General features: G+C 53.4%; 46 protein-coding genes and 1 pseudogene (1 of these 47 cut by a window edge). 27 read left to right on the top strand and 20 right to left on the bottom strand.

Features of this window, described 5'->3' with window-relative positions; genetic code table 11:
• The 7 genes from livF to ugpQ form a co-directional block, all read left to right on the top strand.
• Positions 1-107, top strand: the end of a protein-coding gene (livF, locus tag OGY10_RS21925) for a high-affinity branched-chain amino acid ABC transporter ATP-binding protein LivF (protein WP_003827581.1). It extends 607 nt beyond the left edge of the window; the window shows 107 of its 714 coding nt (coding positions 608-714); its start codon lies beyond the left edge, outside the window; the stop codon is at positions 105-107.
• Positions 108-208: 101 nt separating this feature from the next.
• Positions 209-490, top strand: a complete 282-nt coding sequence (locus tag OGY10_RS21920; RefSeq protein ID WP_100271811.1) for a hypothetical protein — start codon at positions 209-211, stop codon at positions 488-490.
• A 247-nt stretch (positions 491-737) separates the two neighbouring features.
• On the top strand, positions 738-2,054 hold the full coding sequence (gene ugpB / locus OGY10_RS21915; RefSeq protein WP_003827583.1) for a sn-glycerol-3-phosphate ABC transporter substrate-binding protein UgpB: 1,317 nt from the start codon (positions 738-740) through the stop codon (positions 2,052-2,054).
• Between the two features lie 110 nt (positions 2,055-2,164).
• Positions 2,165-3,052 (top strand): sn-glycerol-3-phosphate ABC transporter permease UgpA, encoded by an 888-nt coding sequence (gene ugpA / locus OGY10_RS21910; RefSeq protein WP_003837841.1) that lies wholly within the window; start codon positions 2,165-2,167, stop codon positions 3,050-3,052.
• Complete coding sequence (gene ugpE / locus OGY10_RS21905; RefSeq protein WP_003023450.1) at positions 3,049-3,894, top strand: sn-glycerol-3-phosphate ABC transporter permease UgpE; 846 nt, start codon at positions 3,049-3,051, stop codon at positions 3,892-3,894. The genes ugpA and ugpE overlap by 4 nt, the downstream gene beginning before the upstream one ends.
• Positions 3,895-3,896: 2 nt before the next feature.
• A complete protein-coding gene (locus tag OGY10_RS21900; RefSeq protein WP_071446691.1) occupies positions 3,897-4,967 on the top strand; it encodes a sn-glycerol-3-phosphate import ATP-binding protein UgpC in 1,071 nt (356 codons plus the stop codon).
• The gene (ugpQ, locus tag OGY10_RS21895) at positions 4,964-5,707 is read left to right on the top strand and encodes a glycerophosphodiester phosphodiesterase (protein ID WP_003827589.1); all 744 of its coding nucleotides are present in this window, start codon (positions 4,964-4,966) and stop codon (positions 5,705-5,707) included. The genes OGY10_RS21900 and ugpQ overlap by 4 nt, the downstream gene beginning before the upstream one ends.
• Here ugpQ and OGY10_RS21890 read toward each other — a convergent pair.
• Positions 5,704-6,144, bottom strand: coding sequence for a DUF2756 family protein (locus OGY10_RS21890; protein ID WP_048215386.1), 441 nt, complete (start codon positions 6,142-6,144; stop codon positions 5,704-5,706). The genes ugpQ and OGY10_RS21890 overlap by 4 nt on opposite strands.
• Before the next feature lie 118 nt (positions 6,145-6,262).
• Between OGY10_RS21890 and ggt the strand changes: the two genes are divergently transcribed.
• Positions 6,263-8,008 carry a gamma-glutamyltransferase gene (gene ggt, locus OGY10_RS21885; protein ID WP_191226700.1) on the top strand — a complete coding sequence of 582 codons (1,746 nt, stop codon included), beginning with the start codon at positions 6,263-6,265 and terminating at the stop codon, positions 8,006-8,008.
• A 44-nt stretch (positions 8,009-8,052) separates the two neighbouring features.
• On the opposite strand, the gene OGY10_RS21880 is transcribed toward ggt, so the two are convergent.
• The 6 genes from OGY10_RS21880 to yhhY form a co-directional block, all read right to left on the bottom strand.
• Positions 8,053-9,087 (bottom strand): phosphotriesterase family protein, encoded by a 1,035-nt coding sequence (locus tag OGY10_RS21880; protein ID WP_003827595.1) that lies wholly within the window; start codon positions 9,085-9,087, stop codon positions 8,053-8,055.
• Positions 9,084-10,055 (bottom strand): DMT family transporter, encoded by a 972-nt coding sequence (locus tag OGY10_RS21875; RefSeq protein WP_111464607.1) that lies wholly within the window; start codon positions 10,053-10,055, stop codon positions 9,084-9,086. Before OGY10_RS21875 ends, OGY10_RS21880 begins: the two co-directional genes overlap by 4 nt.
• A gap of 53 nt (positions 10,056-10,108) precedes the next feature.
• Positions 10,109-10,870: a glutamine amidotransferase gene (locus OGY10_RS21870; RefSeq protein ID WP_191226701.1), complete on the bottom strand. Its 762-nt coding sequence runs from the start codon at positions 10,868-10,870 to the stop codon at positions 10,109-10,111.
• Positions 10,871-10,885: 15 nt separating this feature from the next.
• A complete protein-coding gene (locus OGY10_RS21865; RefSeq protein WP_079934300.1) occupies positions 10,886-12,100 on the bottom strand; it encodes a PfkB family carbohydrate kinase in 1,215 nt (404 codons plus the stop codon).
• A gap of 325 nt (positions 12,101-12,425) precedes the next feature.
• Positions 12,426-13,310, bottom strand: coding sequence for a hypothetical protein (locus OGY10_RS21860; protein ID WP_048236954.1), 885 nt, complete (start codon positions 13,308-13,310; stop codon positions 12,426-12,428).
• 46 nt (positions 13,311-13,356) lie between these two features.
• The gene (yhhY, locus tag OGY10_RS21855) at positions 13,357-13,845 is read right to left on the bottom strand and encodes an N-acetyltransferase (RefSeq protein WP_008786353.1); all 489 of its coding nucleotides are present in this window, start codon (positions 13,843-13,845) and stop codon (positions 13,357-13,359) included.
• Positions 13,846-14,315: 470 nt separating this feature from the next.
• On the opposite strand from yhhY, the gene OGY10_RS21850 reads away from it, so the two are divergent.
• The 5 genes from OGY10_RS21850 to gntU all read left to right on the top strand — a co-directional run bounded on the left by OGY10_RS21850 (position 14,316) and on the right by gntU (position 19,402).
• Positions 14,316-15,353, top strand: a complete 1,038-nt coding sequence (locus tag OGY10_RS21850) for an oxidoreductase (RefSeq protein WP_191226702.1) — start codon at positions 14,316-14,318, stop codon at positions 15,351-15,353.
• Between the two features lie 123 nt (positions 15,354-15,476).
• The gene (gene yhhW, locus OGY10_RS21845) at positions 15,477-16,172 is read left to right on the top strand and encodes a quercetin 2,3-dioxygenase (RefSeq protein WP_003023472.1); all 696 of its coding nucleotides are present in this window, start codon (positions 15,477-15,479) and stop codon (positions 16,170-16,172) included.
• 222 nt (positions 16,173-16,394) lie between these two features.
• Complete coding sequence (gntR, locus tag OGY10_RS21840; RefSeq protein WP_008786351.1) at positions 16,395-17,390, top strand: gluconate operon transcriptional repressor GntR; 996 nt, start codon at positions 16,395-16,397, stop codon at positions 17,388-17,390.
• Positions 17,391-17,531: 141 nt separating this feature from the next.
• Positions 17,532-18,062, top strand: a complete 531-nt coding sequence (gene gntK, locus OGY10_RS21835) for a gluconokinase (RefSeq protein ID WP_003023475.1) — start codon at positions 17,532-17,534, stop codon at positions 18,060-18,062.
• Positions 18,062-19,402, top strand: coding sequence for a gluconate transporter (gene gntU, locus OGY10_RS21830; RefSeq protein WP_060682883.1), 1,341 nt, complete (start codon positions 18,062-18,064; stop codon positions 19,400-19,402). The genes gntK and gntU overlap by 1 nt, the downstream gene beginning before the upstream one ends.
• Positions 19,403-19,497: 95 nt before the next feature.
• On the opposite strand, the gene OGY10_RS21825 is transcribed toward gntU, so the two are convergent.
• Together OGY10_RS21825 and yhgN are read right to left on the bottom strand one after the other, a co-directional pair.
• Complete coding sequence (locus OGY10_RS21825) at positions 19,498-19,944, bottom strand: hypothetical protein (RefSeq protein WP_191226703.1); 447 nt, start codon at positions 19,942-19,944, stop codon at positions 19,498-19,500.
• A gap of 1,080 nt (positions 19,945-21,024) precedes the next feature.
• Positions 21,025-21,618 carry an NAAT family transporter YhgN gene (gene yhgN / locus OGY10_RS21820; protein ID WP_003023480.1) on the bottom strand — a complete coding sequence of 198 codons (594 nt, stop codon included), beginning with the start codon at positions 21,616-21,618 and terminating at the stop codon, positions 21,025-21,027.
• Positions 21,619-21,808: 190 nt separating this feature from the next.
• Between yhgN and asd the strand changes: the two genes are divergently transcribed.
• From asd to glgP, 6 genes are all read left to right on the top strand, one after another.
• Positions 21,809-22,915: an aspartate-semialdehyde dehydrogenase gene (asd, locus tag OGY10_RS21815; RefSeq protein ID WP_003827614.1), complete on the top strand. Its 1,107-nt coding sequence runs from the start codon at positions 21,809-21,811 to the stop codon at positions 22,913-22,915.
• 272 nt (positions 22,916-23,187) lie between these two features.
• Positions 23,188-25,371: a 1,4-alpha-glucan branching enzyme gene (gene glgB, locus OGY10_RS21810; RefSeq protein ID WP_186412905.1), complete on the top strand. Its 2,184-nt coding sequence runs from the start codon at positions 23,188-23,190 to the stop codon at positions 25,369-25,371.
• Positions 25,371-27,347, top strand: coding sequence for a glycogen debranching protein GlgX (gene glgX / locus OGY10_RS21805; RefSeq protein ID WP_048236950.1), 1,977 nt, complete (start codon positions 25,371-25,373; stop codon positions 27,345-27,347). The genes glgB and glgX overlap by 1 nt, the downstream gene beginning before the upstream one ends.
• Before the next feature lie 14 nt (positions 27,348-27,361).
• Complete coding sequence (glgC, locus tag OGY10_RS21800; protein WP_006687433.1) at positions 27,362-28,657, top strand: glucose-1-phosphate adenylyltransferase; 1,296 nt, start codon at positions 27,362-27,364, stop codon at positions 28,655-28,657.
• On the top strand, positions 28,657-30,090 hold the full coding sequence (gene glgA / locus OGY10_RS21795) for a glycogen synthase GlgA (RefSeq protein ID WP_003827622.1): 1,434 nt from the start codon (positions 28,657-28,659) through the stop codon (positions 30,088-30,090). The genes glgC and glgA overlap by 1 nt, the downstream gene beginning before the upstream one ends.
• 19 nt (positions 30,091-30,109) lie before the next feature.
• Positions 30,110-32,557, top strand: coding sequence for a glycogen phosphorylase (gene glgP / locus OGY10_RS21790; RefSeq protein ID WP_003827624.1), 2,448 nt, complete (start codon positions 30,110-30,112; stop codon positions 32,555-32,557).
• Positions 32,558-32,647: 90 nt separating this feature from the next.
• On the opposite strand, the gene glpD is transcribed toward glgP, so the two are convergent.
• Entirely contained in the window at positions 32,648-34,156 is a 1,509-nt protein-coding gene (gene glpD, locus OGY10_RS21785; protein ID WP_008786343.1) for a glycerol-3-phosphate dehydrogenase, read from the bottom strand.
• A 198-nt stretch (positions 34,157-34,354) separates the two neighbouring features.
• Here glpD and glpE point away from each other — a divergent pair, with 198 nt between their 5' ends.
• The 3 genes from glpE (at position 34,355) to OGY10_RS21770 (ending at position 36,394) form a co-directional block, all read left to right on the top strand.
• Positions 34,355-34,681 (top strand): thiosulfate sulfurtransferase GlpE, encoded by a 327-nt coding sequence (glpE, locus tag OGY10_RS21780; RefSeq protein WP_003827629.1) that lies wholly within the window; start codon positions 34,355-34,357, stop codon positions 34,679-34,681.
• A 75-nt stretch (positions 34,682-34,756) separates the two neighbouring features.
• Positions 34,757-35,590, top strand: coding sequence for a rhomboid family intramembrane serine protease GlpG (glpG, locus tag OGY10_RS21775; RefSeq protein ID WP_032945236.1), 834 nt, complete (start codon positions 34,757-34,759; stop codon positions 35,588-35,590).
• 45 nt (positions 35,591-35,635) lie between these two features.
• Complete coding sequence (locus OGY10_RS21770; protein ID WP_003023499.1) at positions 35,636-36,394, top strand: DeoR/GlpR family transcriptional regulator; 759 nt, start codon at positions 35,636-35,638, stop codon at positions 36,392-36,394.
• Positions 36,395-36,435: 41 nt separating this feature from the next.
• Here OGY10_RS21770 and malT read toward each other — a convergent pair whose 3' ends face one another.
• Entirely contained in the window at positions 36,436-39,141 is a 2,706-nt protein-coding gene (gene malT / locus OGY10_RS21765) for an HTH-type transcriptional regulator MalT (RefSeq protein WP_003827634.1), read from the bottom strand.
• 618 nt (positions 39,142-39,759) lie between these two features.
• On the opposite strand from malT, the gene malP reads away from it, so the two are divergent.
• Positions 39,760-42,153 (top strand): maltodextrin phosphorylase, encoded by a 2,394-nt coding sequence (gene malP, locus OGY10_RS21760; protein WP_191226704.1) that lies wholly within the window; start codon positions 39,760-39,762, stop codon positions 42,151-42,153.
• 9 nt (positions 42,154-42,162) lie between these two features.
• A complete protein-coding gene (malQ, locus tag OGY10_RS21755; protein ID WP_191226705.1) occupies positions 42,163-44,250 on the top strand; it encodes a 4-alpha-glucanotransferase in 2,088 nt (695 codons plus the stop codon).
• A gap of 87 nt (positions 44,251-44,337) precedes the next feature.
• Here malQ and gntT read toward each other — a convergent pair whose 3' ends face one another.
• The 3 genes from gntT to gntX all read right to left on the bottom strand — a co-directional run bounded on the left by gntT (position 44,338) and on the right by gntX (position 47,351).
• Positions 44,338-45,654: a gluconate transporter gene (gene gntT, locus OGY10_RS21750; protein ID WP_003023507.1), complete on the bottom strand. Its 1,317-nt coding sequence runs from the start codon at positions 45,652-45,654 to the stop codon at positions 44,338-44,340.
• A gap of 379 nt (positions 45,655-46,033) precedes the next feature.
• A complete protein-coding gene (nfuA, locus tag OGY10_RS21745; RefSeq protein WP_003023509.1) occupies positions 46,034-46,609 on the bottom strand; it encodes a Fe-S biogenesis protein NfuA in 576 nt (191 codons plus the stop codon).
• Positions 46,610-46,667: 58 nt separating this feature from the next.
• Positions 46,668-47,351 carry a DNA utilization protein GntX gene (gene gntX, locus OGY10_RS21740; protein WP_008786337.1) on the bottom strand — a complete coding sequence of 228 codons (684 nt, stop codon included), beginning with the start codon at positions 47,349-47,351 and terminating at the stop codon, positions 46,668-46,670.
• Positions 47,352-47,388: 37 nt separating this feature from the next.
• On the opposite strand from gntX, the gene bioH reads away from it, so the two are divergent.
• On the top strand, positions 47,389-48,159 hold the full coding sequence (gene bioH, locus OGY10_RS21735) for a pimeloyl-ACP methyl ester esterase BioH (RefSeq protein ID WP_191226706.1): 771 nt from the start codon (positions 47,389-47,391) through the stop codon (positions 48,157-48,159).
• A gap of 44 nt (positions 48,160-48,203) precedes the next feature.
• Here the strand turns inward: bioH and OGY10_RS21730 are convergent.
• The 6 genes and pseudogenes from OGY10_RS21730 to greB form a co-directional block, all read right to left on the bottom strand.
• Positions 48,204-48,719, bottom strand: a pseudogene (locus OGY10_RS21730) (Rpn family recombination-promoting nuclease/putative transposase); the annotation flags it as partial.
• A gap of 233 nt (positions 48,720-48,952) precedes the next feature.
• A complete protein-coding gene (gene feoC, locus OGY10_RS21725; protein WP_003023516.1) occupies positions 48,953-49,189 on the bottom strand; it encodes a [Fe-S]-dependent transcriptional repressor FeoC in 237 nt (78 codons plus the stop codon).
• 11 nt (positions 49,190-49,200) lie between these two features.
• Positions 49,201-51,519, bottom strand: coding sequence for a Fe(2+) transporter permease subunit FeoB (gene feoB, locus OGY10_RS21720; RefSeq protein ID WP_003827652.1), 2,319 nt, complete (start codon positions 51,517-51,519; stop codon positions 49,201-49,203).
• Positions 51,520-51,537: 18 nt separating this feature from the next.
• Complete coding sequence (gene feoA / locus OGY10_RS21715; protein WP_003023519.1) at positions 51,538-51,765, bottom strand: ferrous iron transporter A; 228 nt, start codon at positions 51,763-51,765, stop codon at positions 51,538-51,540.
• 432 nt (positions 51,766-52,197) lie between these two features.
• Complete coding sequence (locus tag OGY10_RS21710) at positions 52,198-54,531, bottom strand: Tex family protein (RefSeq protein WP_191226707.1); 2,334 nt, start codon at positions 54,529-54,531, stop codon at positions 52,198-52,200.
• Between the two features lie 98 nt (positions 54,532-54,629).
• Positions 54,630-55,103 (bottom strand): transcription elongation factor GreB, encoded by a 474-nt coding sequence (greB, locus tag OGY10_RS21705; protein ID WP_003023524.1) that lies wholly within the window; start codon positions 55,101-55,103, stop codon positions 54,630-54,632.
• Between the two features lie 225 nt (positions 55,104-55,328).
• On the opposite strand from greB, the gene ompR reads away from it, so the two are divergent.
• Together ompR and envZ are read left to right on the top strand one after the other, a co-directional pair.
• A complete protein-coding gene (gene ompR, locus OGY10_RS21700; protein ID WP_001157751.1) occupies positions 55,329-56,048 on the top strand; it encodes an osmolarity response regulator transcription factor OmpR in 720 nt (239 codons plus the stop codon).
• Positions 56,045-57,397 (top strand): two-component system sensor histidine kinase EnvZ, encoded by a 1,353-nt coding sequence (envZ, locus tag OGY10_RS21695; RefSeq protein ID WP_003827658.1) that lies wholly within the window; start codon positions 56,045-56,047, stop codon positions 57,395-57,397. The genes ompR and envZ overlap by 4 nt, the downstream gene beginning before the upstream one ends.
• Positions 57,398-57,671 lie beyond the last annotated feature (274 nt).

The following is a 57,671-nucleotide window of genomic DNA, read 5'->3' as shown; positions in this document are numbered from 1 at the left end:
TCGCCGATCGCGGCTACGTGCTGGAAAACGGTCATGTGGTGCTGGAAGACACCGGTGATGCGTTACTGGCTAACGAAGCGGTGCGTAGTGCGTATCTGGGCGGTTAATCATTATCTGAATAGACAAGGGGCCCGCTGTGGCCCCTTTTTATTGCTCTATGTTATTATTGAGAATAGTTATCAATAATAAAAATGAACATGGAGAAAGGATGATTCGTTCAGGTACCTGCATGATGATTGGCAGTTTGTTTTTGACGCTTTCACTAACCACCCAGGCCTCAACACCGCCAGCGTTTGACCCGCGCGATCCCGCTATCTGGGAAGAGAAACCGGACAACCCGTTAGCGCAATCCGACTCGCCCTGCGAAGTGTTTACCAGCTCGGTATGCCCAGGCTGGGATGATGATAAATCGGATATCCAACGTGAACGTGAGCGGCGAGAGCAGCAGCGTTTACAGAATGAATATGAGAGACGCTGGCGTCGGAATTAATCTTCCTTGCTGGAGCAGCAGATAACGCCATCCAGGCCGGAGAAGGTATAGCGATATCCGGCTTTGTTGTGCACCACCCCGCATTTTCCTGTCACTACGCTTTCACCGCCTTGCCATCTGTTTGTCGCCTTACTATCTTTTTTTTGTAATAAAAAAGTTATTTTTCTGTCATTCGAGCATGTCATGTTACCCCCGCGAGCATAAAACGCGTGATATCGCGCATCCGGCACAACAAGAGAGATAACCGATGATATCGTTACGACATACAGCTTTAGGACTGGCACTTAGCCTGGCATTTGCAGGTCAGGCACTGGCGGTCACCACTATCCCGTTCTGGCACTCAATGGAAGGCGAACTGGGAAAAGAAGTTGACTCACTGGCGCAACGTTTTAATGCCGCCAATCCCGACTACAAAATTGTTCCGCAGTACAAAGGCAACTACGAGCAGAGCCTGAGTGCAGGAATTGCTGCTTTCCGTACCGGAAACGCGCCTGCGCTGCTGCAGGTTTATGAAGTGGGTACGGCAACCATGATGGCCTCAAAAGCCATTAAACCGGTCTATGAAGTATTCAAAGAGGCTGGCATTAACTTCGATGAGTCTCAGTTCGTACCGACCGTTTCCGGTTACTACACCGACTCTAAAAGCGGACACTTGCTCTCCCAGCCGTTTAACAGCTCCACTCCGGTGCTGTACTACAACAAAGATGCCTTCAAAAAAGCCGGTTTAGACCCTGAGCAGCCGCCTAAAACCTGGCAGGATCTGGCGGAATATACCGCGAAGCTGAAAGCTGCAGGCATGAAGTGCGGTTACGCCAGCGGCTGGCAGGGATGGATTCAGATTGAAAACTTCAGCGCCTGGAACGGTCTGCCGGTAGCAACCAAAAACAACGGTTTTGACGGTACTGACGCGGTGCTGGAATTCAATAAACCGGAGCAGGTGAAACACATCGCTCTGCTGGAAGAGTTGAACAAAAAAGGGGATTTCAGCTACTTTGGGCGTAAAGATGAGTCCACCGAGAAGTTCTACAACGGGGATTGTGCCATTACCACCGCCTCTTCTGGTTCTCTGGCTGACATCCGTCACTACGCTAAATTCAACTATGGCGTCGGAATGATGCCGTACGATGCCGACGTGAAGGGCGCGCCGCAGAATGCGATTATTGGTGGGGCCAGCCTGTGGGTGATGCAGGGTAAAGACAAAGCAACCTACGAAGGCGTGGCGCAGTTCCTCAACTTCCTGGCGAAGCCTGAAATTGCTGCCGAATGGCACCAGAAGACCGGCTATCTGCCGATCACCACCGCTGCCTACGACCTGACCCGTGAGCAGGGCTTCTATGAGAAGAACCCTGGGGCTGATATCGCCACCCGCCAGATGCTGAACAAGCCGCCGTTGCCGTTCACCAAAGGGCTGCGTTTGGGCAATATGCCGCAGATCCGCACTATTGTGGATGAAGAGCTGGAAAGCGTCTGGACCGGGAAGAAAACCCCGCAGCAGGCACTGGATGCCGCCGTTGAGCGTGGCAATCAGTTACTGCGCCGCTTTGAGCAATCGACCAAGTCTTAAGTGTATAAGTGTCTGATGGCGCTGTGCTTATCAGGCCTACAAGTTTGTAGTTTGTAGGCCGGATAAGGTGCTTGCACCGCCATCCGGCACCTTCCAGGAAAAGAACCTACATGTCTTCATCCCGTCCGGTATTCCGCTCGCGTTGGCTTCCCTATTTATTGGTGGCTCCGCAGCTGGTTATCACCGTTATTTTCTTTATCTGGCCCGCCGGTGAAGCGTTGTGGTACTCGCTACAATCCGTTGATCCGTTTGGTCTTTCCAGCCAGTTTGTCGGACTGGAAAACTTTGTCGCGCTGTTTCATGACCCGTACTACCTCGACTCATTTTGGACCACCATTAAGTTCAGTACGTTAGTCACGGTAAGTGGTCTGCTGGTTTCGTTATTTTTTGCGGCGCTGGTGAATTACGTGGTGCGCGGCAGCCGTTTTTACCAGACGCTGATGCTGTTGCCATACGCCGTCGCGCCCGCCGTCGCCGCCGTATTGTGGATCTTCCTGTTTAACCCAGGACGTGGGCTGATTACCCATTTTCTCGGTGAGTTTGGCTATGACTGGAACCATGCGCAAAACAGCGGTCAGGCGATGTTCCTGGTGGTGTTTGCATCGGTCTGGAAGCAGATTAGTTACAACTTCCTGTTCTTCTTTGCCGCACTGCAGTCTATCCCGCGATCGCTGATCGAAGCTGCTGCGATTGATGGCGCAGGGCCGGTTCGCCGCTTCTTTAAGCTGGCGCTGCCGTTGATAGCCCCGGTCAGCTTCTTTCTGCTGGTGGTGAATCTGGTTTATGCCTTCTTTGATACCTTCCCGGTTATTGATGCCGCCACGGCGGGTGGGCCGGTGCAGGCGACGACCACGCTGATTTATAAGATCTACCGTGAAGGGTTTGTCGGGTTGGATCTGGCTTCTTCCGCCGCACAATCGGTGGTGCTGATGTTCCTGGTCATTATTTTGACGGTGGTGCAGTTCCGCTATGTGGAAAGTAAGGTGCGTTACCAATGATTGAGAACCGTCGTGGGCTGACAATATTCAGCCATGCCATGTTGATTATGGGGATCATGGTGATCCTGTTTCCGCTGTACGTCGCGTTTGTCGCGGCGACGCTGGACAACAAAGCGGTGTTTGAAACGCCGATGACGCTGGTTCCCGGCACGCAGTTGCTGGAGAACATGAAATACATCTGGGTCAACGGTGTGGGCGTCAACAGCGCGCCGTTCTGGTTGATGATGCTTAACAGCTTCATCATGGCGTTCAGTATTACGGTAGGGAAAATCACCGTCTCCATGCTCTCCGCATTCGCCATCGTCTGGTTCCGTTTTCCGCTGCGCAACCTGTTCTTCTGGATGATTTTTATCACCCTGATGCTGCCGGTTGAGGTGCGAATCTTCCCCACCGTGGAGGTTATCGCCAACCTGAAAATGCTCGACAGCTATGCGGGTCTGACGCTGCCGTTGATGGCATCGGCTACTGCGACCTTCCTGTTCCGACAGTTCTTTATGACCCTGCCGGATGAGCTGGTTGAGGCCGCGCGAATTGACGGTGCGTCACCGATGCGTTTTTTCCGCGATATCGTACTACCACTGTCAAAAACCAATCTGGCGGCGCTGTTCGTTATCACCTTTATCTACGGCTGGAACCAGTATTTATGGCCGTTGTTAATTATTACCGACGTCAATTTGGGCACTGCGGTGGCGGGTATCAAAGGCATGATCGCCACCGGTGAAGGCACCACGCAGTGGAACCAGGTAATGGCTGCCATGCTGCTGACGCTCATCCCTCCGGTAATCATCGTGTTAGCCATGCAGCGTGCCTTCGTACGCGGTCTGGTCGATAGTGAGAAATAAAAATGGCTGGTTTAAAACTACAGGCAGTAACCAAAAGCTGGGACGGCAAAACCCAGGTGATTAAACCGCTGACGCTGGACGTCGCGGACGGGGAATTTATCGTGATGGTTGGCCCATCCGGCTGCGGAAAGTCTACGCTGCTGCGGATGGTGGCCGGGCTGGAGCGGGTGAGCGGTGGCGATATCTGGATTGATAATAAACGCGTCACCGAGATGGAGCCGAAGGATCGCGGCATTGCGATGGTCTTTCAAAACTACGCGCTCTACCCGCATATGAGCGTGGAAGAAAACATGGCCTGGGGGCTGAAAATCCGCGGGATGGGCAAGGAGCACATTGCTGAGCGGGTAAATGAGGCGGCGCGTATTCTCGAGCTGGGTGAGCTGCTTAAACGTCGTCCGCGCGAACTTTCTGGCGGTCAGCGCCAGCGCGTAGCGATGGGGCGCGCTATTGTGCGCGACCCAGCGGTATTCCTGTTCGATGAGCCGCTTTCTAACCTCGATGCCAAGCTGCGCGTACAGATGCGTCTGGAGTTACAACATCTGCATCGCCGCCTGAAAACCACTTCGCTATACGTGACGCACGACCAGGTTGAAGCGATGACCCTCGCCCAACGGGTGATGGTGATGAACAAAGGCATTGCCGAGCAGATAGGTACACCGGTTGAGGTGTATGAAAAGCCTGCCAGCCGCTTTGTGGCGAGTTTTATCGGCAGCCCGGCGATGAACCTGCTGGACGGGGGCATCAGTACCTCGGGCACCCATTTTGAACTGGAGGGCGGCATGACGCTACCCATCGGCAGAAGCGCGAGAGAGTCTATTGGGCGTAAAATGACGTTGGGTATCCGCCCAGAGCACATTGCGCTAAGCTCGCAGGCCGAAGGCGGCGTGCCGTTGGTTGTTGATACACTGGAAATGCTGGGCGCAGATAACCTGGCACACGGACGCTGGGGTGAGCAAAAACTGGTGGTGCGACTGGCGCATCAGCATCGCCCGACGGCAGGCAGCACGCTGTGGCTGCATCTGCCGGAAAATCATCTGCATCTTTTTGATGGCGAAACAGGACAACGCGTATGAGTAACTGGCCTTACCCCCATATTGTCGCCCATCGTGGCGGCGGTAAGCTGGCCCCGGAAAACACCCTGGCGGCGATCGACGTGGGGGCGCGATACGGGCATACCATGATCGAGTTTGACGCTAAATTGTCGAAAGACGGTGAGATCTTCTTACTGCATGATGACAACCTGGAGCGAACCAGCAACGGCTGGGGCGTGGCAGGCGAGCTGAACTGGCAGGATTTATTGCGCGTGGACGCCGGCGGCTGGTTTAGCGGTGAGTTTAAAGGTGAACCGCTGCCGCTGCTCTCGCAAGTGGCCGAGCGCTGCCGTCAGCACGGTATGATGGCGAATATTGAAATTAAACCCACAACCGGTACCGGAACGTTAACCGGCAAAGTCGTGGCGCTGGCCGCGCGGGAACTGTGGGCGGGAATGACGCCGCCACTATTGTCATCCTTTGAAATTGATGCACTTGAAGCGGCGCAGCAGGCGGTACCTGAACTGCCGAGAGGCTTGCTGCTTGATGAATGGCGCGAGGACTGGCGCGAGCTGACCACGCGGCTTGGCTGCGTCTCTATTCATCTTAATCACAAACTGCTGGATGAAGCGCGTGTGGATGCGCTGCGTGATGCGGGGCTACGTATTCTGGTATATACCGTCAACCGACCCCAGCGCGCGGCGGAACTGCTGCGCTGGGGCGTGGACTGCATCTGTACCGATGCCATTGATACGATTGGTCCGGATTTCCAACCTTTTTAAGGCCCAATCGTTTTTAACGGAACGTTAGGCTGCGGCGTGCTGGAGGGCTTCAGCATGTCGCCGTTCTTTTTCTCTGACAGCATATGTTGCTTATTCAGAGAGCTGTCCGGGTTACGGGTTCCACTCAACATCCCACCGTTGCTGTTGGGCAGCATTTGCTGCTGGCTGGGATTCAACTCGCCTGGCTGAGACTGAAGGACCCGCTGGGAGTTGGTGTTAATTTGGTTTTCCAGATGCTGTTGCTGCATACGCGTCTGCGTTTGCAACTGTTGGTTGAGCATCCCTTTCTGCTGAATTTGCTGCGTTTGCATTTGGGTTTGCATACGCTGCTGACTCGGGATCTGATAACCGGGTTGGTTCGGGTTATTCATGGTGTTGATGGGCTGTGCAAAGCCTGCAAACGGCAACAGCATGGCTAAAAGTAAGAGTCGTTTCATCGCTTTTCTCCTCTCGGGGATCTCTTAAGTTTACTCCTTTCTCGCCGTTACGATGATTATTTCAGAGTTATGCACCAGGCTTAGTGGGGGCAGACCCCCATACATCTGGAGAATAACGATGATAAAACCGACGTTTTTACGCCGGGTAGCCATTGCTGCTCTGCTCTCAGGAAGTTGTTTTAGCGTTGCTGCCGCGCCGGCTGCGCCACCGCCGGTATCTTACGGAGTCGAGGAAGATGTGTTCCATCCCGTACGCGCTAAGCACGGAATGGTGGCCTCTGTGGATGCTTTAGCTACCCAGGTTGGTGTGGACATTCTTAAACAGGGCGGGAATGCTGTTGATGCCGCCGTGGCCGTTGGCTATGCGCTGGCGGTGACGCATCCCCAGGCGGGCAATCTGGGCGGCGGTGGTTTTATGCTGCTGCGTACCAAAGACGGTAACACCACAGCGATCGATTTTCGTGAAATGGCGCCTGCTGGCGCGACCCGTGACATGTTCCTCGATGAGCAGGGCAACGCCGATGCGAAAAAGTCGCTGACGTCGCATCTGGCATCCGGTACGCCGGGTACCGTGGCGGGTTTCTCGCTGGCGCTGGAGAAATACGGCACGATGCCGCTGAACAAAGTAGTGCGCCCGGCGATGAAGCTGGCGGAAGAGGGCTTTGTGGTTAATGACGCGCTGGCCGACGATCTGAAAACCTATGGCAGCGAAGTGCTCCCTAATCACGAGAACAGCAAAGCCATTTTCTGGAAGGACGGCGAGCCGCTGAAAAAGGGCGATAAGCTGGTGCAAAAGAACCTGGCGAAAAGCCTGGAAATGATTGCCGAGAATGGCCCGGATGCATTTTATAAAGGGGCGATTGCCGATCAGATAGCCGGGGAAATGCAGAAGAACGGCGGGCTGATGACCAAAGAGGATTTAGCCAGCTATAAAGCTGTGGAGCGCACGCCGATCGGCGGTGACTATCGCGGATATCAGGTCTTCTCCATGCCGCCGCCGTCCTCTGGCGGTATTCACATCGTGCAGATCCTCAATATTCTCGAAAACTTCGATATGAAGAAGTACGGGTTTGGCAGCGCCGATGCCATGCAGGTCATGGCTGAAGCGGAGAAATATGCTTACGCCGACCGTTCAGAATATCTGGGCGACCCGGATTTTGTGAAAGTGCCGTGGCAAGCGCTGACCAACAAAGCCTATGCTAAAACGCTTGCCGATCAGATTGATATCAACAAGGCTAAGCCCTCCAGCCAGATCAAACCTGGCAAGCTCGCCCCGTATGAAAGCAACCAGACTACGCACTTCTCGGTCGTGGATAAAGACGGCAATGCCGTGGCGGTAACGTATACCCTGAATACCACCTTCGGGACCGGCATCGTGGCGGGTAACACCGGTATTCTGCTAAATAACGAAATGGATGATTTCTCCGCTAAGCCAGGCGTGCCGAACGTTTATGGACTGGTGGGCGGTGATGCTAACGCGGTTGGGCCGAAGAAGCGTCCGCTGTCATCGATGTCGCCGACTATCGTGGTAAAAGACGGGAAAACCTGGCTGGTTACCGGCAGCCCTGGCGGGAGTCGAATCATCACTACCGTGCTGCAAATGGTAGTGAACAGCATTGATTTCGGAATGAACATCGCCGAAGCGACCAACGCGCCGCGTTTCCATCATCAGTGGTTACCAGATGAACTGCGCATCGAGAAGGGCTTCAGCCCGGATACCATCAAGCTGCTGGAGCAAAAAGGACAGAAAGTCGCGCTGAAAGAGGCGATGGGCAGCACGCAGAGCATTATGGTTGGACCGGATGGCGCACTGTATGGTGCTTCTGACCCGCGTTCCGTGGATGACTTAACGGCGGGGTACTGATTTTTGATTAATAGCCCGGTGTCAGGCACCGGGCGTTTTGTTGGCTATGCCGTGAGTAACCGCGCTGGATTATCAATACAGAGCTTGCGAAGAGTATCGTTGTCTACTCCACGGGCAGCCAGATAGGCGAGGAAAACATTCGGGACAAACCCCCAACCGTTCCCTCCATTTTTTGCCCACATCTGTTTGAGAAAAACATCATGGCTTAAAACTATCTGATCGGCGTAACCCAGTTCAATCAGATGAGCTACCGCATCTGCGGTCTCCTGAACGCCTGGGGCGATACCTTCTTTAGGGAAAGTGATGTCCAGGCCAATCATGTCAAATTCAAGCCATACGCCACGATCGAGCATTTTACGTTGATAGGCAACATCTTTTCCTGACGGGTCCGAGTGTGCCAGCGAAACTTTTGCCGGAGAGACGTTCATCTCTTCAAGGACAATATCCAGCACCTCATCACCCAGTCGCAGCCACCCTGGCATATGGATATTCATCGCCGTATGGGGATTATTACGTTGTGCCAGAGACGCTGCCCGCAGACTGTTACGCTCCGCTTGGGTAAATGCGGGTGACACGCCAATTTCACCGATCATACCGGCGCGAATATCTGTCTCGCCAATCCCTTGATTCAGTTCCTTATCAATCAGTGCGGCTAATGAATCGACAGGTTTATGGATCCTGGTGCTTTCAAACTTCTCCAGATAAGGTCCTGATGAAGCAACGATATTCAAACCGGTTTTTATTGCCACTTCCCGTAACGATGAAGCGTCCCGACCGATAGACTCAGAACCCGTCGCGTCGACAATCGTCCTGCCTCCTAGTGACATAAAATTATTGATTTCAAAGATGACATCATCAATCTCTTTTCTGTCCATGTTATCGGCGCAGCAGTATGGGTCGTGTTTCAGTCCCCACTGTAGGTCAGCACTGACTTTTTTTCCTACCAGTTGCTGTGAAAAAGCATAATGTGGTTCATCAACAACGGATGACAGATCGTTAAACAGATGCTCATGCGGGAGCGTTAGCCCCATATCAGTGTGCGCCACTGGGCCTGTCACGGTTTGCAGGAAACCTTTCATCCTGACACCTCCATTTTTTGCGCCATTTTGGATGCTCTGTATTCAGGAATGGTGGTAACAATTGCGCCCACTAACGCGAACAACGTGCCGATGATGGTGACCAGATAGACCGTATTGCCTAAGGATGGGATCAATTCATCAATCAATACCGACCCAAGCAACTGGCCTGCGGTAGACGCTACACCCAGCATCAACAGACCTAAGCCTCTGACCAGAATCGCCATTAGCCCGATGGACAGCAGACCCAGCGGGCCACCGAGATACATCCACCACGTATCGGGTAACTGGACGGTGACATGGCCTAATGCGACACGTATCGCCAGTGCAGCGCCCAGCACACAAAAGCCGACAATGAAGTTCCAGGTAATGGAAACCAGCATAGAACCCGTGGCCTCGGCAACTTTGGCATTTCCAGCAGGCTGCCAGCCAGCGAGTAATCCTGCCAAAAATGGAAGGATAGCGAGCAGGATAAAGGAGGTTGAATGCCATTGTGGCGACACGACAAAAATCGTGGCAATAACCGCGAACAATGCGCCAGCAACGCGCCATGGCGTAAAATATTTCTTCTCATCGACACCGACACCAAAACGGTCGCACAGCAGGCCGGAAAGGAGCAGGGCGGAAATTAATGCAGTTTGAAAGGTGGCCACGCCCAACGCGCTGGCAGATGCGCCTTCAGAAAATACGACCATCGCACCGCATAATCCTGCAAACCAATTCCATAGCGGGATTTTTCTCTTTTTAATCAGTGTAGGGATCGAGGCGAATTGCTGGCGTGTTTCTTTGCGCGCAACAATAATGAAAAACATGACGACCAGACCGCTGGCAAACGAGATTACTGCGCAAGCATTACCGTCTTGTAACCAGTGTCCTAACTGCCCATTAACGGCAGACTGCATCGGGGAGAGCATACCGGCTAAGATGGTGGCAAGCATCAGTAAGGGGGTTGAGTACTTATTCTTGTTCATACATCAATCCTTATATTTTATTAAAGGAGTAACTTTCGTTACTCCATTGTTTTTTATTTTCTGGCGATGAATTGAAGCGTGTTGACCCACAGGTCGGTATAAAATGGCCATGACATAAACTGCTGGGTTCCCCAGTGTGGGGAGCAATCACTCATAAAGCAGGCGGTTTTACCCTGTTGGTATTCACCGAACACTAACAATGGGTCATTATTTATTGTTAAAACGACATCGGTATCTTCTCTGGCGACAACCTGGTTATATCCAAGAAATACCGGGTAGTCTGAGAATCCGTTAACGACAGGATGTTCAGGGGAGATAGCCTCAGCGTAGATACCCTCTGGTTTTTCTACCCGGTCATCGCCATCAAGCATAATAACTGGCAGAACCTCAGCAAGAACGGTATTCTTATAATTGGCTTTTGCCTCAATACCCATAAATGACAGATAGCCGCCAATCATGAGCAGACCACCACCATTTCTGACATACTCTTTAATTGATTTCAGAGCATTTGGCTTTATTTTTAGCTGATAGAACGTCTCGTTTTGCAACAGGAACGTATTGCTGCCGATATCGCTAATGACAATGACATCATAACGGTTTAGTTCATCAATGCTTTCTGGAAATGCAATTTGCACGGTGTGAGCCGGCATATAATCAATTTCTACACCACCTTTCTTTAAGCATTCAAGCAACCATGTAGCACCTTCTTCATATTTACTGGAGGTAAAACTGTCATAGCCTTTTGAATGAATCATGTGAATATGCCAGGATTCTCCAATAAAGAGCACCTTTAGTTTTTTCTGCGTATTGTTCATAGTCTGCTCCTTGATTTAGTGAGTAGAGATAGTTTGTTTGTAATGTGAGCCCTGAATGCGATGAAGAACGGATTCGTTTTCTGGCATGTCAGAGGCATTCGGTGTTTCAACAGCAAGCGAGGCGAATGCGCTGGCGTAGCACAATGCAGATGCCAGTGATTTTCCTTTAGCAAGGCCAGACGCGAGTGCGCCATTGAAGGCATCGCCAGCGCCAGCCGTATTTTTTACAACAGCCGGAAATGCCGGAGAATAGATGAATTGCGTTCCGTCATAAGCGAGAGAACCTTTGCTACCCAATGTGATAATGGTATTTTTGACGCCTTTCTGATGAATAATCTTTGCTGCACATTTGGCTGATTCAATATCGTTGACGGACATGTTTGCCAGCAGGCCAGCTTCGGTTTCATTTGGCGTGATATAATCGATATCATCAATGATGGTATTAACCATTTCATTATATGGCGCTGGATTGATAATGACCGGGATATCATTTTTCTGCGCGAGGCGAATGGTTTGTTGAAGTGCCTCGTAATTTGTCTCCAGTTGTACGAGAACAATATCTGAATGAACGATGGCTTCTTTTTGTATGGTTATTTCATCAGGTGAAATTGTCATGTTAGCACCTGGATAGATAGCGATGACGTTATCCCCGGTATCTCCATTCACCATAATAGTCGCTGTACCTGTTTGTGTTTCTTTAGTCTGATAGATAACGCTGTTATGGATCTTTGATGAGTTTATAAAATTAATGGCGTAATCACTGAAATGGTCTGATCCTACTTTAGTAATAAAATGCACATCAGAATCGGCATAGCTTGCCGCTAATGCCTGATTGCATCCTTTACCTCCGGGCGAAAAAATAAATTTATCGGCAAGTAATGATTCGCCTGTCGAGGGTAGCCTCGGTAGGTAACTGATAATATCAACATTGAACGAGCCAATAACACATACATTATTCTTCATGGCAGAGAGACCTTTTTTTATTTTCTGCGCTGATTCATATTTTTCCAGCACATAAGCAATTTCGTTTTTTGCAACGTTATCAAGAGAGTCAAGGGTAATAAATGCACCACCATGACAGCGAGTGAGATATCCCTGCCCGGCAAGTTCATTGAGATCTGAGCGAATAGTTTCCTTTGTTACCTTGAGACTTTTCGCCAGATTTGAAACTTTTACAACTCCCGAAATACTGATTTCTTTCAATATTCTATGATGGCGTTCAAATTTCATTTTTTACCTCACCGTGGTTAAGTTAGTCCCAGGGGAAGTATATTGTTGTGATTGTCACCATAAAGTGATGGCAGAAACCAAAAAAAAACAAAAATGTAATATTAATATTATTAAAGTTACGAAAAATAGCGATGAAGATAGATAGTTTAATAACCATATAATTCAGGTGGTTTTTAAGCCGGAACATGGCGGTGGGGGAAGGCGATAGGCTGTAATCAACAACTCTATGCCAGGACTGGATGGCGCTTCCGTTCTTGAATTTTTCGGTGGGATATAAAATAGATTGGCCTACAGCGTTCTGAACGATGTAGGCCTGACCGGTAGGTTATGGCGCATATCGCTGCAGTGATTCGGACCAGCGGAATATTTGGCTGCTTTTATCCTGTAGGCTAACGCGCTCTAAGTCATAAAATCCGTGCGTCTTTGCCGAGCGCATTTTGAGAATGTACTTACTTTCGCTGATGTCGTGCTGCCTTGTGCCGTCTTTATTCCAGTCTCCAGCAATGTCCGAATAGTAATAAACAAGGTCAGAAAACACGTTGATTATCTTGCTGTCTTTGATGGTGTAGAGTTCCAGCACTTCATAAAATGCGCCGCCGCCGGAATACGCATCAGAGTATCCACCCCGCACCCCGAATGCCAGGGTATCGGGTGCTATCCGGTACGGTGCCAGATCCAGCTTTGTATAATAAGCCAGCGGTCTGACGGACTCATCATCGCTCTCTTTTTCAGCGGCTTTATTCCACTCTGAGAGCTGGTTTAACGGTTTTTCCGAGCGTGCAATCGGCGTTAGCTGTGGATTCTGCCAGGAAAAAACGCCGAGATATAATTTATTAGCGCGCCCGTTGCTGTAGTTTTCCGGGCAGGTGTTATCCGCGTATTTTTTTGCTTGCTCGGCGTCAGCCTTATTATCGGCAAAACAAGCAATGCCAATATATTTACCGTCTTTTCCCCAAGATTTAGCACCGGTCAGGATCAGGTTGTCAGGATCTTCATTCGGTGCAACCCAGGCAATCCACTGCTTTTCAGATAAGCCCTGAGGAAGCTCACCAAATCCTTTCGCAGGGGTTGCTCCTGCCATTTGCTCAGCAAAAATCTGTTTACCTTCAGGATGTTGGATGGCACTGGCTACGGAATCGAGATTTTGTACGGTAGTGGCAAAAGCAGGGGAGAGCGAGGCCAGCAAAACCAGGGGAAGAAACTTTTTCACTATTGCGTCCTTTCAATAAGCAGGGCGATAAGGCTCGCCCTTAAATTTATTTCACGCGCGCCATAAAGTAGGCATCAACATACTCACCGTTGCGCAGGCCGTATTTCTTACCGGTGCCTTCGATTTCAAAGCCGTACTTCTTATAGACTGCTACAGCAGGCTCATTATCAACAAATACTGTCAGCTCAATGCGCTCGACGCGCAGCCAGTTGTCGCACATGTCGATCATCGTACGAATCAGCGCGCTGGCAACGCCACGATTGTGCCACCTGCCATCCACGCAGATACCAAAATCGGCCACGTGGCTGCGGCGCGGGCGCTGCGCGACCTCAATACAGAGATGCCCCACGACGATATCATCAATGCAGGCAACCAGCTGTTTGACACCGGCTTGCTCGGTTAGCCGCGCTTGCCACATTTCGAGAGAAGGATGAGGAACCTGTAGCGTGTTGTGGTACACCTCCGGCTGGGCGTGGATCTGACGAATTGCGTCGTAATCTTTCGGTTCAGCGTGGCGTATCACTATCTCACTCATTCCTTATCTCCTGCAGGGTTAATTGTGCATTTACACTCGCTGAGAAAGAAAAATCCGTCAACTGCATTTTTTTGCAAAAAGAAGTAGACAAGTGCGAATGAGAATGATTATTATTGCTCTGCGTTCAGGGGAACCCCTACGGAGAACCTGAAAGCACGACATTGCTCACATTGCTTCCAGTATTACTTTAGCCAGCTTTTGCTGGCTTTTTTTTGGGCTGGGTTTCGGGCTAGTTTGCTTGCCAGCTTAATCCCGGGCTGTGCTCGCAATCCTCACGTACTCTGTGTACGCTCCGGTTGCTGCGCGCAGGCCGTGAATAATCTGCCTACGCCACTTACGCCCGATCTTTTGGCTGTATAATGCGGTAGGCCGGATAAGGCAACGCCGCATCCGGCACGATGACAGGATGGATTCAGTCTCCAGCCGCTTTGCGCTATGGTGTAGACAATCACTTTCAAAAGGATCGTCTCATGACCTTACACTGCGCATTTATTGGTTTTGGTAAAAGCACCACTCGCTACCATTTGCCGTACGTCCTCAATCGCAAAAATAGCTGGCACGTTGCGCACATTTTCCGCCGCAACGCCAGGCCGGAAGAGCAGGCGCCGCAGTATTCGCATATTCACTTCACCAGCGACCTCGACGAGATCTTAAACGATCCGCAGGTGAAACTGGTGATCGTCTGTACCCATGCTGACAGCCATTTTGAATATGCTAAACGCGCGCTGGAAGCGGGTAAAAATGTGCTGGTTGAGAAACCCTTCACGCCGACGCTTGCGCAAGCAAAAGAGCTGTTCGAACTGGCGCGAAGCAAAGGACTGACCGTTACGCCGTATCAGAATCGCCGTTTTGACTCCTGCTTCCTCACCGCGAAAAAAGCCATTGAGAGCGGCAAGCTCGGCAAGATTGTTGAGGTTGAAAGCCATTTCGATTACTACCGTCCTGAAGCAGAAACCAAGCCGGGACTGCCGCAGGACGGCGCGTTTTATGGTCTGGGCGTACACACCATGGATCAGATTATCTCGCTGTTCGGACGTCCCGATCATGTGGCCTATGACATCCGCAGCCTGCGCAACAAAGCGAACCCGGACGATACCTTTGAAGCGCAGCTGTTTTACGGCGACCTGAAAGCCATTGTTAAAACCAGTCATCTGGTGAAAATCGACTATCCGAAGTTTATCGTCCATGGCACCAAAGGCTCGTTTGTGAAGTACGGCATCGACCAGCAGGAAACCAGCCTGAAGGCCAATATCATGCCGGGTGAGCCAGATTTCGCTGCTGATGATTCCATTGGGATGCTAGAGTACGTCAACGATGACGGCATCACGGTAAAAGAAGAGGTAAAGCCGGAAGTGGGGGATTACGGTCGCGTGTATGACGCGCTGTACCAGACGCTGACCACCGGTACGCCTAATTACGTCAAGGAATCTGAAGTTCTTACCAACCTGGAGATCCTCGAACGCGCCTTTGAACAGGCAACGCCTGCCACGATAACCCTCGCCAAATAGCCTGCACAGACTCCTCTGGGCTTGTTCATATTTTTTGAACAGAGGAGTCAATTTTCACCCTCTATGATCCCAGACGGATTGAGTCCACACTTACTCCATCGAAAACATCTGGGGGTGAACACAATGATCTACTTACGCAAAGCTAACGACCGTGGCCACGCTAATCATGGCTGGCTTGATTCATGGCATACCTTCTCTTTTGCCAACTACTATGACCCGAACTTTATGGGCTTCTCGGCACTGCGCGTGATTAACGATGACGTGATCGATGCAGGTCAGGGATTTGGTACTCACCCCCATAAAGACATGGAAATCCTGACCTACGTGCTGGAAGGCGCGGTGGAGCATCAGGACAGCATGGGCAACAAAGAGCAGGTTCCGGCCGGTGAGTTTCAGATTATGAGCGCCGGGACGGGGATCCGTCACTCGGAGTACAACCCGAGCAATACTGAGAAGCTGCATCTGTATCAGATCTGGATCATGCCGCAGGAGAACGGTATTACACCGCGCTATGAACAGCGTCGTTTCGATGCCGCTCAGGGTAAACAACTGGTGCTGTCGCCGGATGCCCGTGATGGTTCACTGAAAGTGTACCAGGATATGGAGCTGTACCGTTGGGCGCTGGTCAAAGATGAGCAGTCGGTGCATCAGATTGCCGCGGAACGCCGCGTTTGGATCCAGGTGGTAAAAGGCAACGTGACGATTAACGGCACCAAAGCGACCACCAGCGACGGTCTGGCAATCTGGGATGAACAGGCAATTTCTATTCATGCCGACAGCGACAGTGAAGTGTTGCTGTTTGACCTGCCGCCAGTATAAAAATACACGTCATCCTTCAAGCCGCATCTGTGTTGGCTTTCCTCGCTCACCCCGGTCGCGTACTTAATGTACGCTCCCGGGGATTCACTGCGTCGCCGCCTTGATGCAACTCGAATGATTTTGTGTATTTATCACAATAAAAACTCCTTTTTTTCTCTGCAAAGGTTCACGCACGTCCGTGGTAAACTGGGAGAATCTATCCCTTTTTAACGCTTCAGGACGATGAAAAAGAAAAGACCCGTACTTCAGGATGTAGCCGACCGCGTGGGCGTGACCAAAATGACGGTCAGTCGCTTTTTGCGTAACCCGGAGCAGGTCTCCGTGGCGCTGCGGGGCAAAATTGCCGCTGCACTTGATGAGCTGGGTTATATTCCCAATCGCGCTCCTGATATCCTTTCTAACGCTACCAGCCGCGCTATCGGCGTGCTGTTACCGTCTCTCACTAACCAGGTTTTTGCTGAAGTGCTACGCGGCATTGAGGCTGTCACCGACGCCCATGGTTATCAAACGATGCTCGCGCACTACGGCTATAAGCCTGAGATGGAACAAGAGCGCCTGGAATCGATGCTGTCGTGGAATATCGATGGCCTGATCCTCACCGAACGTAGCCATACGCCCCGTACGCTGAAAATGATTGAAGTTGCCGGTATCCCGGTGGTTGAGCTGATGGACAGTCAGTCTCCGTGTCTGGATATCGCCGTCGGTTTCGACAACTTCGAAGCCGCGCGTCAGATGACTGCCGCTATTATCGCCCGCGGGCACCGTCATGTAGCCTATCTTGGCGCTCGTCTTGATGAACGTACTATCATCAAACAGAGAGGCTACGAGCAGGCAATGCGCGATGCCAACCTGGTGCCGTACAGCGTGATGGTGGAACAGTCTTCTTCCTACTCCTCCGGTATTGAACTCATCCGTCAGGCGCGGCGTGAATACCCGCAGCTCGACGGCGTTTTCTGTACCAACGATGACCTGGCGGTAGGGGCGGCTTTCGAATGCCAGCGTTTAGGGCTGAAAATCCCGGATGACATGGCGATTGCCGGATTCCACGGTCACGACATCGGGCAGGTGATGGAGCCGCGTCTGGCGAGTGTGCTCACGCCACGTGAACGGATGGGCAGCATTGGCGCAGAACGTCTGCTGGCGCGCATTCGTGGTGAAGCAGTCACGCCTAAAATGTTAGATTTAGGTTTCACCTTGTCACCGGGCGGATCTATTTAAGCCAACAAGTTTGAAGTAGCTCACACTTATACACTTCGAGCACGAATGGATATTGCTTCTCTATTTATCCGGCTGGACAATGTTACCGATAACAGTTACCCGTAACAATTTCCTGATTCTTGTACCAGTGGGGGCAACGCTTTGAGCACGACTAATCATGATCACCACGTTTACGTTCTGATGGGCGTATCGGGCAGCGGTAAATCTGCTGTCGCCAGCGAAGTGGCGCATCAACTGCAGGCCGCGTTTCTTGATGGCGATTTTCTCCATCCGCGCAGCAACATCATGAAAATGGCTTCCGGTGAGCCACTCAACGATGACGACCGTAAACCGTGGCTACAGGCGCTGAATGACGCCGCTTTTGCGATGCAGCGTACCAACAAGGTTTCGCTGATCGTCTGTTCTGCCTTGAAAAAAGTCTACCGCGACCAGTTGCGCGACGGTAACCCGAACCTCTCTTTCATTTATCTGAAAGGGGATTTTGACGTTATCGAAAGCCGTCTGAAGGCGCGTAAAGGCCACTTCTTCAAAACGCAGATGCTGGTTACCCAGTTTGAAGCGCTGGAAGAACCGGGTGCGAATGAAAACGATGTACTGGTGGTCGATATCGATCAACCACTGGACGGTGTGGTCGCCAGCACCATTGAGGTTATTAACCAAGGCAGTAAGTAGTGAGCACATTAACGCTTGTTTTAACAGCAGTAGGGTCCGTTTTATTACTGCTGTTTTTAGTGATGAAGGCGCGTATGCACGCCTTCGTTGCTTTGATGGTGGTATCCATTGGTGCAGGTCTCTTTTCCGGTATGCCGCTCGATAAAATCGCGGCGACCATGGAAAAAGGGATGGGAGGCACGCTCGGTTTCCTGGCGATTGTGGTGGCGCTGGGGGCGATGTTCGGCAAGATTTTGCATGAGACCGGCGCGGTCGATCAGATTGCCGTCAAAATGCTGAAATCCTTCGGTCATAGCCGCGCACATTACGCGATTGGCCTGGCCGGTCTGATTTGCGCGCTGCCGCTGTTCTTTGAGGTGGCGATTGTGCTGCTGATTAGCGTAGCGTTCTCAATGGCGCGCCATACCGGTACTAACCTGGTTAAGTTGGTCATTCCGCTGTTTGCGGGCGTGGCGGCTGCCGCAGCGTTCCTGCTGCCGGGGCCTGCGCCGATGCTGCTGGCCTCTCAGATGCACGCCGACTTTGGCTGGATGATCCTGATTGGCCTGTGCGCCGCGATCCCGGGCATGATTATCGCCGGGCCGCTGTGGGGTAACTTCATCAGCCGTTACGTTGAGCTGCACGTACCGGAAGACATTTCCGAGCCGCATCTGGGCGAAGGCAAAATGCCCTCCTTTGGCTTCAGCTTATCGCTTATCCTGCTGCCGCTGGTGCTGGTTGGTCTGAAAACCATCGCCGCACGCTTTGTTCCGGTCGGTTCTTCAACCTACGAATGGTTCGAGTTTATCGGTCATCCGTTTACCGCGATTCTGGTTGCCTGTCTGGTGGCGATTTATGGTCTGGCGGTGCGCCAGGGCATGCCAAAAGACCGCGTGATGGAAATCTGCGGCCATGCGCTGCAGCCAGCGGGGATTATTCTGCTGGTGATTGGTGCGGGCGGCGTGTTCAAACAGGTACTGGTAGATTCCGGCGTTGGCCCTGCACTGGGCGAAGCGTTAACCGGTATGGGCTTGCCGATCGCTATCACCTGCTTCGTGCTGGCGGCGGCGGTGCGTATCATTCAGGGGTCCGCGACAGTGGCCTGCTTAACGGCGGTCGGTCTGGTGATGCCGGTGATTGAGCAACTGAACTACTCCGGTGCCCAGATGGCGGCGCTGTCTATCTGTATCGCGGGCGGCTCTATCGTGGTCAGCCACGTTAACGACGCTGGTTTCTGGTTGTTCGGTAAATTTACCGGTGCGACTGAAGCGCAAACGCTGAAGACCTGGACGATGATGGAAACCATCCTCGGTACGGTCGGCGCGATTGTCGGTATGATTGCTTTCCAGTTGTTGAGCTGATGGCATTGCCCGGTGGCGCTTGCGCTTACCGGGCCTACAAAAGACCACATATCGACACCGTAGGCCGGGTAAGGCGAAGCCGCCACCCGGCTTTTTTACAGCACCATCACACCAACCTCGGTTTTCAACCAACGCGGCGCTTTTAACGTATTGGCGAAATAACCTACCAAATCCTGCAGTAAATCGCCCGCCACGCGTTCCATCTCGTCAGACAGCGTTTTGCTCATCAGTAAATGCGTCAAAAGCTGGCAGTAACGCCCCATCTGATCTGGTTCGGGTTCAAAGAGGGGAGAGCGGGTCGGTAAGGTTTCTACCGTCAGGCTGGCCTGTAGATGCTGCGGTACAGGTTCCGTTAAGGTTGGTTGTAGTAGTGCCAGACAGGCCGACAGGCGCGCACAAATCGCCAGTTTTTCAACAGGGTCATGACATTCAACAAGCCCTTCGACAAAACGCTCACAGTTATCTGCCAGCTCGGTGAAATCCGTTGCATGGCTAAAGGGCAGGGTAAATAAAGAGTGTGAAAAGAGAGGGGTAGTCGCCATAGGGCAGCCTCCAATGAGTGATTTCATCCACCACTGGAGAGGCTAATCTCACTGGTGGTGGAACCGAACAGGGTTAGCCTTACCGGCCTCATCGGATACCGGCGCGTCTTGCGACGCCCCCGCCCGGTCCACCATTGGAGTGTACCTAAGCGTGCGACACAAAAATACTTGCGTCACCGATGAAGGAGTTCAGAAGGCTAATTCTGGCACCTGATTTTGCAGGTGCAGCGAGAAGATAATGCTTATCCGTGATGCTGACAAGAGGGCATTCCGGAAGGCGCTTCGCAGAAATGAAAATACGCTTTTTCAGCGGTTTAAAAGCATAAGGAATACCTGGTATTACAGTGCAATGCCGTTCAGTTAAGCATGTAGGGTGAACATGTGATTATTGCTCAGGGTTCCGTTCACCTCAGTGGTGTCATTTCTCTGAAGCGCTGATGCCCGTGAACGTGCAAGGGAGGCTCACCGCCGCCTCCCTTGCAACCCAGGCTCCCGGCGGGAAAATCGTCGCTGCGTGAGTTATTCGTCTTATTCCGTCTGCCTGTCGGGTCGGGGCCGAGCCTGCATCCATGCAGGCCGTCCCCTCTGCCCGCATCCCTGCGGGCAGACCCGGTCAGCCGTCAACACCTCATCGATTTTCAGCCGGACCAGGGTGTCGCTTCAGCGCTCTGGCTTTCAGCTATATCCGTTTTGCTGTTCACAGGTATTCAAGTAAAAGCTCAGGTGGTCAGGTGTGAGCTGGTCCGGCTGAAAATTGCCGACACGTTTCCGTAAGGCCGGGAGAACCCGCAGGGATGCGGGTTCAGGGCGCGTTTTGCATGGACGCTGCCTCGCGCCCGGCCCGGTAGCCTGGAGGAATAAGTGGAGGGAACCACGAAGTGGCAATTTTCCTGCCGGGAGCCGGGATTGCTAAGGGGGCTGCGTAGCCCCCTTAGCACGTTCACTGGTGACGAGATCTCAGAGAAGCAATGAGCATAACGTGAACGGAATCGTTCTCTGAAATGCCATGTTCTCCAGCTTCAAAACGGTTGCCCGGTGGCGCTTACGCTTACCGGGCCTACAAAATCAAAGAAAATACGGTTACCCCTTCATCCACATCCGCACGCCGTCGAGGAACATCTGGGTTGCCATCATCACCAGAATCAGCCCCATCAGGCGCTCCAGCGCGTTAACCCCTTTCTCTCCCAGCAGACGTAAAAACAGCGAAGACTGCAGCAAAATCACGAATGTACCGCCCCAGGCGATCAGCAGCGCAATCACCAGATGCCCCATCTGGTTTGGATACTGATGCGACAACAGCATTAATGAGGCCAGGATTGTCGGCCCGGCTACCAGCGGAATCGCCAGCGGTACGATAAATGGCTCTTCACCAGCCGGAAGCCCGGTGCTATTCCCGGTGGCGCTGGGGAAAATCATCTTAATGGCGATCAGGAACAGAATGATGCCCCCGGAGATCGATACGGTTTCTGCACGCAGGTTAAGAAATGCCAGAATTTTCTCGCCCGCAAACAGGAATATCAGCATCACCAACAGCGCAATGAACAGCTCGCGAATCATAATCGCGCGGCGACGTTTTGGTTCGGTATGTTTCAATACGGACATGAAAATGGGCAGATTTCCGAGCGGATCCATAATCAGGATCAATAAAACTGCCGCTGAAATGATTTCATTCATAACTCAAATTCCCTGATAATTACCGCGGACTTTCTGCTTGCTTGCGCAGCGGGATAAGTCGCATTACTGATGGCTTCGCTATCATTGATTAATTTCACTTGCGACTTTGGCTGCTTTTTGTATGGTGAAGGATAGGCCAGTAGGATACTGGTTAGCATACACAGCACACATCTCTGCAGGAAAAAACGCTATGAAAAATGTTGGTTTTATCGGCTGGCGCGGTATGGTCGGCTCTGTTCTCATGCAACGCATGGTTGAGGAGCGTGACTTCGACGCCATTCGCCCTGTTTTCTTTTCTACTTCCCAGCTTGGGCAGGCGGCACCGACGTTCGGTGGCACCGCGACCGGCACACTTCAGGACGCTTTTGATCTGGATGCGCTGAAGGCGCTCGATATCATCGTGACCTGTCAGGGCGGCGATTATACCAACGAAATCTATCCAAAGCTTCGTGAAAGCGGTTGGCAGGGGTACTGGATTGACGCAGCCTCTTCGCTGCGTATGAAAGACGATGCCATCATTATTCTCGATCCGGTTAACCAGGATGTCATCACCGACGGCCTGAACAAAGGCATTAAGACCTTTGTTGGCGGCAACTGTACCGTTAGCCTGATGCTGATGTCCCTCGGTGGCCTGTTTGCCAATGACCTGGTTGACTGGGTTTCCGTGGCGACCTATCAGGCGGCATCCGGCGGCGGCGCGCGCCATATGCGTGAACTGCTGTCTCAGATGGGTCATCTGTATGGCCATGTGGCCGAGGAACTGGCGACCCCTTCCTCTGCTATTCTCGACATCGAACGTAAAGTGACGACCCTGTCCCGCAGCGGCGAACTGCCGGTTGATAACTTTGGCGTACCGCTGGCCGGTAGCCTGATTCCGTGGATCGACAAACAGCTCGATAACGGTCAGAGCCGCGAAGAGTGGAAGGGACAGGCGGAAACCAACAAAATTCTCAACACGTCTTCCGTGATCCCGGTTGATGGTCTGTGCGTGCGCGTCGGCGCGCTGCGCTGCCACAGCCAGGCGTTCACCATTAAACTGAAAAAAGATGTGTCTATTCCGACCGTGGAAGAACTGCTGGCGGCGCACAATCCGTGGGCCAAAGTTGTACCAAACGATCGGGATATCACCATGCGTGAGTTAACCCCGGCGGCCGTTACCGGCACGCTGACCACGCCAGTAGGCCGTCTGCGTAAGCTGAACATGGGACCGGAGTTCCTGTCAGCCTTTACTGTGGGCGACCAGTTGCTGTGGGGTGCTGCGGAGCCATTGCGCCGTATGCTGCGTCAATTGGCGTAATAGTTTGTTAACGATCAAGGGGTGAGGAATCACCCCTTTTTTTGCGTAATACAGGAGTAAGCGCAGATGTTTCATTTTTTACCAGGAGTAAGATAAAGCATTGGCTATTCTTTAAGGGTGACTTAGTACCGGAGGTATTAAGTTGTTGCCTGAAGGTGGGACGACGCAGAGAGGATGCACAATTGTGCTGCGCCGTTCAGGTCAAAAAAGTGTCACTACCTGATGTCGAAAATCAGTTGGAAGGGGTGACGCCATAAAACAGGATGACAACCATGTCCGTTCGTATCGATAGAGACGTGATTAATGCGCTAATTGCAGGCCATTTTGCGGATCCTTTTTCCGTACTCGGTATGCACCAAACTGATGCTGGACTTGAAGTCCGCGCCCTATTACCTGACGCCACCGAAGTGTGGGTAATCGAACCCAAAACCGGACGCAAAGTCGGCAAGCTGGATTGCCTCGACTCTCGCGGTTTTTTCTGTGCAGTACTTCCCCGCCGTAAAAATTTCTTTCGCTATCAGTTGGCCGTTGTCTGGCATGGACAGCAGAATCTGATTGATGACCCTTATCGTTTTGGCCCGCTGATCCAGGATATGGATGCCTGGCTGTTATCTGAAGGTACGCATCTGCGACCTTACGAAACGCTGGGTGCGCATGCGGATACCATGGATGGCGTAACCGGTACGCGCTTCTCAGTCTGGGCGCCTAACGCTCAACGCGTGTCAGTGGTTGGGCAGTTCAACTACTGGGATGGCCGTCGCCACCCGATGCGCCTGCGCAAAGAAAGCGGTATCTGGGAGCTGTTTATCCCCGGTGCGCAACAGGGGCAGCTGTATAAATACGAGATGATTGATGCCAACGGTAAGCTGCGAATCAAAGCGGACCCTTACGCCTTCGAAGCGCAAATGCGTCCGGAAACCGCGTCGCTTATCTGTGGTCTGCCGGAAAAAGTAGTGCAAAGCGAGGCGCGCAAAAAAGCCAACCAGTTTGATGCACCGATCTCTATCTATGAAGTGCACCTGGGCTCATGGCGTCGTCATACCGATAACAACTTCTGGCTAAGCTACCGTGAGCTGGCGGATCAACTGGTGCCTTACGCCAAGTGGATGGGCTTTACTCATCTCGAACTGTTGCCGATTAACGAGCATCCGTTCGACGGTAGCTGGGGCTACCAGCCTACCGGTATGTATGCGCCGACCCGTCGCTTCGGGACGCGCGATGATTTCCGCTATTTCGTGAATGCCGCGCATCAGGCGGGGCTGAACGTCATTCTCGACTGGGTGCCGGGCCACTTCCCATCGGACGACTTTGGTTTGGCTGAGTTTGATGGCACCAACCTGTATGAGCACAGCGACCCGCGCGAAGGGTATCACCAGGACTGGAACACGCTGATCTACAACTATGGTCGCCGTGAAGTCAGCAACTACCTGGTGGGCAACGCCCTGTACTGGATTGAACGCTTTGGTATTGACGCGTTGCGCGTGGATGCCGTGGCGTCGATGATTTATCGCGACTACAGCCGCAAAGAAGGGGAATGGATCCCAAACGAATTTGGTGGTCGTGAAAACCTCGAAGCCATTGAATTTTTGCGCAATACCAACCGCATTCTTGGCGAGCAGGTGCCTGGTGCGGTGAGTATGGCGGAAGAGTCCACCGACTTTGCCGGCGTTTCAAGACCACAGGATATGGGCGGTTTAGGGTTCTGGTATAAGTGGAACCTCGGCTGGATGCACGACACGCTGGACTACATGAAGCTGGACCCGATTCATCGTCAGTACCATCACGACAAGCTGACCTTCGGCATGCTGTACAACTACACCGAAAACTTTGTCCTGCCGCTGTCGCATGATGAAGTGGTACACGGTAAAAAATCCATTCTCGATCGCATGCCGGGAGACGCATGGCAGAAGTTTGCCAACCTGCGCGCCTACTACGGCTGGATGTGGGCCTTCCCAGGCAAGAAACTGCTGTTTATGGGCAACGAGTTTGCGCAGGGACGTGAATGGAACCATGACGCCAGCCTCGACTGGCACCTGCTGGAAGGTGGCGATAACTGGCACCACGGCGTACAGCGTCTGGTGCGCGATCTGAACCACACCTACCGTCATCACAAAGCGCTGCACGAGCTCGACTTTGACGCCTATGGCTTTGAGTGGCTGGTGGTAGATGACAACGAACGTTCGGTGCTGGCTTTCGTGCGTCGTGACAAGGTCGGCAATGAAATCATCGTGGTCAGCAACTTTACGCCTGTGCCCCGCCACGGCTATCGCTTCGGTATCAATCAACCAGGCAAATGGCGTGAGATCCTCAATACCGACTCGATGCATTACCACGGTAGCAATACCGGCAACGGCGGTGCGGTGCACAGCGATGAAATCGCCAGCCATGGTCGTCAGCACTCACTGAGCCTCACGTTACCGCCGTTGGCAACGATCTGGCTGGTTCGGGAGGGGTAATGACGCAACTGGCAACCGGCAACGCCACCCCCCATGGTGCAACGTATGACGGCCATGGTGTCAATTTCACACTCTTCTCGGCCCACGCTGAACGCGTTGAATTATGCGTATTCGATGAGCAAGGGTGCGAACTTCGCTATGACCTGCCGGGGCGTAGCGGTGATGTCTGGCACGGCTATCTGGCCAACGCCCGGCCCGGTCTGCGCTATGGCTATCGTGTTCATGGCCCATGGCAACCGCAGCAGGGCCACCGGTTTAATCCGGCCAAGCTGCTGCTTGACCCTTGCGCCCGTCGGGTGGATGGCGAGTTAAAAGATAACCCGCTGCTGCACGGTGGGCTAAATGAACCGGATCATCATGATAATGCCACCATCGCGCTGAAGGGCGTGGTGGTGTCCGATCATTATGACTGGGAGGATGATACCCCGCCGCGCACGCCGTGGGGCAATACCGTGATTTACGAAGCGCATGTCAAAGGGTTGACGTATTTGCATCCTGAGCTGCCGGAAGAGATTCGCGGAACCTACAAAGCGCTGGGCCATCCGGTAATGATCGACTATTTCAAGCGCCTTGGAATTACTGCGCTGGAGCTGCTGCCGGTGGCGCATTTTGCCAGCGAACCACGGCTTCAGCGGCTGGGGCTGTCGAACTATTGGGGCTACAACCCGGTAGCGATGTTTGCGTTGCATCCGGCCTATGCCTGTTCGCCGGAGAGTGCGCTTGATGAGTTTCGCGACGCGGTAAAAGCGCTGCACAAAGCGGGGATTGAGGTCATTCTCGATATCGTTTTGAACCACAGCGCTGAGCTGGATCTCGAAGGCCCCGTCTTCTCGCTGCGCGGAATTGATAACCGTAGCTATTATTGGATCAGGGACGATGGTGATTACTACAACTGGACCGGTTGTGGGAACACCCTCAATCTGAGCCATCCGGGCGTTGTGGAATACGCATGTGAATGCCTGCGCTACTGGGTTGAAACCTGCCATGTGGATGGTTTTCGTTTTGATTTGGCTTCCGTCATGGGGCGTACACCTGCGTTTCGTCAGGATGCGCCACTGTTTACCGCGATCCAAAACTGTCCGCTGCTCTCACGCGTTAAGCTGATTGCGGAACCGTGGGATATTGGTGAAGGCGGGTATCAGGTGGGGAATTTCCCCCCGCCGTTTGCCGAGTGGAATGACCATTTCCGCGATGCGACCCGACGCTTCTGGCTCCAGCGTAATCTCTCGTTGGGTGAGTTTGCCGGGCGTTTTGCCGCATCAAGCGACGTGTTTAAACGCGATGGTCGCAAACCCAGCGCGACGGTCAATCTGGTGACTGCGCACGACGGTTTTACGCTACGCGACTGTGTGTGCTTCACAAATAAGCACAATGAAGCGAATGGTGAGGAAAATCGCGACGGCACTAGCAATAACTACAGCGACAATCATGGTAAAGAAGGATTAGGCGGCACGCTGGACCTGATTGAGCGGCGGCGCGACAGCATTCATGCGCTGTTATCCACGCTGTTGCTCTCCCAGGGGACGCCGATGTTGCTGGCGGGCGATGAGCATGGTCATAGCCAGCACGGCAACAATAACGCTTACTGCCAGGATAACGCCCTGACCTGGCTGGACTGGCAGCAGGCAAACAGCGGACTAACCACTTTTACCGCTGCCCTGATCCATCTTCGCCAGCAAATTCCTGCATTAACGGACGATCGCTGGTGGGAAGAGGGCGATGGCAATGTTCGTTGGCTGAATAAGTACGCACAACCCTTAAGTGCGGATGAGTGGCAAAACGGCCCGAGGCAGATGCAAATCCTGCTATCAGACCGTTTTCTGATTGCAATAAATGCCACGCTTGAGGTGACAGATATCGTTTTACCTGAAGGGGAATGGTGCGCCGTTCCCCCATTTGCCGGAGAGGATAATCCGGTGCTTACGGCTGTCTGGCAGGGACCTGCGCACGGACTGTGTGTGTTCCAGAGAAGATAAAAAAGGAGTTAGTCATGGTGAGTTTAGAGAAGAACGATCGTGTAATGTTGGCGCGCCAGCTGCCATTAAAATCTGTTGCCCTGATCCTGGCCGGTGGCCGCGGTACCCGCTTAAAAGATTTAACCAACAAACGTGCCAAACCTGCTGTGCACTTTGGCGGTAAGTTCCGCATTATCGATTTTGCCTTATCCAACTGTATTAACTCCGGGATCCGCCGTATTGGCGTGATCACCCAGTACCAGTCCCACACGCTGGTGCAGCATATTCAGCGCGGCTGGTCGTTCTTTAGCGAAGAGATGAACGAGTTTGTCGATCTGCTGCCTGCCCAGCAGAGAATGCAGGGTGAAAACTGGTATCGCGGTACGGCGGATGCGGTGACCCAAAACCTGGACATCATTCGACGCTATAAAGCGGAATATGTGGTGATCCTCGCGGGCGATCATATCTACAAGCAGGACTACTCACGCATGCTGATCGACCACGTCGAGAAAGGCGCGCGTTGCACCGTGGCCTGTATGCCAGTGCCTATTGAAGAGGCCAGCGCGTTTGGCGTAATGGACGTGGACGACAGCGACAAAATTATCGAGTTTGTTGAAAAACCCGCTAACCCGCCAGCCATGCCAGGCGACCCGACCAAATCTCTTGCCAGTATGGGGATCTACGTTTTCAACGCCGATTATCTGTATGAATTGCTGGCGGAAGATGACCTCGATGAAAACTCCAGTCACGATTTCGGTAAAGACATTATCCCGAAAATCACCGAAGCTGGCATGGCGTATGCACATCCATTCCCGTTGTCCTGCGTGCAGTCTGACCCGGAATCCGAGCCGTACTGGCGTGACGTGGGTACGCTGGAAGCCTACTGGAAGGCGAACCTCGATCTGGCTTCGGTGACGCCTGAACTGGACATGTACGACCAGGACTGGCCAATCCGTACGCACATGGAATCGCTGCCACCGGCGAAATTTGTTCAGGACCGTTCCGGCAGCCACGGAATGACGCTGAACTCGCTGGTTTCTGGCGGATGCATAATTTCAGGTTCGGTGGTGGTGCAGTCCGTTCTGTTCCCGCGAGTGCGGGTGAATTCATTCTGTAACATTGATTCGGCAGTGTTGTTACCTGAAGTGTGGGTGGGACGTTCGTGCCGCTTACGTCGTTGCATTATCGACCGCGCCTGCGTTATTCCCGAAGGCATGGTGATTGGTGAAAACGCGGAAGAAGATGCGCGTCGTTTCTACCGTTCAGAGGAAGGTATTGTGCTGGTCACGCGTGAAATGCTACGCAAACTGCAGATCAAACAGGAGCGATAATGCAGGTTTTACACGTTTGTTCAGAGATGTTCCCCCTGTTAAAAACCGGGGGACTGGCGGATGTTATTGGGGCGTTACCCGCAGCGCAAATAGCGGACGGCGTGGATGCCCGCGTGCTGCTCCCGGCGTTTCCTGATATTCGTCGCGGCATTCCCGATGCGCAGGTTGTAACGCGTCGGGATACCTTCGCCGGACGTATCACGCTGCTGTTCGGGCATTTCAACGGCGTGGGTATTTACCTGATTGACGCGCCGCATCTCTATGACCGCCCCGGTAGCCCGTATCACGACACTAACCTGTTTGCGTATACCGATAACGTGCAGCGTTTTGCATTGCTGGGCTGGGTTGGCTGTGAAATGGCCTGTGGCCTTGACCCATTCTGGCGCCCGGATGTGGTGCATGCGCACGACTGGCATGCGGGTCTGGCTCCGGCGTATCTGGCGGCGCGCGGCCATCCGGCGAAATCGGTATTCACCGTCCACAACCTGGCGTATCAAGGCATGTTTTATGCAAAGCATATGGATGACATCCAATTGCCATGGTCGTTCTTTAATGTGCACGGACTGGAGTTTAACGGGCAGATTTCGTTTCTGAAGGCAGGGTTGTACTACGCCGACCACATTACGGCGGTCAGTCCGACCTACGCGCGGGAAATTACCGAGCCGCAGTTTGCCTACGGGATGGAAGGTCTGTTGCAGCAGCGTCATCGTGAAGGCCGTCTTTCCGGCGTGCTGAACGGCGTTGATGAAAAAATCTGGAGCCCGGAAACCGATCTCCTGCTGGCATCGCGATATACGCGCGACACGCTGGAGGAGAAGGCAGAAAACAAACGTCAGCTTCAGATAGCGATGGGACTTAAGGTCAACGATAAAGTACCGCTGTTTGCCGTGGTGAGCCGTCTGACCAGTCAAAAAGGGCTGGATCTGGTGCTGGAAGCGCTGCCGGGGTTGTTAGAGCAGGGTGGACAGCTGGCATTGTTAGGCGCGGGTGATCCGGTATTACAGGAAGGATTCCTCGCCGCAGCGGCGGAACATCCAGGACAGGTGGGTGTGCAGATCGGCTATCACGAAGCCTTCTCGCACCGCATCATGGGTGGGGCCGATGTGATATTGGTTCCCAGCCGTTTTGAGCCGTGTGGCTTAACGCAGTTGTATGGACTGAAGTACGGCACGCTGCCGCTGGTGCGGCGCACCGGTGGGCTGGCTGATACAGTCTCTGACAGTTCGCTGGAAAACCTGGCGGACGGTATCGCCAGTGGGTTTGTATTTGAAGATAGTAATGCCTGGTCGCTGTTACGCGCGATCCGGCGTGCTTTCGTATTGTGGTCCCGGCCTTCGCTTTGGCGGTTTGTACAACGTCAGGCCATGACCATGGATTTTAGCTGGCAAGTCGCGGCGAAGTCATACCGTGAGCTTTACTATCGCTTGAAATAGATATCCAGGAATCACCTATATGAATGCTCCATTTACTTATGCATCGCCCACACTCAGCGTAGAGGCACTTAAGCATTCTATTGCCTATAAGCTGATGTTCACGATTGGTAAGGACCCGGTCATTGCCAATAAACATGAGTGGCTGAACGCCACGTTGTTCGCGGTGCGCGACCGTCTCGTGGAGCGCTGGCTGCGTTCTAACCGTGCGCAATTATCTCAGGAAACTCGTCAGGTCTATTACCTGTCTATGGAGTTTCTGATTGGCCGCACGCTTTCCAATGCACTGTTATCGCTGGGTATTTATGACGATGTCAAAAATGCGCTGGAAGGTATGGGGTTGGATCTTGAAGATCTGATCGACGAAGAAAACGACCCAGGTCTTGGCAATGGCGGTCTCGGGCGCCTGGCGGCCTGCTTTCTGGACTCACTGGCAACGCTGGGCCTGCCGGGACGCGGTTACGGTATTCGTTATGACTACGGTATGTTCAAGCAGAACATTGTTGATGGCCGCCAGAAAGAGTCGCCTGACTACTGGCTGGAATACGGTAACCCGTGGGAATTCAAACGCCACAACACGCGCTACAAAGTGCGTTTTGGCGGGCGCATTCAGCAGGAAGGTAAGAAAACGCGCTGGATAGAAACCGAAGAGATCCTCGCGGTCGCCTACGACCAGATTATTCCCGGTTACGACACCGACGCCACCAACACGCTGCGCCTGTGGAATGCCCAGGCCAGTAGTGAGATCAATCTCGGTAAATTTAACCAGGGCGACTACTTTGCGGCGGTGGAAGATAAAAACCACTCCGAGAACGTTTCCCGCGTACTTTACCCAGATGACTCCACCTATTCGGGACGCGAGCTGCGGTTGCGCCAGGAGTATTTCCTGGTCTCCTCCACGGTGCAGGACATTCTGAGCCGTCATTACCAGCTGCACAAAACCTACGACAACCTGGCGGATAAAATCGCCATTCACCTCAACGACACCCATCCGGTGCTGTCGATCCCTGAGCTAATGCGACTGCTAATCGATGAGCATAAGTTCAGCTGGGATGATGCGTTTGAGGTCTGCTGTCAGGTCTTCTCGTATACCAACCACACTTTGATGAGCGAAGCGCTGGAGACCTGGCCCGTCGATATGCTGGGCAAAATTTTGCCGCGCCATCTGCAAATCATCTTTGAAATCAACGACTACTTCCTGAAGACGTTACAGGAACAGTATCCAAACGATACTGCTCTGCTGGGGCGGACGTCGATTATCGATGAATCTAACGGCCGTCGTGTGCGTATGGCATGGCTGGCGGTGGTGGTGAGCCACAAGGTTAACGGCGTTTCCGAGCTGCACTCCAACCTGATGGTGCAGTCGCTGTTTGCTGATTTTGCGAAGATTTTCCCGACTCGCTTCTGCAACGTCACCAATGGCGTGACGCCGCGCCGCTGGCTGGCGCTGGCTAACCCGTCGCTCTCTGAAGTGCTGGATGAGAACATTGGTCGCACCTGGCGAACCGATCTCAGCCAGCTCAGCGAGCTTGAGCAGCACTGCGATTACCCACTGGTAAATCAGGCGGTGCGCCGCGCGAAGCTGGAGAATAAAAAGCGTCTGGCCACGCTCATCGCCCAGCAACTGAACGTGGTGGTGAACCCGAAATCGCTGTTTGATGTGCAGATAAAGCGTATTCACGAATACAAACGCCAGTTGATGAACGTGCTGCATGTGATCACCCGCTACAACCGCATTAAGGCCGATCCTGACGCTGAGTGGGTGCCGCGTGTGAATATCTTCGCCGGTAAAGCGGCTTCTGCTTATTACATGGCGAAACACATCATTCACCTGATCAACGACGTCGCGAAAGTGATCAACAACGATCCGCAAATTGGCGACAAGCTGAAAGTGGTGTTTATCCCCAACTACAGCGTCAGCCTGGCGCAGGTGATTATTCCAGCTGCCGACCTTTCTGAACAGATTTCTCTGGCCGGGACCGAAGCCTCCGGTACCAGTAATATGAAATTTGCTCTTAACGGTGCGCTGACCATCGGGACGCTGGACGGTGCCAACGTTGAGATGCTGGAGCATGTGGGCGCAGAAAATATCTTTATCTTTGGTAATACGGCGGAAGAAGTCGAGGCTTTACGCAGCCAGGGCTACAAGCCGCGTGAGTATTACGAGAAAGACGAAGAGCTGCACCAGGTGCTGACGCAGATCGGCAGCGGCGTATTCAGCCCTGAGGAGCCGGGACGCTATCGCGACCTGGTGGATTCGCTGATTAACTTTGGCGACCACTATCAGGTTCTGGCGGATTATCGCAGCTACGTGGATTGCCAGGATAAGGTTGATGAACTGTATCGTCACCCGGAAGAGTGGACCACCAAGTCGATGATTAATATTGCCAACATGGGGTACTTCTCGTCGGACAGGACGATCAAAGAGTACGCCGAAAACATCTGGCATATTGATTCGGTGCGGTTGTAACACACGATGCCGGGGGCGCTTCGCTTGCCCGGCCTACGTTTATGCACTCTTGTAGGCCGGATAAGGCGCTAGCCGCATCCGGCATTTTTATCAGGACGCCAGCGACAGCTGGTGCTTCTCAATGTACTCCGCCAGCCACTGGGTCATACGCGACTGCTGCTCAGCATTCAGCCACATACCTTCTTTCGTGCGACGCCACAACGCATCTTCCGCACGACGAACCCATTCATGATCGACCAGATATTTCAGTTCGGCCTCATAAAACTCATGGCCAAAGTCTTCACCTAACTCGGCAAGCGAGGTGGCTTCGCCGATAACCCATTCGGTGTTGCTGCCGTAGGTGCGAGAATAATGGCGTGCCAGCGACTCGGTCAGGAACGGGTAGCGACGGCGCAGTTTGGCCGCGTAATCTTCGCGATCGCCGCCAATGTCACCGCCTGGCAGAATGCACTCTTTCGTCCATGCCGGACCAATTCCTTGGTAGTACGATGCCAGTTTTTCCATCGCGTGCTCAGCCAGCTTACGATAGGTGGTCAGCTTACCGCCAAAGACCGACAGCAACGGCGCTTTGCCGTTTTCGTCGTGGATATCCAGCGTGTAATCACGGGTGATCGCCTGCGGTGAGTCAGACTCGTCATCGCACAGCGGACGCACGCCCGAGTAAGTCCAGACGATATCATCACGACCCAGTTGTTTCTTAAAGTGTGCGTTGTAGACCTTCAGCAGGTAATTGATTTCGCTTTCATCAATTTTCACTGCTTTCGGATCGCCTTTGTATTCAACGTCTGTCGTCCCGATGATCGAGAATTCGTCCATCCATGGGATAACAAACACGATACGCTTATCTTCGTTCTGCAGAATATAAGCTTGCTTCTGGGTATGTACGCGCGGCACTACGATGTGGCTGCCTTTAATCAGGCGAATGCCGTACGGTGATGGCAGGTGCATACCGTCGTCGAAGAACTCTTTCACCCACGGACCGGTGGCGTTGACCAGGCCACGCGCCTGCCAGGTGTATTTTTTGCCGGTATCGATATCTTCAGCTTCAACAATCCACAAACCATTTTCACGGCGAGCAGAAGTGGCGCGAGTGCGGGTTAATACTTCTCCGCCTTTACGTACAACCATTTGGGCGTTTGCCAAAACCAGTCGCGCATCGTCTACCCAGCAGTCAGAATATTCGAAACCGCGCACAATCTCAGGTTTCATTACGGAATCTGCGCCAAAACGCAAACCGGTAGAACTTGGCAAACTAGTGCGTTTGCCCAGATGATCGTACATAAACAAACCAATGCGGATCATCCACGCCGGACGCAGATGCGGGCGGTGGGGCAGACGAAAACGCATCGGGAAGGCGATATGCGGTGCCATTTTCAACAGCACTTCACGTTCGGCCAGCGCTTCGCTTACCAGACGAAATTCGTAGTGTTCCAGGTAGCGCAGGCCACCGTGGATGAGTTTGGAGCTAGCGGAAGAGGTGGCGCAGGCTAAATCCTGCGCTTCCAGCATCAGCACGGATAAACCGCGTCCAGCGGCATCTGCCGCGATACCGGCACCGTTGATGCCTCCACCTATCACAATCAGATCTTTGGTTTCCATGCTGGCCTCTCGCACTTTCGTTATAGCTCATTAATGTTCGTTATCGAGCATAATAGCAAAGAATCGCGCCATTGGTAACATCGGATAAACAATTTACAGTGATACATATAACATTATGGCGTTTAACTGCCGTCGGGACGTACACTAAGCAGTAACATGTCCGAAAAGCATCACCTGCCATATAAAGAAGAGAGAGCAATGGATCAGTTTGAATGTATTAATGTCGAAGAAGCGCATCAGAAGCTGCATCAGGGGAGCGCGGTGTTAGTGGATATCCGTGATCCGCAAAGCTATGCCATGGGTCATGCCCCGCAGGCGTTTCATCTGACGAACGACACGCTGGGGTCATTTATGCGCGAGCATGATTTCGACACCGCCGTGTTGGTGATGTGTTATCACGGCAACAGCAGTAAAGGCGCGGCGCAATATCTTCTTCAGCAAGGCTATGACGCGGTTTACAGCGTTGATGGCGGCTTCGACGCCTGGCATCGACATTTTCCGGCAGAAGTGGCATACGGTTCGTAAGCTAACAAAGATGCAGCCTGAAACGGGCAGGATATATATACTGTCCTCTTTTGTGTGGAATAAGCGACAGCAACCATGTTGATGATTACCTCTTTTGCTAACCCCCGCGTGGCGCAGGCATTTGTTGATTATATGGCGACACAGGGCGTTATCCTGACGATTCAACAACATCAGCAAACGGATGTCTGGCTGGCGGATGAGTCCCAAGCCGAGCGCGTGCATGCTGAACTGGCGCGATTTCTGGAGAATCCGGGCGATCCGCGCTACCTAGCGGCAAGCTGGCAGTCGGGTCAGACCGACAGCGGTCTGCACTACCAGCGTTATCCGTTCCTGGCCACATTGCGCGAACGCGCAGGCCCGGTAACCTGGTTGGTAATGGCCGCGTGTGTGCTGGTGTTTATCGCGATGAACGTGCTGGGCGACCAGGCGGTGATGCTCTGGCTGGCATGGCCGTTTGACCCTTCGCTGAAATTTGAATTCTGGCGTTATTTCACCCACGCTTTTATGCACTTCTCGCTGATGCATATTCTGTTCAACCTGTTGTGGTGGTGGTATCTCGGCGGTGCGGTTGAAAAGCGTCTGGGCAGTGGAAAACTGATTGTTATTACCGTGATCAGCGCACTATTGAGCGGCTATGTTCAGCAGAAATTTAGCGGCCCGTGGTTTGGTGGACTGTCTGGCGTGGTATATGCGCTGATGGGCTACGTGTGGTTGCGCGGCGAGCGCGATCCGCAAAGCGGTATTTTCCTGCAGCGTGGTTTGATTATCTTTGCTTTGATCTGGATTGTTGCCGGCTGGTTTGATCTATTCGGCATGTCGATGGCGAATGGCGCTCATATCGCCGGATTGGCAGTGGGTCTGGCAATGGCGTTTGCCGATACGATGAATGTGCGGAAACGAACTTTGTAGGCCGGATAAGCGTTAGCGCATCCGGCAAAATTTCAGGGAACACTAATGAAGCAAACACAACGACATGACGCGATCATCGAGCTGGTAAAAAAACAGGGATACGTCAGTACTGAAGAGCTGGTGGAGCATTTCTCCGTCAGCCCGCAGACGATTCGCCGCGATCTTAACGATCTGGCCGATCAGAACATGATTTTGCGCCATCACGGCGGCGCGGCGCTGCCATCCAGCTCGGTCAACACCCCGTGGCATGACCGTAAAGCGACGCAGACGGCGGAAAAAGAGCGCATTGCCCGCAAAGTTGCCACGCAAATCCCGAACGGCTCAACGCTGTTTATTGATATCGGAACCACGCCGGAAGCGGTGGCTCACGCGCTGCTTAATCACAGCAATTTACGCATTGTGACCAACAACCTCAATGTGGCGAACACGCTGATGGCGAAAGAGGATTTCCGCATAATCCTCGCCGGTGGTGAACTGCGTAGCCGCGACGGCGGTATTATGGGCGAAGCGACCCTCGACTTTATTTCTCAGTTCCGTCTGGACTTCGGTATCTTAGGGATCAGCGGCATCGACAGCGATGGTTCTCTGCTGGAGTTTGATTATCACGAAGTTCGTACCAAACGCGCGATCATTGAGAATTCACGGCATGTGATGCTGGTGGTGGACCACTCGAAGTTTGGGCGTAACGCGATGGTGAATATGGGCAGCATCAGCATGGTGGATGCGGTGTATACCGACACGCTGCCGCCTGCTGGTGTGATGCAGGTGATTGCTGACCATCATATCCAGTTAGAGCTGTGCTAAGGTAATTCCAGGCCTGATAAGCGTTGCGTATCAGGCATTAACTAAACGCCGTACCCCATCATCTTCAGCAGCTTCTGCGCATGTTGCACCGCATCCTGGCGATGTGCGACGCCGAGCTTTTGGTACAAATTGCGGATGTGCGTCTTGATGGTCGTTGCCGCGACGGCGAGCTCACCGGCGATCTGCTCGTTGCTGTAGCCTGAATAAATCAGTCCCAGAACCTGCCATTCGCGCTGGGTCAGCGGGCTGGTGCGGATAAGCTCTGGCACTTCCGGGTGAGTAAGCAGACGCTCAACGAATCCTTCATCGAAGTGGGCAAATTTATGGCGGTGGTGCTGGTTAATCTCACGCAAAATGCGCTGGGCGCGGTGCTGATCGAGTTCCGGTAAGGTATTGAGCTGAATCAGCTGACGCAGTTGTTGCGCCATGGCCTCGCCTTCGATAACAAAGTGGCTGATAAACCCGGTACGGTTCGCCAGCTGTAGGGCGTCGAGTAACACACGCTGGGCGTCATTTTTGCGCCCTGCCTGCCAGTAGAGCTGATTAAGCAGCAACAGGTTGCGGTTCAGATCGCTCATCAGGCGCAGGTTGCGCGCATTTTCATTCAACTCTTCCAGCACAATCTCAGCCGGTTCAAACTCGCCGAGCAGGATTTGTGCACGAGCGATGTTGCGCCACTGGCTTTGCAGGAAGTGGTTATTGGCGAATTCTGGTTTCGGCGTGTGGCGCAGCCAGTTGGCGGCCGAGTTTTTGTCGCCCACCATTTGCCAGTAAATCACCCGCACCTTATCGGCGTTGGAGATCCAGTCGCTGTGATAGTGACCGTTGCCCAACAGGTTTTCCAGACGGTTGAGCAGGCTGCGAGCGTTATCGAGATCGCCCCGTGCCAGTGAACACTGAACCAGCAACGCCAGACACTGTAGCTGTTGCTGCGGCTGGAAAGTGGAAAGCAGTTCAATACCGCTACGGGCAGAAGCTTCTGATTCATCCAGACGCGCCCATGCCCACAGTAGCTGCGCGCGAATACGTACCAGGAATTCGTGCATCGGCAGCTGTTCCAGGTGCTGTTCTTTGATCAGCTGGAACGCTTTTTCCTGAGTTTCCCAGGCGGCCTGTAAAAAGCCCTGGGCAAACAAAATTTCGCTTTGCTGGATAAGGCTCCACAGCGCGTAATGCCAGACGTCATGATGACGCGCCATTTGCTCGGTTTGCTGCATTAACGCCAGAGAGCGCGTGAGATCGCCCTTACAGTGCAGGACTTCGCCGTGCACCGAGGTAGCGACGATCCGGCTATAGAACCAGGCGATGGGTAACTCATCCAGCGCCAGTTTCGCCAGGCGTTCGGCTTCGTCAGGGTTGCCGTCGTTAATCGCTACCTGCGCCCGTAAAGCGTTGAATTCGGCGTGCAGTGTTGGCTCCATGTCGCCTTTCATTTCCTGCTCTGCGCGCGCCAGCAAGGTGTTAACCTCTCCGTAGCGGTGCTGGCTTTGCATCAGCCAGGCTTGCAACAGAACCAGACGCGGATTTTCCAGCAGGCTTTCCCACGGCAGGGCTTTCAGCGACTCTTCCAGTAACGTCAGCTCGCTATGGTTAAACAGTCCCCACGCATGATTAAGCAGGATATCGCGCAGCATATGGGCGTCGCCGGCCGCCAGCGCGTGGTGGATAGCTTCGCTGGGGAAGCCTTGCGCCATCCAGCTTTCAGCTGCGGCGCGGTGTATTTCGGGCAGTTCGTTCGCCAGCTCCCATTGGCAGCGCTGGCGTAAAAAGCTGCCAAACAGCGGGTGATAGCTGAACCACTCGCCAACGTCATCCATTCGCTGCAGGAATAACCCCTGGCGCTCAATTTCTTCCAGCCGCATCTGGCCGTTTTCTTCCCCGGTAACGCGGACGATTAGCGCATCGTTCATGGAACGCAGAATGGCGCTTTTCAGCAGGAAGTGACGGGTGCCGAGGTCGACGCTGTCCAGCACTTCATCAACCAGATAATCGGACAAATGGCTGGCGTTGATCCCCGCGAGGCGTCGTGCCGACTGGTGCGCGGAGTGATTGTTCTGGCGGGCGGAAAGGGCGATCAGTTGTAATGCCGTGGCCCAGCCAGCAACGTCATCGCACATCCGGCTGCTTTCAGCCGCTTCGATGGGGGAGGACAAACGTCGGTCGAAAAATTGTTTGGCTTCCTGATGGTTAAAGGCTAACTGTTGGCTGCCTATCTCCAGCAGCTGGTCGCGTACCCGCAGGTTGGCAATACCCAACTGCGGCAGGTTGCGCGACAGCACGACCAGCGTGAGGTTCTCAGGCTGATGACGCAGGAAGAAACGCATCGCTTCGTGAATGGCCGGATTAGAGATCAGATGATAATCATCTACTACCAGGTAGAGCGGGCGGTGCCACTCGGCCAGTTCGATAAATAGCTGGGCAAACAGTGACGTCAGGCTGGCGTACTGACGTTTTTGCACCATCGCTTCGCTGGTGGTGCAGTGTCCACCGGTTGCCTGTTGGATAGCGGCGATCAGATAACTGGCAAAGCGCTCTTGCTGATTATCGCCCTCATCCAGAGAATACCAGCCTAAATCATTTTTCCCTGCCGCCCATTGTGAAACCAGCGTCGTTTTTCCATAACCAGCAGGACTTGTTATCAGGGCAAGCCTGAAATTGTTCGCGCCGGAAAGTTTAGCCAACAGGCGCTCACGAACCACCGTATGGTCGAGTCGAACCGGACGACTTAATTTAGACGGAATCAACATAAGTTAGTCACTTCACTGTGTGAAAATAGGGAAGAATGATTTTTTTTGCGCTTCGTAATTAATAGATATAAGGTCGGCCAGATTGGTGTTTTATGCAAGCTAAGCGGACTTTTTGTGTGTCTGATTTTGCACTATGTCACAAATCTATACATCTATTGCAATAAATGCTTTAAAGAGTCGCAACAGGCGTGGCGACTGGATCCGTCGTTATTTTAACAGTGTTGAAAAATCCCTCTCTTTTTATATGGTTACTCAAATAGCTAATGAATATCACCGAATTTTGTGGCCGACTTAAAAGTTTTATGTGAACTATCTTATCCGGCACAGATATTTCAGGTTAGAAACTATTTCCCTATTTACACATTGTTTCTCATCGTCATATCGCTATTTGATATTGTCGATTAATCCTTTGTTACTAATGCGTCATCCGAAGAGCGTTATGCGGGGTTTGCGCGAATTTACGGGCAATTACCTCCCCTTTAAGTGGTGACGATCACACTTTTATGCTCATCCCCGCTCCTCCTCCCTCCCTAATCCGTGCCAGGATGAGGAATGTCAACAACGAGCCAGGCAAACTAGCGATAACGTTGTTTTATTACCTAAGGATCTGGAACCCCTATGTCACAGCCTACTTTCAACAAAGATCAATTTCAGGCTGCCCTGACGCGTCAGTGGCAGCGCTTCGGTTTACTGTCGGCTCAAGAAATGACGTCGCGCCAGTGGTGGCAGGCAGTGAGTGGGGCGTTGGCTGAGTTACTCAGCGCCCAGCCTGCGGCGAAACCGGCAAAAAATCAGCGTCACGTTAACTACATCTCGATGGAGTTTTTGATTGGTCGCCTGACCGGCAACAATTTACTCAACCTCGGCTGGTATCAGGCGGTGAGCGATGAGCTGAAAGCGCATGACGTCAACCTGACTGATCTGCTGGAAGAAGAGATCGATCCGGCGTTGGGTAACGGTGGATTGGGACGCCTGGCGGCCTGCTTCCTTGATTCGATGGCGACAGTCGGCCAGTCGGCGACGGGCTATGGCCTCAACTACCAGTACGGCCTGTTCCGTCAGTCGTTTGCCGATGGCCAACAAATGGAAGCCCCGGATGACTGGCATCGTGGCAGCTACCCGTGGTTCCGTCACAACGAGGCGCTGGATGTGCAGGTTGGGATTGGCGGCAAGGTCACCAAAGAAGGGCACTGGGAGCCAGGGTTTACTATCACCGGCCAGGCCTGGGATCTGCCGGTTCTCGGTTACCGTAACGGCGTAGCGCAACCGCTGCGTCTGTGGCAGGCCAGCCATGCGCACCCGTTTAACCTGACCAAATTTAATGACGGCGATTTCCTGCGCGCAGAGCAGCAGGGCATCGACGCTGAAAAACTGACGAAAGTGCTGTACCCGAACGATAACCACACCGCGGGTAAAAAGCTGCGCCTGATGCAGCAGTACTTCCAGTGCGCCTGCTCCGTAGCCGACATTCTGCGCCGCCATCATCTGGCAGGGCGTAAGCTGCACGAACTGGCTGATTACGAAGTCATTCAACTTAACGATACTCACCCGACTATCGCGATCCCTGAACTGCTGCGCGTGCTGATTGATGAGCACCAGATGAGCTGGGACGATGCGTGGGCGATTACCAGCAAGACCTTCGCTTACACCAACCACACCCTGATGCCGGAAGCGTTAGAGTGCTGGGATGAGAAACTGGTGAAAGCACTCCTGCCGCGCCACATGCAAATCATCAAAGAAATTAACGACCGCTTTAAGACGTTGGTTGATAAAACCTGGCCGGGTGATGCTGAAGTATGGGCGAAGCTGGCAGTGGTGCACAATAAACAGGTGCGTATGGCCAATATGTGCGTGGTCAGCGGTTTTGCGGTCAACGGCGTGGCGGCGCTGCACTCCGATCTGGTGGTGAAAGATCTGTTCCCGGAATATCACCAGCTCTGGCCGAACAAATTCCATAACGTCACTAACGGGATTACTCCGCGTCGCTGGATTAAGCAATGCAACCCGGCGCTTGCCGCACTGCTGGATAAATCGCTGAAAAAAGAGTGGGCTAACGACCTCGACCAGCTGATTAACCTGGAAAAATACGCGGACGATGCGAAGTTCCGTCAGCAGTATCGTGACATCAAGCTGGCGAACAAAGAGCGTCTGGTAAAGTTTATTAAAGCGCGTACCGGTATTGAAATAACGACTAACGCTATCTTTGATATTCAGATTAAACGTCTTCATGAGTACAAGCGCCAGCACCTGAATCTGCTGCATATTCTGGCGTTGTACAAAGAAATCCGTGAGAACCCGCAGGTAGATCGCGTGCCGCGCGTATTCCTGTTTGGCGCAAAAGCTGCTCCGGGTTACTACCTGGCGAAAAATATCATCTTCGCCATCAACCAGGTTGCACAAACCATCAATAACGACCCGAAAGTCGGTGACAAGCTGAAGGTCGTCTTCCTGCCGGATTATTGTGTCTCGGCGGCGGAAATGCTGATCCCGGCGGCGGATATCTCTGAGCAGATTTCAACCGCAGGGAAAGAGGCTTCCGGCACCGGTAACATGAAGCTGGCGCTGAACGGTGCGTTAACCGTAGGTACGCTGGATGGCGCAAACGTCGAAATCGCCGAGAAGGTGGGTGACGAGAATATCTTTATCTTTGGTCATACTGTGGAAGAGGTGAAGGCGCTCAAAGCCAAAGGCTACGACCCGGTGAAATGGCGTAAAAAAGACAAAGTGCTGGATGCTGTCCTGAAAGAGCTGGAAAGCGGGAAATACAGCGATGGCGACAAGCATGCCTTTGACCAGATGCTGCACAGTATCGGCAAGCAGGGCGGCGACCCGTATCTGGTGATGGCGGACTTCGCGGCCTACGTTGAAGCTCAGAAGCAGGTTGACGTGTTGTATCGTGACCAGGATGCCTGGACCCGGGCGGCGATTCTGAATACCGCGCGTTGCGGCATGTTCAGCTCGGATCGCTCCATCCGCGATTATCAGGCTCGTATCTGGCAGGCGAAACGTTAAGGAATCGCGATGGAAAGCAAACGTCTGGATAATGCCGCGCTGGCGGCGGGGATCAGCCCCAATTACATTAATGCCCACGGTAAACCGCAGTCTATTGGCGCCGAAACCAAACGGCGTTTGCTTGACGCCATGCATCGCACCACCGCTGCCACTCAGGTGGCGGTAACCCCGGTGCCGAATGTCATGGTCTATACCGCTGGCAAGAAAATGCCGCTGGCGGTTGAGGGAAGCGGAGAGTTTAACTGGCTGCTGACCACCGAAGAGGGCGTGCAGCACAAAGGGCATGCCGTCGGCGGTAAATCTTTTAACCTTCCGGCGAAGCTGCCGGAGGGGTATCACACGTTGACCCTGACCCAGGGCGAGCTGCGTTCCCATTGTCGTATCATCGTGGCACCAAAGCGCTGCTATGAACCGCAGGCGTTGTTAGCCGGGAAGAAGCTGTGGGGCGCATGTGTTCAGCTCTACACCCTGCGATCGGAAAAGAACTGGGGGATTGGCGACTTCGGCGATCTCCGCACCATGCTGGTGGATGTGGCGCAACGCGGCGGCGCGTTTATCGGGCTTAATCCGATTCACGCGCTGTATCCGGCGAATCCGGAGAGTGCCAGCCCGTACAGCCCGTCGTCGCGTCGCAGGTTGAACGTTATTTATATTGATGTAAACGCCGTAGATGATTTCCGTCTGAGTAAAGAGGCGCAGGCGTGGTGGAAGAAACCCGCGACTCAGCAAGCTCTGCAACGCGCGCGCGATGCCGAGTGGGTTGATTATTCTGCCGTTACCGCACTGAAGATGACGGCGCTACGTATGGCGTGGAAAAGCTTCTCTGCGCGTGATGATGAGCAGATGGCGGCATTTCGCCAGTTTGTGGCTCAGGAAGGGGATAGCCTCTACTGGCAGGCGGCCTTTGATGCGCTGCATGCGCATCAGGTGAAAGAGGACGCATTGCGCTGGGGCTGGCCGGTGTGGCCAGAAGCTTTTCAGTCAGTGGACTCGCCAGAGGTAAAACGCTTCTGCGAAGAACATCGTGATGACGTAGATTTCTACCTGTGGTTACAGTGGCTGGCGTATACCCAGTTTGCTGACTGCTGGAAAACCAGCCAGGGCTTTGCAATGCCAATAGGGCTGTATCGCGACCTGGCCGTTGGCGTGGCCGAAGGCGGGGCGGAAACCTGGTGCGACCGCGAGTTGTATTGCCTGAAAGCTTCCGTTGGCGCACCGCCGGATATTCTCGGTCCGCTTGGGCAAAACTGGGGACTGCCGCCGATGGATCCGCACATCATCACGGCACGCGCCTACGAACCGTTTATCGAACTGCTGCGCGCCAATATGCAGAACTGCGGCGCGTTGCGTATCGACCATGTCATGTCGATGCTGCGTCTGTGGTGGATCCCTTACGGTGAAACTGCCGATCACGGTGCCTACGTGCATTATCCGGTCGATGATTTGCTTTCAATTCTGGCGCTGGAAAGTAAACGTCACCACTGCATGGTGATTGGTGAAGATCTGGGTACCGTGCCGGTGGAGATCGTCAGCAAGCTGCGTGACAGTGGCGTCTACTCCTACAAAGTGCTTTATTTTGAGAATGACCATGAGAAAAACTTCCGTGCGCCGAAAGCGTACCCGGAACAATCAATGGCAGTCGCGGCGACGCATGACCTTCCTACGCTTAAAGGTTATTGGGATAGCGGCGATCTGACGCTAGGTAAAGCACTGGGCCTGTATCCGGATGAAGTCGTGCTGCGCGGGTTGTATCAGGACCGGGAACTGGCGAAACAAGGGCTGCTGGACGCGCTGCACAAATACGGCTGCCTGCCAAAACGTGCCGGTCACAAGGCGTCCCTGATGTCGATGACGCCGATTCTGAATCGCGGCATGCAACGCTACATCGCTGACAGCAACAGTGCGCTGCTGGGCCTGCAACCGGAAGACTGGCTGGATATGGCTGAGCCGGTCAACATTCCGGGGACCAGCGACCAGTACAAAAACTGGCGGCGTAAGCTCACCGCCACGCTGGAGCAGATGTTTGCCGATGAGGGCGTGAATAAGCTGATTAAGGATTTGGATAAGCGGCGAAAAGCGGCCGCGAAGAAGAAGTAAGAAAGCCGGGGATTTCCCCGGCTTTTTTATGGTGATGGCTCGTAGCACGTAGGCCTGATAAGCGTAGCGCCATCAGGCTCAGTTTTATCAGACCACCATACCCAGCAGCAGACACCCTACCAGACCGCAGACGGAGATAATGGTTTCCAACATTGACCATGACTTGATGGTTTCACCGATGGTCAGGTTGAAGTACTCCTTGAACAGCCAGAACCCAGGATCGTTCACGTGGGAGAAGATGACGGAACCGGAACCAACCGCAATAACCATCAGCTCAGGGCTTACGCCGGTCGTTGCAATCAGCGGTGCCACAATCCCACCTGCAGTAATCGCTGCAACGGTCGCGGAACCCAGTGCGATACGCAGTACTGCAGCGATAGACCATGCCATCAGCAGCGGAGAAACGTTAGAGCCGTGCATCATTGAAGCGATGTATTTGTCCACGCCGCTATCAACCAGAACCTGTTTGAAGGCACCGCCACCACCGATGATCAACAGCATCATCGCGATGATTTTGATTGAGGACACCAGCGTGTCGTTAATCTGATCCATCGAACGTCCGCGGTTCAGACCAAAAGTGAACATCGCAATCAGCACCGCAATCAGCGTTGCCATGACCGGGTCACCGAGGAATTCTGCAACCGTCAGGAAAGCATGACCTTTCGGCAGAATCATCTCCGCCACAGCGCGCATTGCCATCAGGATAACCGGGACCAGAGAGGTCCAGACGCTGACGCCAAAGCCTGGCATCTCTTCTTCAGTGAAGGTTTTTGCGCTGTACAGACCTTCCGGGATTGGCTTATCGATGCCTTTCAGGAAACGCGCGTATACCGGACCGGCGAGAATAACGGTCGGGATTGCCAGAATCGTACCAAACAGCAGAGTTTTACCCATATCTGCGTGGAAAATGGTGGCAATAGCGGTTGGACCCGGGTGCGGTGGCAGGAAGCCGTGAGTAACGGACAGCGCAGCCGCCATCGGCACACCAACGTACAGCAGCGGGATGTTAGCAGCGGCAGCAATGGTGAATACCAGCGGCAGCATCAGCACGAAGCCGACTTCGTAGAACAGGGCAAAACCGACGGTGAATCCGGTTAATACCACTGCCCACTGAATGTGTTTTTTGCCGAATTTAGCAATCAGCGTGGTTGCGATGCGCTGTGCGCCGCCGCAGTCCGCCAGCATTTTGCCCAGCATGGCGCCAAAACCCATAATCAGGGCGAGGCTGCCAAGGGTTCCGCCGACGCCGGCTTTAATCGAACCGATGACTTTATCCAGTGGCATCCCTTGCATCAATCCGACAGCAAGCGCCACCAGGACGAGAGCGATGAAGCCGTTCATTTTGAAACGGATCATCAGGAGGAGTAACAAGATTACACCGATAGCAACGATGACTAATGGCATGATTTACCTGGCCTTTACTTTGTTATGGGTAACGTCAGTGTTTAGATGACAAATTCCGATTGTCCCGACCGGGAACAGAGTATTCTCAGCACCAATGCTGGTTGCCTTCAAAACTAATCAGTTTAACTGGCTATTATGTGTGTGTTAGGTGCTGACACGAATGATACGGGTAACATGCTACGCTTGAAAATCACCTGGACAGGCAAAATTTAAAATATGAGAAGCTGGTCAAATTATGCGGGGGATTGTTGCAGGATAAATGCGAAGAAATGTTGGGGTGTAAGCCGGAGACCGCGATTACGCTACCACCCGGCATTAATGCCCGATAGCGACGCGGGTGCGTCTTATCGGGCCTACGGATACTCTACAGGTTCGGGCGTTAGTAGTAAGAGTGCTCGCCGCGCTGGTGTTCGGTTAAATCGCGAACGCCTTTCAGTTCAGGGAATTCAGCCAGCAGCTGCTTCTCTATACCTTCTTTCAGCGTTACATCTACCATTGAACAGCCGTTACAGCCGCCGCCAAACTGCAGAATGGCGTAGCCTTCATCGGTGATTTCCATCAGAGAGACACGACCACCGTGGCCAGCCAGCTGTGGGTTGATCTGCGATTGCAGCATGTACTCCACGCGTTCCATCAGCGGCGCATCATCGGCAACTTTACGCATTTTGGCGTTTGGTGCTTTCAGGGTCAGCTGGGAGCCTAACTGGTCGGTAACGAAATCGATTTCTGCATCTTCCAGATACGGTGCGCTCAGTTCATCAACATATGCGGTCAGCAGGTCAAATTTAATGGCGGTGTCGGTTGCTTCCACGGCGTCCGGCGGACAATAAGAAACGCCGCATTCAGCGTTAGGCGTGCCGGGATTAATCACAAATACGCGGATTTGTGTCCCTTCTTCCTGATTTGCCAGCAGTTTGGCAAAGTGCGCTTGTGCAGCATCGGAAATATGGATCATAGTAATGGCCTAATAGTTGACTATTTTACTTGGTTATAATACGCCCATCATCGAGGCTCTACAAGGTTCGACACAGGCACCATACCTGGACAGTCGCCGCGCCGTTGCGTAAAAGCAGCTGCGCGATTTCCGCGACGGTACTTCCGGTAGTGACGACATCATCCACAATAACCATATGGAGTCCCTGCACCGGCAATTCAAGGCGAAAGGCATTTTTCAGGTTACGTTTACGTAATCGGGCGCTGAGATGGTGTTGTGTGGCGGTTGCCCGAACCCGCGAGATGGTCCGGCTGTCCCAGTCGCAACCCAGCCAGCGTGCCAGCGGACGGCACAGTAAATCGCTCTGATTAAACCCTCTGCGCCAGTGTCGGCGTTGCCAGAGCGGGACGCTGACCAGCCTGTCCGGTAGAGGAAGGCCGCTGGTGCGCCGGGCCTGTAGTACCTCCAGCAACAACAAACGTGAAAGAGCTGAGGCTGTTTCGCTGCGTCGTGAAAACTTGAGCTGGTGGATAAGCCCGCTCAACGGCGGAACATAGTCGCTGACGGTAACCAGTCTCTGCCACGGCGGCGGTTTTTGCAGGCAGCGCCCACAGGGAATGACGGTATGAGCGGCAGGGAGTCCACATTGAGGGCACAGGCTGGCGTGTTGACGCGTTGCCCGCGTACAGACTGAGCAGATCCCCCAATGCCCTAATGTCAGGGGCATTCGGCATAGCCAGCACAATCCCGGTACTGTTAGCATAGATGCATCCTTTCAGGCTAAAAGAGAACAATAACTGATGAATGACATCTGGTGGCAGACCCAGGGTTCGGGAAATTGCCATCTTGTGCTGCTGCACGGATGGGGACTGAATGCGCAAGTGTGGCATTGCATAAGCGAGGAACTGAGCTCGCATTTTACGCTGCATCTTGTCGACTTACCGGGATTTGGTCGTAGCCAGGGTTTCGGTGCAATGTCGCTGGAAGAGATGGCTGAGCGGGTATTGAAACAGGCACCGGAGAAAGCTATCTGGCTCGGCTGGAGTCTGGGCGGGCTGGTCGCGAGTCAGGTGGCGTTAACGCATCCTGAGCGTGTTCAGGCGCTGGTGACCGTCGCGTCTTCTCCTTGCTTTAGCGCGCAGGATGAGTGGCCGGGAATCAAGCCAGAGGTGTTGGCAGGCTTCCAGCAGCAGCTGAGCGAAGATTTCCAGCGTACGGTGGAGCGTTTTCTGGCATTGCAAACGATGGGCACAGAAACTGCGCGTCAGGATGCGCGAGCGCTGAAGAAAACGGTACTGGCTTTACCCATGCCGGACGTCGAGGTGCTCAATGGTGGACTGGAGATCCTGAAAACGGTCGATCTGCGAGAACCGCTGTGCGCGGTGGAAATGCCTTTCCTGCGGTTGTACGGCTATCTTGACGGGCTGGTGCCGCGCAAAGTCGTCCCAATGCTGGATGCACTGTGGCCGCAGAGCGAGTCTTTGGTGTTTGCCAAAGCGGCGCATGCGCCGTTTATCTCGCATCCCGCCGAATTCTGTGCAGCGCTTGTGGCGTTAAAACAGAAACTATAAATTTGATGTGTTGCCCGGTGGTGCCATGCTCGCCGGGCCTGAGATTAATGGCTGCGCGTAGCCAGATCCTCAGCGGTCAGGCCAGTGATTCTGAAGATGGTTAGTGGGTCTATACCATCAGCCAGCATAGTTGATGCAATACGTAATGCTTCCTCTCGTTTGCCTTGTTGCAGACCCGTTTGTAACCCCTCCTGTAACCCTTCTTGCAACCCTTTCCTATGGCCTTCCTGAAGACCATTAAGGTGCCCTTCCTGTCGTAATCTTTCGGCGATAGTCATCAACTTGTCCTTATGTTGGGGTAAACGTTCGGCGACTTCATGAAGAAACTCGCCAAAATGTGTGGTGTTACCGGCCTGCATTAAATAATTAAACAAGGCTTTCAACTGGTTGTCATTAGCGTGTCCTTTAACAAGCAGGATGGCCAGTTTTTCTACCAGCCCCATCAAATCGCGTTTACGAATATGCTTTTGGATGAGCTCCAACAGCGCCATCCGGCGATGCTGCATAATCTCGTCATCGGGCACAACAGTGATATCGATCAGTGGAAACGCGGTGCTATACCTGAGAAAAAAGATGACGAGACTCTACTTCCCAGGTTACCAGTAATCATCCACGGATTAATAATGATGCGTGGCTGGCTGGAAGATAGATCTTTTTTGCTGAAATAATGAAATCTGTGTGGAATCCATTACGCAAAAAAGCCGGATATCAGCGTAAACGCGCTATCCGGCCTGGACGTTTGCATCATTTGTAGGCCGGATAAGCGTAGCGCCATCCGGCAAAGAGCATCTGATTAGCGTAAAGCCCACCACTCGCGCAGGCAGGCTTTACCTTCCGGGCAACTTTTGCAGCTTCCGGAAAGACACCCGTCGGCATCTTCCTGAATCCGCACCGCTTTGCCCATTTTTTCTAACTGATTCAGCATGGCGTCAATCATGGGCTGCGGGGTATGCAGCGTGTGGCTAATTTGTGTCGCCTCCATGCGCCCCCGCAAAGCCAGTAAATCACGAACCTGAATAAGCGATGCCATTGTCGATAACCTTAGTGGCAATCGCCAGTCGTGCTGGAACAGCAGGAACTCGCCGTTCTGTTGGTTGCCAGCAGTGCGAGGTCCACGCGGCTGCGAGCTCGACGCAGCAGGCCCAGCAACACGATGTTAAACAGGATGACCGCTAAAATGCACACCAGGCTGTAGGTCGGGTGCTCTTTGTAGCTGACCGTCTGATAAAACAGCGTCGACAGAGAGTAGGCGATATTCAGGCCCCACAGAATCGAGAAGCTCATCCAGCCACGGCTGGATTCACGTGCGATAGCGCCCATCACTGAAATGCACGGTACATACAGCAGAACAAAGATCAGATAGCTGTACGCGGCGGCGGCGCTGCCAAATTTCTCGCCCATCACGCCCATTGCACCGGTAGCCATTTCACCGTCGCCCTTGCTGGCTTCGATAGGGTTAGCCAGCACGCTCAGGCTGAAAGTGTCTTTCAGGCTTTGCCAGGTTTCATCTACCGCGCCGAGCAGCTCGTCACCGAGGTGGAAATCTGCCGGGTTGAACTCTTCTTCCTGAATGTTTTCTGCGGTATAGAGCGTGTTCAGCGTACCGACAACCACTTCTTTCGCCATCGCGCCGGTGAACAGACCTACGGTTGCCTGCCAGTTATCTTCGTGAACACCAATCGGTTTAAAGACTGGGGTAATGACGCGGCTAACGGAAGCCAGAGCAGAGTCGTTGATATTGTCGACGATTTTCCCGCTCAGTGAGAAGCTGTTAAACGCGCTGAGGAAAATACTGACGATGATGATGACTTTACCTGCACGCAGAACGAAGCCTTTCAGACGTTGCCAGGTTTGAATGATCAGACTCTTAATGTGCGGTACGTGATATACCGGCAGTTCCATCACAAACGGCGTTGCTTCGCCACGCATGATGGTGTGTTTGAGCATCAGGCCGGTCAACACCGCCATGACGATACCCAGTACGTACAGCGAGAAGACCGCCAGCGCGCCGTTCTGACCAAAGAACGCGGCGGCAAAGACGGCGAAAATCGCCAGACGTGCGCCACAGGACATAAACGGCGCCATCATGATGGTCATCAGACGCTCACGCGGGGCGTCCAGCGTACGTGCGCCCATCACTGACGGTACGTTACAGCCAAAGCCGACGATCAGCGGGACGAACGATTTGCCCGGCAGTCCCAGCGCCTGCATCAGACGGTCCATCACAAACGCAGCGCGCGCCATGTAGCCGGAGTCTTCAAGGAAGGAGAGGAACAGATACATCATGCCGATTTGCGGCACCAGCGGCAGCACGGTGTTAATCCCGCCGCCAAGGCCCTGGGCCAGGAAGATGGTCAGCCAGTCCGGGAAATGCAGCGTATAGCCAATCCACTGAATACCATGGATAAAGAGTGCCACGGAGCCAACATCAAACAACGGCTGCAGCGCGCCGCCAATGTTGATGGCAAGCAGGAACATCAGGTACATCACGAACAGGAAAATCGGCAGACCGAGGAAGCGGTTGAGGATAATTTTATCTACCGCGGTGGTGAAACGGCTCGGCTCTGCCGTCAGGGTATTACTGACGGTATCGCAGATAGCGGCAATGCACTGGTAACGTGCATCGGCAATATGTAGCGCCGGGTCGTCCATTGTCTCGCTCAGGCGAGCAACAGCGGCATCAAGGTTTTGTGCTGCATCACCGGCGTAAGCACGGCTGTAGATATCGCCTTCGAGCATCTGCAGGCCTAGCCAGCGGCGCTGTTTAAGCGGCATATCTTTGGCCATTGCGTCGGCGAGGGAATCAGCTTCTTGCAGCAGCGGCTGGGCATAATGGACCAGCTCAACGGTGTCGTTTTCTTTGTAGCGATCGATCGCCAGCTTCAGTGCTTCAATGCCGCGGGCGCGGGTGGAAACCAGTGGAACCACCGGACAGCCAAGACGAGCGGAGAGGGCGTCGATATCGATACGGATTTGCTGTTTCTCAGCAATATCCAGCATGTTCAGTGCGACGATGCAGGGAATACCCAGCTCAAGCAGTTGCAACGTCAGGTAGAGGTTGCGTTCAAGGTTTGAAGCATCGACCACGTTGATCAAGAGATCCGCGTCGCCGCTTAAAATATAGTGACAGGCAATCTGCTCATCGAGAGAGGTTTGGGATGAGATTGTCGTCAGAGAATAGGTGCCGGGTAAATCGACCAGCGTGACCTGGTGGTCCGTCGTGGCGAAATGGCCTTCTTTACGCTCAACGGTAACGCCAGCCCAGTTGCCTACACGCTGGCGCGCGCCGGTGAGCTGGTTGAATAAGGTTGTCTTGCCGGAATTAGGATTACCAATTAAACCAATGGTTAGTTTTTTCATTTTTATAGACTCACTGTATTAACAGGAAACCGCTTCCACTTCTAATAACGCCAGATCCTTCTTACGCAATACCAGACTTACGCGACGCGTTTCGATATGAATAGGATCGCCGAGCGGGGCGACGCGTACCACGTTGAAGGATGAGCCGGGTAGCATGCCAAGTGACAACAGTTTCTGACGATAAGCCGGGCTGATTTCACGGGCAAAACCGGTAATTTTCCACGCACTGTCAGGAGTGAATTGCATAGGGACCTACTTATATCTCGCTAACTGGATGATAACCTCATGGGGCGACAGGGCGGCATGAGACCAGATGATTAGCCAACGTAAGGAAAGAGTAAATAATCAACAAATCAATGATAATGAGAATGGTTTCTATCATCAATAGAATAAGTGTGACGGAATGTACAATTAGATAATAATTTGAGCCAATTTTGATATTCCTCAATATTTATTCTGGTTGGAAACGAGTGATTCGCGGAAGTAATTATTGGGGATCTTAATGTTTAATTAAGGTTTCATCTGTTAATGAAGTGATAAATATATTGTGGTGCAACGCGGGGCATAGATTAAATATGCCGGATGACGACACTCATGCGCCTTATCCGGCCTACAAATTAATTGTGATAACCTGGCCGGACAGGGCGTTTACACCACCATCCGGCACACGGTTTAAACTTAGCGTTTTTTACCCATTGCCGCAGCCAGCGCATCCATCATCGCGCTGTTGCCCGCAGGCTGTGCGTCACGGCCACGCGGTTTCGCCGCTTTTGGTGCCGGGCGATTGCCCTGAGTGCGATCGTTATTCCCGCCGCCGCGACGCGCATTGGTTTCACCCGGCTGCTCGTCCAGACGCATGGTCAGCGCGATACGCTTACGCTGCAGGTCCACTTCCAGCACTTTCACCTTCACAATGTCGCCTGCTTTCACCACGGTGTGCGGATCTTCGACGAACTTATTCGACAGCGAAGAGATATGCACCAGACCATCCTGATGAACGCCGATATCAACAAACGCGCCGAAGTTGGTGACGTTGGTGACTGCCCCTTCCAGAATCATTCCCGGCAGCAGATCGTTCATGGTTTCTACACCATCGGCAAACTGCGCGGTTTTAAATTCAGGACGCGGATCGCGGCCCGGCTTTTCCAGCTCTTTGATGATGTCGGTGACGGTCGGCACCCCGAAGCGTTCGTCGGTAAAATCAGCGGCTTTCAGATTACGCAGTTCGCTGCTGTTACCCATCAGGTCACGCAACGATTGCTCGGTGGCGGCCAGAATGCGTTCCACAACCGGATAAGCTTCCGGGTGAACGGTTGAGGCATCCAGCGGGTTATCGCCGTGGTTGATACGCAGGAAGCCCGCGCACTGTTCAAAGGCTTTAGGCCCAAGACGGCTGACTTTTAACAGTTGCTGACGGTTCTGGAATTGACCGTTCTCATCACGCCAGGCAACGATATTCTGCGCCATCATGCGCGTCAGACCAGCAACACGGGTCAGCAGCGGTACGGAGGCGGTATTCAGATCGACGCCGACGGCGTTCACGCAGTCTTCCACCACCGCATCCAGCTTACGCGCCAACTGAGTCTGGCTTACGTCGTGCTGATACTGGCCCACGCCGATAGATTTCGGATCGATTTTCACCAGCTCAGCCAGCGGATCCTGCAGACGACGGGCGATAGACACCGCACCGCGCAGAGATACGTCGAGGTCCGGGAACTCCAGCGCCGCCAGTTCGGATGCGGAGTAAACCGACGCGCCGGCTTCACTGACGATCACTTTCTGCGCGGTCACTTGCGGGAACTGCTTTTGCACGTCGAGGAAGAAACGCTCGGTTTCGCGCGACGCCGTACCGTTACCAATCGCCACCAGTTCAACGTTGTGTTTTTCACACAGCGCCGCAACGGCAACGGCGGCTTTGGCGGCCTGACCGGTATGCGGATAAATGGTGTCGGTCGCGACCAGCTTGCCGGTACCGTCAACCACTGCCACTTTTACACCGGTACGCAGACCTGGATCGAGGCCCATGGTGGCGCGCAGCCCGGCCGGAGCGGCCATCAGCAGGTCATGCAGGTTACGGGCAAAGACGTTGATAGCTTCATCTTCCGCACGTTCGCGCACGGTACCCATCAGCTCCGTTTCGAGGTGCATCAGCACCTTGATGCGCCAGGTCCAGCTAACCACGCCTTTACGCCAGCTGTCTGCTGGGGCATTGTTCAGGCGTAGTCCCAGGTGATCCCGGATAATCTGCTCGCCATGGCTCTCTTTTGGTGGCTCATCGAATTGCGGATCGGCATTCAGTGAAAGTTGCAACACGCCTTCGTTACGGCCACGGAACATGGCCAGCGCACGGTGGGATGGCACGGTAGAAATCGGTTCGTGGTGATCAAAGTAGTCGCGGAACTTAGCGCCTTCCTCTTCTTTACCGCTTACCACGGTGGCGACCAGGTGGGCGTTTTTCCACAAATAATCACGTACTTTCGCCAGCAGAGCAGCGTCTTCAGCGAAGCGCTCCATTAGAATGTAGCGCGCGCCGTCGAGGGCGGCTTTGGTATCCGCCACGCCGTTTTCGGCGTTGAGATATTTTGCGGCTTCCGTTTCCGGGTCGTGAGACGGTTCGTTCCACAGCAGGTCTGCCAGCGGCTCCAGTCCGGCCTCAATGGCGATCTGCCCACGGGTGCGGCGCTTAGGTTTGTACGGCAGATAGAGGTCTTCGAGTTCGGTCTTACTTAACGTGCCGTTGATCGCTTTCGCCAGATCGTCGGTCAGTTTGCCTTGCTCGCCGATAGATTTCAGGATTGCCTGACGGCGGTCTTCCAGTTCACGCAGATATCCCAGACGGGTTTCCAGATTACGCAGTTGCGTATCGTCCAGACCGCCGGTGATTTCCTTACGATATCGTGCGATAAACGGCACGGTGTTCCCTTCGTCAAGCAGGCGAACGGCAGCTTCTACCTGTTCAGCACGAGCCTGAATTTCACCTGCGATAATGCGGCAGAAAGAATCATTCATCATGGATAGCTTCGTCTATAGGATAAAAAATCAGGGGATAGTTATACGGATTGACTGGCAAAAATGCCAGCCATCTGCCGGGGCTTCGGATTGTTCCGGTCTCACTTCACGTATTCAATCTCATTCACGTACCAGCTGGCTTCGCCACCTGGGGTGTTTACTACTGCGAGATCGCCGACCTCTTTTTTCAATAGCGCCCGCGCCATTGGTGAGTCGATTGAGATGTAATCCTTACGACCGAAGATCTCATCGTAGCCAACAATACGGAATTTGCGGATGTCGCCATCGTCATTTTCAATCTCAACCCATGCGCCAAAGAAGACTTTGCCTTCCTGCTGTGGGGAGTAATCGACGATTTTTAGATTCTCCATGCACTTGGTCAAATAACGGACGCGGCGGTCGATCTCACGCAGGCGCTTTTTATTATACTGGTAGTCGGCATTTTCGCTGCGGTCACCCAGACTTGCGGCCCAGGTAACTTTTTTGGTGACTTCCGGGCGCTCTTCACGCCAGAGATAATTCAGCTCTTGTTTAAGTTTTTCATACCCTTCACGGGTTATCAGGGGCGTTTTCATCTTATTGTTTTACCTTCGACTCTGTGATGATGCGCACAATTAGTATTACGTGAGCATATCAACAGAATAAATAATGTATTGCGAGAAACATTGTATACTTAAGCTGCTGTTTAATATGCTTTGTAACAATTTAGCCTGGAATTCATACCAGAATTCGCTGGTGACTCACGTTAGCTTTCTTAAGAATATACACTTAATTGTTGCGAACCTTTGGGAGTAATAACAATGCAAGAGAACTATAAGATTCTGGTGGTCGATGACGACATGCGCTTGCGTGCGCTTCTGGAGCGTTATCTGACCGAGCAGGGCTTCCAGGTTCGAAGCGTCGCAAACGCTGAGCAGATGGATCGTCTGCTGACCCGTGAGTCCTTTCACCTGATGGTGCTGGATTTAATGCTGCCGGGAGAAGATGGCCTGTCTATTTGCCGTCGCCTGCGCAGCCAGAGCAACCCGATGCCGATCATTATGGTCACAGCGAAGGGTGAAGAAGTTGACCGTATCGTAGGGCTGGAAATCGGCGCCGACGATTACATCCCGAAACCGTTTAACCCGCGTGAGCTGCTGGCACGTATTCGTGCAGTTCTGCGTCGTCAGGCGAATGAACTGCCGGGCGCACCTTCTCAGGAAGAAGCGGTTATCGCTTTTGGTAAGTTCAAGCTGAACCTTGGTACGCGTGAAATGTTCCGCGAAGATGAGCCGATGCCGCTCACCAGCGGGGAATTTGCGGTACTGAAAGCGCTGGTAAGCCACCCGCGCGAGCCGCTGTCCCGCGACAAGCTGATGAACCTCGCCCGTGGTCGTGAATATTCCGCGATGGAACGTTCTATCGACGTCCAGATCTCCCGTCTGCGCCGCATGGTGGAAGAAGATCCGGCTCATCCACGCTACATTCAGACCGTATGGGGTTTGGGCTACGTCTTTGTTCCGGACGGTTCTAAAGCATGAGGCGAATGCGCTTCTCACCACGAAGTTCGTTTGCCCGCACGTTATTGCTCATCGTCACCTTGCTGTTTGCCAGCCTGGTGACGACATACCTGGTAGTGCTGAACTTCGCGATTCTGCCGAGCCTCCAGCAGTTTAATAAGGTCCTGGCGTACGAAGTTCGTATGCTGATGACCGATAAACTGCAGCTGGAGGACGGTACGCAACTGGTGGTGCCGCCCGCATTCCGCCGGGAAATTTATCGTGAGCTGGGTATTTCTCTCTATTCCAACGAGGCCGCTGAAGAGGCCGGACTGCGTTGGGCGCAACACTATGAATTCTTAAGCCATCAGATGGCGCAGCAGCTGGGTGGCCCAACGGAAGTCCGCGTTGAGGTCAACAAAAGCTCGCCGGTCGTGTGGCTGAAAACCTGGCTGTCGCCCAATATCTGGGTACGCGTGCCGCTTACAGAAATTCATCAGGGTGACTTCTCGCCGCTGTTCCGCTATACGCTAGCGATTATGCTGCTGGCTATCGGTGGGGCGTGGCTGTTTATCCGTATCCAGAACCGGCCATTGGTGGATCTTGAACATGCGGCGCTGCAGGTGGGGAAAGGTATCATTCCGCCGCCGTTGCGTGAGTATGGCGCTTCAGAGGTGCGCTCCGTAACCCGAGCCTTTAACCATATGGCCGCGGGCGTGAAGCAGCTGGCCGATGACCGTACGCTGTTAATGGCAGGCGTGAGCCACGATTTACGTACCCCGCTGACGCGTATTCGTCTGGCGACGGAAATGATGGGCGAAGAGGACGGTTATCTTGCGGAGTCCATCAATAAGGACATCGAAGAGTGTAACGCCATCATCGAGCAGTTCATCGATTACCTGCGTACCGGTCAGGAGATGCCAATGGAGATGGCTGATCTGAACTCGGTGCTGGGTGAAGTGGTTGCGGCAGAAAGCGGCTACGAACGTGAAATCGAAACTGCGCTGCTGCCGGGCAGCATTCAGGTGAAGATGCACCCGCTGTCGATCAAGCGTGCGGTTGCCAATATGGTGGTCAACGCCGCCCGCTACGGCAACGGCTGGATTAAGGTCAGTAGCGGAATGGAGCAGCATCGCGCCTGGTTCCAGGTAGAAGATGATGGTCCGGGCATCAAGCCGGAGCAGCGTAAGCACCTGTTCCAGCCGTTTGTCCGCGGCGACAGCGCGCGCAGTACCAGCGGCACGGGCCTGGGGCTGGCGATTGTGCAGCGTATTATTGATAACCATAACGGTATGCTGGAGATTGGTACCAGTGAACGCGGTGGGCTGTCGATTCGTGCATGGCTTCCGGTTCCCTTCACTCGCGCGCCGGGCAACACGAAAGACGCATAACAAAGAGAGGCGAAATGCCTTAATGCTCGTCAGTTAAGCATGTATGGTGAACATGTGATTCTTGCTCAGGGTTCCGTTCACCTCAGCGATGTCATTTCTCTGAAGCGCTGATGCCCGTGAACGTGCAAGGAAGGCTCACCGCCGCCTCCCTTGCAACCCAGGCTCCCGGCGGGAAAATCGTCGCTGCGCGAGTTATTCGTCTTATGCCGTCTGCCTGTCGGGTCGGGGCCGAGCCTGCATCCATGCAGGCCATCCCCTCTGCCCGCATCCCTGC

The organism is Citrobacter sp. Cpo148, assembly GCF_030332375.1.
Taxonomy (GTDB): domain Bacteria; phylum Pseudomonadota; class Gammaproteobacteria; order Enterobacterales; family Enterobacteriaceae; genus Citrobacter; species Citrobacter portucalensis.
This window is presented reverse-complemented; position numbering and strand designations above follow the sequence as displayed.

What these genes read in the sequence shown, in the direction of transcription:
- OGY10_RS21920 (WP_100271811.1), top strand. Translation starts at nt 209, where the DNA reads ATGATTCGTTCAGGTACCTGCATGATGATTGGCAGTTTGTTTTTGACG.
- ugpB (WP_003827583.1), top strand. Translation starts at nt 738, where the DNA reads ATGATATCGTTACGACATACAGCTTTAGGACTGGCACTTAGCCTGGCA.
- ugpA (WP_003837841.1), top strand. Translation starts at nt 2,165, where the DNA reads ATGTCTTCATCCCGTCCGGTATTCCGCTCGCGTTGGCTTCCCTATTTA.
- ugpE (WP_003023450.1), top strand. Translation starts at nt 3,049, where the DNA reads ATGATTGAGAACCGTCGTGGGCTGACAATATTCAGCCATGCCATGTTG.
- OGY10_RS21900 (WP_071446691.1), top strand. Translation starts at nt 3,897, where the DNA reads ATGGCTGGTTTAAAACTACAGGCAGTAACCAAAAGCTGGGACGGCAAA.
- ugpQ (WP_003827589.1), top strand. Translation starts at nt 4,964, where the DNA reads ATGAGTAACTGGCCTTACCCCCATATTGTCGCCCATCGTGGCGGCGGT.
- OGY10_RS21890 (WP_048215386.1), bottom strand. Translation starts at nt 6,144, where the DNA reads ATGAAACGACTCTTACTTTTAGCCATGCTGTTGCCGTTTGCAGGCTTT.
- ggt (WP_191226700.1), top strand. Translation starts at nt 6,263, where the DNA reads ATGATAAAACCGACGTTTTTACGCCGGGTAGCCATTGCTGCTCTGCTC.
- OGY10_RS21880 (WP_003827595.1), bottom strand. Translation starts at nt 9,087, where the DNA reads ATGAAAGGTTTCCTGCAAACCGTGACAGGCCCAGTGGCGCACACTGAT.
- OGY10_RS21875 (WP_111464607.1), bottom strand. Translation starts at nt 10,055, where the DNA reads ATGAACAAGAATAAGTACTCAACCCCCTTACTGATGCTTGCCACCATC.
- OGY10_RS21870 (WP_191226701.1), bottom strand. Translation starts at nt 10,870, where the DNA reads ATGAACAATACGCAGAAAAAACTAAAGGTGCTCTTTATTGGAGAATCC.
- OGY10_RS21865 (WP_079934300.1), bottom strand. Translation starts at nt 12,100, where the DNA reads ATGAAATTTGAACGCCATCATAGAATATTGAAAGAAATCAGTATTTCG.
- yhhY (WP_008786353.1), bottom strand. Translation starts at nt 13,845, where the DNA reads ATGAGTGAGATAGTGATACGCCACGCTGAACCGAAAGATTACGACGCA.
- OGY10_RS21850 (WP_191226702.1), top strand. Translation starts at nt 14,316, where the DNA reads ATGACCTTACACTGCGCATTTATTGGTTTTGGTAAAAGCACCACTCGC.
- yhhW (WP_003023472.1), top strand. Translation starts at nt 15,477, where the DNA reads ATGATCTACTTACGCAAAGCTAACGACCGTGGCCACGCTAATCATGGC.
- gntR (WP_008786351.1), top strand. Translation starts at nt 16,395, where the DNA reads ATGAAAAAGAAAAGACCCGTACTTCAGGATGTAGCCGACCGCGTGGGC.
- OGY10_RS21825 (WP_191226703.1), bottom strand. Translation starts at nt 19,944, where the DNA reads ATGGCGACTACCCCTCTCTTTTCACACTCTTTATTTACCCTGCCCTTT.
- yhgN (WP_003023480.1), bottom strand. Translation starts at nt 21,618, where the DNA reads ATGAATGAAATCATTTCAGCGGCAGTTTTATTGATCCTGATTATGGAT.
- asd (WP_003827614.1), top strand. Translation starts at nt 21,809, where the DNA reads ATGAAAAATGTTGGTTTTATCGGCTGGCGCGGTATGGTCGGCTCTGTT.
- glgB (WP_186412905.1), top strand. Translation starts at nt 23,188, where the DNA reads ATGTCCGTTCGTATCGATAGAGACGTGATTAATGCGCTAATTGCAGGC.
- glgX (WP_048236950.1), top strand. Translation starts at nt 25,371, where the DNA reads ATGACGCAACTGGCAACCGGCAACGCCACCCCCCATGGTGCAACGTAT.
- glgC (WP_006687433.1), top strand. Translation starts at nt 27,362, where the DNA reads ATGGTGAGTTTAGAGAAGAACGATCGTGTAATGTTGGCGCGCCAGCTG.
- glgA (WP_003827622.1), top strand. Translation starts at nt 28,657, where the DNA reads ATGCAGGTTTTACACGTTTGTTCAGAGATGTTCCCCCTGTTAAAAACC.
- glgP (WP_003827624.1), top strand. Translation starts at nt 30,110, where the DNA reads ATGAATGCTCCATTTACTTATGCATCGCCCACACTCAGCGTAGAGGCA.
- glpD (WP_008786343.1), bottom strand. Translation starts at nt 34,156, where the DNA reads ATGGAAACCAAAGATCTGATTGTGATAGGTGGAGGCATCAACGGTGCC.
- glpE (WP_003827629.1), top strand. Translation starts at nt 34,355, where the DNA reads ATGGATCAGTTTGAATGTATTAATGTCGAAGAAGCGCATCAGAAGCTG.
- glpG (WP_032945236.1), top strand. Translation starts at nt 34,757, where the DNA reads ATGTTGATGATTACCTCTTTTGCTAACCCCCGCGTGGCGCAGGCATTT.
- OGY10_RS21770 (WP_003023499.1), top strand. Translation starts at nt 35,636, where the DNA reads ATGAAGCAAACACAACGACATGACGCGATCATCGAGCTGGTAAAAAAA.
- malT (WP_003827634.1), bottom strand. Translation starts at nt 39,141, where the DNA reads ATGTTGATTCCGTCTAAATTAAGTCGTCCGGTTCGACTCGACCATACG.
- malP (WP_191226704.1), top strand. Translation starts at nt 39,760, where the DNA reads ATGTCACAGCCTACTTTCAACAAAGATCAATTTCAGGCTGCCCTGACG.
- malQ (WP_191226705.1), top strand. Translation starts at nt 42,163, where the DNA reads ATGGAAAGCAAACGTCTGGATAATGCCGCGCTGGCGGCGGGGATCAGC.
- gntT (WP_003023507.1), bottom strand. Translation starts at nt 45,654, where the DNA reads ATGCCATTAGTCATCGTTGCTATCGGTGTAATCTTGTTACTCCTCCTG.
- nfuA (WP_003023509.1), bottom strand. Translation starts at nt 46,609, where the DNA reads ATGATCCATATTTCCGATGCTGCACAAGCGCACTTTGCCAAACTGCTG.
- gntX (WP_008786337.1), bottom strand. Translation starts at nt 47,351, where the DNA reads ATGCTAACAGTACCGGGATTGTGCTGGCTATGCCGAATGCCCCTGACA.
- bioH (WP_191226706.1), top strand. Translation starts at nt 47,389, where the DNA reads ATGAATGACATCTGGTGGCAGACCCAGGGTTCGGGAAATTGCCATCTT.
- feoC (WP_003023516.1), bottom strand. Translation starts at nt 49,189, where the DNA reads ATGGCATCGCTTATTCAGGTTCGTGATTTACTGGCTTTGCGGGGGCGC.
- feoB (WP_003827652.1), bottom strand. Translation starts at nt 51,519, where the DNA reads ATGAAAAAACTAACCATTGGTTTAATTGGTAATCCTAATTCCGGCAAG.
- feoA (WP_003023519.1), bottom strand. Translation starts at nt 51,765, where the DNA reads ATGCAATTCACTCCTGACAGTGCGTGGAAAATTACCGGTTTTGCCCGT.
- OGY10_RS21710 (WP_191226707.1), bottom strand. Translation starts at nt 54,531, where the DNA reads ATGATGAATGATTCTTTCTGCCGCATTATCGCAGGTGAAATTCAGGCT.
- greB (WP_003023524.1), bottom strand. Translation starts at nt 55,103, where the DNA reads ATGAAAACGCCCCTGATAACCCGTGAAGGGTATGAAAAACTTAAACAA.
- ompR (WP_001157751.1), top strand. Translation starts at nt 55,329, where the DNA reads ATGCAAGAGAACTATAAGATTCTGGTGGTCGATGACGACATGCGCTTG.
- envZ (WP_003827658.1), top strand. Translation starts at nt 56,045, where the DNA reads ATGAGGCGAATGCGCTTCTCACCACGAAGTTCGTTTGCCCGCACGTTA.